The organism is Dysgonomonas sp. PF1-14 (assembly GCF_029892965.1).
Taxonomy (GTDB): Bacteria; Bacteroidota; Bacteroidia; order Bacteroidales; family Dysgonomonadaceae; genus Dysgonomonas.
The window spans coordinates 341,302-398,972 of record NZ_JARXWN010000003.1; the positions used below are offsets into that span (position 1 = coordinate 341,302).

Genomic DNA, 57,671 nt, shown 5'->3' on the forward strand with positions numbered 1-57,671 from the left:
ATCCTGTCGTGTGGTACGGGCAATCCGTTTTTTACTACCGATACGGGATCTTCGCTTCGCGGTATAGAAATAGAAGCCGATGTAATGCTCAAAGGAACCCGCGTAGACGGTGTATATACAGCCGATCCGGAAAAAGATCCTACAGCAACCAAGTTCGATACCATTTCATACGATGAGGTATATAGTCGCGGACTGAAGGTGATGGATATGACGGCTACCGTTATGTGCAAAGAAAATAATCTGCCTATCGTAGTTTTCGATATGGATACCCCCGGTAATCTGGAAAAATTGATGAAAGGTGAAAATATCGGTACGTATGTGCATGCATAATCAGTTAACAGTTATCAGTCAGCAGTTAACAACAGAATGAAATATTGAAACTAAAAATATATAAATTATGGCAACAGACCTAAAGCAGATCGAACAAAAAGCAGAGCAGAAAATGCAGGCTTCCGTTGAGTTTTTAGATGAATCGCTGGCTCATATTCGTGCTGGAAAAGCTAATCCGCGCATTCTGGACGGTATCAAACTCGACTATTACGGAAACCTTACCCCACTAAGTGGTGTCGCATCTATCAATACGCCCGATGCGCGTACGATAATTGTACAACCTTGGGAAAAACAGATGTTGAAAGAAGTTGAAAAAGCGATCCTTAACTCGGATGTAGGAATTACGCCCGACAATAACGGGGAAGTAATCCGCCTTAGCATACCGCCACTGACCGAAGAGCGTCGTAAACAACTGGTAAAACAGGCGAAACAAGAAGCAGAAGATGCAAAAGTAAGTATCCGTAATGCTCGCCGCGATGCAATAGATTCTATCAAAAAAGCCGTAAAAGACGGTGTTGCGGAAGATATGGGTAAGGATGCTGAAAACGATATGCAGAAACTTCACGACAGATATATCAAGAAGATAGATGAAGTGTTTGCTGCAAAAGAAAAAGAAATATTGACAGTATAATTTAATACACTGATGTGTTGATGTGCCAATATGCCAATAATAATAAGTTCTGATCTTTTTATTGGCACATTGGCATATTAAATAATTGGCACATTTAATAGATGAATGGTCTTGTTATAAAAAATACGGGAAGCTGGTATCAGGTGCGTACCGACGACGGACGTGATATAGAATGTAAGGTAAAAGGTAACTTTCGCCTTAAAGGCATTCGCAGTACCAATCCCATAGCAGTGGGAGACAGAGTTGTCATTGTCGAGAATAATGAGGGTACGGCCTTGATCACCGAAATTGAAGACCGGAAGAATTATATTATCCGCAAATCGTCGAACCTGTCGAAGCAGTCGCATATACTGGCAGCCAATATCGACCTTTGTTTTCTGATAGTGACTATAAACCATCCGGTGACGTCTACTGTTTTCATCGACCGCTTTCTGGCATCGGCAGAAGCATATCGTGTGCCTGTAAATCTTATTTTCAATAAGATAGATATTTACGATGAAGATGAATCCGAATACATGGATGCCCTTATAGCCATGTATGAGCACATCGGATACCCCTGCATAAAAATAGCCGCTTTACAAAATACAGGCATCGCAGCCTTACATGAAAAAATAAAAGAAAAAATTACACTCTTTTCGGGGCACTCCGGTGTCGGAAAATCAACATTAATAAATTCGCTGATCCCGCAGGCAGACCTGAAGACAGGTGCCATATCGGGATATCATGGGAAAGGAATGCACACAACCACTTTTTCGGAGATGATAGAACTGCCGCATGGCGGATTTATCATAGATACTCCCGGAATCAAAGGTTTTGGTACCGTAGATATGGAGAAAGCGGAGATATTTCACTTTTTCCCCGAAATCTTTAAATTCTCAAGAGATTGCCGTTTCAATAACTGTATTCATATAAATGAGCCCGGATGCGCAGTTCGCGATGCTGTAGAAAAACATTATATAAGCGAAAGTCGTTATAAATCGTATCTGAGTATGATGGAAGAAGAAACTGAAGAAAAATACCGTAAATAAGATGGAAGGTTTAAAGCTCAGATTTGATCTGAAATCGTTTGTTATCTTTCTTCTGATCTTTCTAGTAGAAGTATTTATTGCATTATTTGTCAAAGACCGTTTTATCCGTCCCTATGGAGGAGACATACTGGTGGTAATGCTGATGTATTTCTTTTTCAAGTCCTTCATGCAGGTAAAACCGCTCTGGCTGGTGATCGGGGTTGTCGTATTTGCATATTTGGTAGAAATAGGCCAGTATTTCCAGCTTGTAGAAGTACTCGGTGTGCAAGATAATAAAGTGCTGCGCACAGTGATAGGCTCCTCGTTTAGTTGGGGCGATATGGTTTGTTATACGATCGGTGGCATTATCTGTTATTTTATTGACAGGAAAAAAACGAATAAAGATGTTGCAACAACGTAAGAAAGACTATTTGATCCGCCTTCTCGAAGAACTTATGAAAAGTATTCATAAGCTTGTCGATAAGCGGGAAAAGTTGAGTCCGGCCGAACGGGAAGGGATATTGAACGATGCCTTTACCTTTTTTGTCACGAATTTTGAAGTTACCGAATCAGATACTATCGATGATTTATCGGAAAAGATACCCGATGTGGAATTGTTGGAGCAATATGCCCGATTGTTGATGATAAGATCGGATGAATCGGATACGCTGAATACGCCTGATTTGAAGCGGGCTTTACAGATTGTGGAATACCTGGAGGCAGCCGATAAAACATATTCGTGGGACAAGGTAGTTCTCAGAGAAGATATCCTTCACCGGCTCGATAGTAGCAATCAGGTTAATTCGATATAAAATATTTTAACAGCTTTTAGAGCCTGTTTAAATTTTATTGTTTAGGTTTTCAGCACTATTTTTGGAATGATTTTTTCTTATCTGAAGCGCGAATAGCGGGTTATTCAAACTGAAGAAAGGGGAAAATGGGACAAAGAGAGACTGAAAATGAACGAAAAAAGAACGATAACAAAATGTTTTGGTAAAATTTAAACAGGTTCTTAGTATAAAATTTATTTATACCTTTGGCTTGGAGGAACTATCAGCCTATGGAAACAGCCAGTAATGTCATTCTTATTTTCCAGATACTTTATGTCGTAACGGCATTAGGTACGATGGTCGTTGTGATCTCGGAAAACAGGAATCCCTTGAAAACAATTTCATGGGTACTGATATTGCTTTTACTGCCTCTGGTCGGTCTCATTATATATTACTTCTTCGGGGAAGACAGCCGTAAACAACGGCTTATATCCCACAAAATGTACAAAAAACTCAACCGCCGCTCCATCGGGAGGAAGGAGTTGCTGGAAACACTTAACCCCCCCACAGAACATAAAGGATTAGTAAACCTGCTGAACAGGCTGAAAGCATCCCCCTTGTACGGAGGGAGTGACGTTACATTCTATTCTGACGGCATAGCAAAATTTGATGCCCTGTTTGAAGAACTGGAAAAAGCCGAAAAGCATATTCATATTCAATACTACATTTTTCTGGACGATGATATCGGCTGTAAGACTCGCGATATACTCGTTCGTAAGGCGGCACAGGGAGTAGAAGTCCGCCTTATCTACGATGATGTAGGTTCATGGAAAGCCAAGCGCAACTTTTTTAAGGATATGCAGGATAGGGGGGTACAGGTACAACCCTTCCTGAAAGTAGCTTTTAAGTTCCTTACCAGCCGCGTGAATTACCGAAACCACAGGAAGATAGTAGTTATAGACGGAAAAGTTGGCTTTGTAGGCGGGATGAATGTTGCCGACAGATACATACAGGGAGTGAAATCGGGAATATGGCGCGACAGTCATATCAAAGTAGAAGGAAAGGCCGTTGCAGGCTTGCAGACATCATTCCTTATAGATTGGTATTCTTCGCGTAAAGAATTTCTGGCTTCGGATTCCTATTATCCTATTCTGGAAAATAGAGGAAATAACCTGATGCAGTTGGTTACAAGCGGTCCAGTTGGGCAGTTTAAGGATATACATCTCGGTATTTTGCAGGCAATAGCCAATGCTAAAGAATGTATCTATATACAAACACCTTACTTTGTACCGACCGATTCATTGCTTTTAAATATTCAGATGGCTGCTATGCGTGGTGTAGATGTACGTTTGATGTTGCCCCGCCATTCTGATACCACTTTTGTGCAAATAGCATCTATGTCGTATCTGGCAGATGTGCTGAATGCGAAAGTGAATGTATTCTTTTTCGAGGCAGGTTTTTTGCACTCTAAACTGATGGTAATAGACAATTCGCTGACTATCACCGGATCGGCAAATATGGATGTGCGCAGTTTTGAGCACAATTTCGAGATAGATGCGTTTATCTATAACGAAGAGACATGCCGTCAGGCTAAAGAAATATTTTTCAAAGATATGGAACAGTCTACTCTCCTGTCTGCCGAAGAATGGGATAAGAGATCACGATTTGAGAAATTTAAAGAATCGGTGATGAGATTGTTCTCTCCGTTATTGTAATATAAATAATTAGAAATGAATAAGAGAAGCTTTCTAATCTGTTTAATAGTTATTTTGCCCTTCTTTGTCAATGCCCAGACAATAAATGTATTACTTCCTGAAGAAGCAAATAAAGAATATGCCTTTGTTTTAAGTAAAGGTATCAGGCAAGATACGATACAGAAGGGGACATTGTCTTTTTCCGGAAGTGTAACGATACATATACCCGATAAGGATAAAGGATATACAGGCATGGGCTCGCTACAAATAAAAGATAATGCTCCGTTCAATTTTATCATATCCGGAGCTGGCTTTGATGTAGAGCAAGGTGCAGATTCTAAATGTGTATTTAAAAATTCACCGGAGAATGCGTATCTCTATTCTGTGTTGCAGGATAGGGTAACACCATCAGCAAATAGTGCCCGGTATGCGCCCGTCTTCATAGATATGGTACGTTATATGCAGCAACTGGACAGAGCTGTGCAAACCGGAAACCTCAAAGAAAAATCAGTTGCCCGTATGTATGCCCTGCAAAAACTCGATATAGACAAATTATATACCAGTGGTATCTGGTACAACGTTATAGATGGGCTGGTGCGATTGAATACCGATCAGCAGACTTTGGGGCAAAATATGACTAAAATACTGGAACGGATAAAATCGCAGGAAGTATATGAACATCTGGTCGATAACCTGATAACAATTACCCAGCAATTTGGACTCGACGATGCATTTGACATCATAATACCTTATGTGCAGCAATCCGGTAGAATAGAAACTCCGCGCGAAAATATATTTATGGCATTTGCTATGGCTAAGGTAAGACGCGGTATGACTGCACCCAGAATAGAAGGATTGAATCCAACGATAGACGCTTCCAATGCGGAGAAAACGCTGTTGGTCTTTTATCAGCCCGACTGTGAAAACTGCCATATTCAATTAGAACAATTAATAAAAATTTATCCTAAATTAAACCAAATGGGGGTTCGGGTAGTCTCATTATCATCAGACCATCAGAAAGAGTCTTTCGAAAAAGATAGAAAACGCTTCCCATGGGCTGAAAATGATAAGCTTTGCGATTTTCAAGGCTTTGGCGGAAAGAATTTTATAAACTATGGAATAATGGGTACACCCACGTTTTTTTTGATAGATAAAAATGGAATAATTATCAGGCGTTATGCGTTAATAGCTGATATTGACTTTTTTGGTGAAAAAACAAACGAAAAATAAGGATAAAACACCAAAATAAAGGCATTTTTATTTGTATTCGTTAAAAAAACTATATCTTTGTGCCTTGTATTGATCTGTTTGGGAAACCAGACATTATGAAGTAAATAAGAATAATTTAAAAATAGAAGTCTTAATAAGGTTATTTATTAAGTTAATTTATGAGCAAGAAAGTTGCACTGATCACAGGCGTTACAGGACAAGACGGAGCTTATCTGTCTGAATATTTGATAAAAAAAGGTTATACAGTTCATGGTGTTAAGAGGAGATCGTCGATGTTTAATACCGACCGTATTGACCATTTATATCAAGATCCGCATGATGAGAATCGGAATATGATACTTCATTATGGCGATATGACAGATAGTATGAATCTGACCCGTATAATAGGGGATGTGAGACCGGATGAGATATATAATCTTGCCGCGATGAGCCATGTGAAAGTTAGTTTCGATACACCGGAATATACTGCTAATGCCGATGGTATTGGTACACTGCGTGTATTAGAGGCTGTTCGTTTGCTTGATCTGACAGATAAAACAAGGATATATCAGGCTTCTACGTCCGAACTATACGGTTTGGTACAAGAGATCCCTCAAAGAGAAACAACCCCGTTTTATCCCAGAAGTCCGTATGCAGTAGCGAAACTGTATGCCTATTGGATTACTGTAAACTACAGGGAAGCTTACGGAATGCATGCCAGTAACGGAATCTTGTTTAATCACGAATCTCCATTGCGAGGAGAGACTTTTGTGACAAGAAAAGTGACACGTGCTGTTGCCCGTATTGTTCTGGGCTTGCAGAAAAAAGTATTTATGGGCAACCTTTCCAGCAAAAGAGACTGGGGGCATGCCAAAGATTATATAAAAGCAATGTATCTTATTTTACAACAAGATACGGCAGACGATTACGTTATATCTACAGGTGTAACAACAACTATCCGGGATTTCATAAAAATGTCATTTTCCGAAGTTGGTGTAGAAGTAGAGTTTCGTGGCGAGAATGAAAAAGAAGAAGGATTCATCGTGAATGTAAATGACGAAATCTTTGCCAAGACAGTAGGTGAAGAGCATCTTGCTGCATTCAAAAAGAGAATCGGTGAAGCTGTAGTAGGTGTTGATCCCGCGTATTTCCGCCCTACAGAGGTCGATATACTGATAGGAGATAATACAAAAGCCCGTACCAAACTGGGATGGGAGCCGGAGTATGATCTGAAAGCTCTTTGTCAGGATATGGTAATTCATGATCTGGAGTTGATGAAAAAAGAAGAATACTTAAAAAATGCGGGCTACAGGATCTTAAATTATTTCGAATAAGGAGATATTTTAATGATAGATAAAGGTTCTAAAATATATATTGCCGGACACAGAGGTTTAGTCGGTTCAGCGATCCTTAGAAATTTAAAAGAAAAAGGATATACGAATTTTGTGCTAAGAACACATTCACAACTAGACCTAACCAATCAGGCGGCAGTAGCAGAGTTCTTTGAAAAGGAAAAACCGGAATACGTTTTTTTAGCTGCGGCTAAAGTCGGCGGTATTGTAGCCAATAACACATATCGTGGGCAGTTTATATACGAAAACATGATGATACAGAATAATGTAATTCATCAGTCGTATTTGAATAATGTTAAAAAATTAGTATTTTTGGGGAGTTCTTGTATATATCCGAAAGAAGCCCCTCAGCCAATGCGTGAGGATGCATTATTGACCGGACCATTAGAATATACAAACGAACCGTATGCCATTGCTAAAATAGCAGGGCTGAAGATGTGCGAAAGTTATAATATTCAATACAATACAAACTTTATAGCAGTAATGCCTACAAACTTGTATGGACCGAATGATAACTTTAATCTTGAAACATCACATGTTCTGCCGGCTATGATCAGAAAGATACATTTAGGAAAGTGTCTTGAAGAAAATGCTTGGGATATTATACGGAAAGATTTGGATACACGTTCTATAGAAGGAGTATCCGGTAAATCTATAGAACAGGAAATTCTGGATATCATGAGTAAATATGGTGTCAGTAGGAATGGAGACAAAGTTCGGGTAGAGATATGGGGGTCGGGTAGACCAATGAGAGAGTTTCTCTGGAGTGAAGAAATGGGAGATGCTACTGTTTTTATCATGGAGTCTGTAAACTTTTTAGACTTAACTAATGTTATAAAAAGACAAGAAATACGAAATACACATATAAACATTGGTACTGGAACAGAGATTTCTATAAAAGATGTAGCAAATTTAATAAAGAAGACTGTCGGTTTTTCGGGAGATTTGTGGTTCAATGCAGATAAGCCGGATGGAACAATGAGGAAATTATCAGATGTTTCGAAACTCCAATCACTTGGCTGGAAACACAAAGTAAATATCGAAGATGGTCTACAACGCATGTATAAGTGGTATAGTGAATACTTGCCACTATAAAAATATGAAAAATAGAATAGTGTTTAATTATAATTTAAAAGATTGATTATGAAAAAAGTAAGTTTACTTTTAGTTTTAGTTTTTGCGGCTATAACTATTTCTGCCCAAACTAGCGGAGTTAGTGCAGAAGCTGGTCGTAAGGCGACTTTTCAACGTAATGGTTTTTGGGATAACTGGTTCATAGGAGTTGGTGCCGGAGCTAATGTTTATTTCGATGACAACGGAGCTGACGCTGATTTTTGGAGCCGTCCGACTGTAGCACCTCAATTCCAAATCGGTAAATGGTTCAATCCATATCTGGGAGGTCGTGTTAAAGTAACAGGTGGTGCTCTACATAGCTTTAATACTGGTGCAACAAAAATGCTACACCAAAAATATGTAGGAGCAGAAGTTGATTTCATGTGGAATCTTTCTGACTATCTGTTGAAGTATAATTCAAAACGTGTATATAGCTTTATTCCGTTTGTCGGAGTTGGTGCTATGTATGGTTGGGATTACAAAATTGATGGAAAAGTTCTTCCTAAGAACAACCAAAAAACAGCTTCTATCAACGTGGGTATTATCAATAACTTCAGATTCTCTGAAAGAGTATCTTTGGCTATTGAGATCTCAGGTGCTATGATCAAAGAAGACTTCGACAAAAAAATTGGTGGAGACTGGTCTTATGACGGTGTAGCTAACGCTTCTGCCAGCTTAATATTCAACATTGGTAAGAAAACTAACTTCAGTGAAGCAGTTCTTTACGATCAAGCTCTTATCGACAAATTGAATGCAGACCTTGCTGAACTTCAAAGACAAAATGCTATCCTGGCAAAACGTCCAGAAAGATGTGACAACTGTCCAGAGCAAGAAACTAAGATTATTGAGAAAATTGTTAAAGAAGGTGGATCATTCGTTTCTAACGTAGTATTCTTCCGTCTTGGTAGCGCTAATATCGACAAAAACCAAGAAGTTAGCATCTATAACACAGCTAAATATCTGCAAGATAATCCTAACGCTAAAGTTAAGGTTATAGGTTACGCTGATAAGAAAACCGGTACAGCTTCTATTAATGACAAGCTTTCTGAAAAACGTGCTAAGAATGTTGCTAATGCGTTGATCAACAAATACAACATCAGCAGCAACCGCGTAGCAGTAGAATGGAAAGGCGATACAGTACAACCATATGCTGAAAATGCTTGGAACCGTGTTGCAATTTTCTATACTGAGTAATATCAGAAACTGAAATACAGAAAAAGAGTGGAGTGATCCACTCTTTTTTTATTGTATTATATCACCCTAACTCTGATGAGAATAAACTAAAGGGGATGAATTCTTAGAATTCATCCCCTTTAGTTTCTGCGGTATATTGTTTTTTTATTCTGCTGTTTCCGCCTTTCCTTCCTCTGCCGTTTCAGCTTCTTCTTTCTCTTCTTTTTCAAAGTCTATAGCAGCGTCGGTAAGTATATTGTACCAGTTTATCATCTTCTTTATATCAGTAGGATAAACGCGGTCTTTATCAAACTCAGGTAGTATCTCTTCAAAGTATTTCTTTAGTTCCTCAGGTTTGGCTCCTGTACTAACAGATGCCTTAGCTCCGTTTTCCTTCTGTTTCATTGAAGCGAGGATGTCTTTAAGAGGGACATCATCAGTTTCTGTGTATATAGATATATCGCCCAGTGATACGACTTTGTCGCGGGCATGAATAGGAATTTTCTTATTATCCACCAACGATTCGACAATAACCATATTCTTACTGCTCGATATTAACTTGTAAAGTCCGGGTTTACCAGAAACAGATAAGATAGTTTTAAGCATAATAAATTAGTTTTAATTAGTTTTCAATTTCAATCAAGCGACAAAAATACGCCGAATACCTCAAATATGATAATTTAAGGCATACAAATTAGCTGTAAATTTCTTAATGATCTTAAATAAAGGGTATTGTCGCCCATCCTCAAAATATCTTCTTATACACATGGCAATAAGGTTTCGTTCCCTTATGCTCATAATACTGCTGATGATAATCTTCTGCCTTCCAGAATGTAGAAACAGGTTTGAGCATGGTAGCTACCTTATATCCTTTATCGGTGAGTACCTTAATGTGTTTTTCAGCTATAGCCTTCTCTGCATCATCCGAGTAGAAAAGGCACGAAAGGTATTGTGGCCCGATATCCGGCCCCTGACCATTTGTTTGAGTAAAGTCATGTGTCTCAAAGAATAACTTCACAAGGTCTTCATACGAGGTCTTCGATGTATCATACTCCACTTCGGTAGTTTCCAGATGCCCGGTGTTCTTCTGACATACTTGTTCGTAACTGGGGTGATCGACATGTCCGCCCATAAATCCGACAGCTGTATGTTTAACGCCGTCTGCTTTTATAAAGTAGTACTCGGTTCCCCAGAAACAGCCTGAGGCGAAATAAGCTTTCTTAATCATTTTATTCTCTTCCGGTATAAATTTTAGTGATATAGAATTGACACAATGGCGTGTTTCCTTAGCAGTGAAACCCTCATTGAGAAACACATGTCCCAGATGGGCACCACAATGTGTACAGATTATTTCTGTACGCATGCCATCGGCATCAGGAATGCGTTTGACCGCTCCCTTTATTTCATCGTCAAAAGACGGCCATCCGCAGTGTGAGTCGAACTTGTCAGACGATCGGTATAGCGGAGTATTGCAACGTTTGCATACATAGGTGCCACTACGCTTATTATTGGTATATTCTCCTGTATAAGGCGCTTCTGTGCCTTTGTGTATGATCACACGCTCCTCTTCGGGGGTAAGTTTATTGTAATCCATATTTTCGGTTTTTGTTTTGTTTTGGCTCTGAATACATGATACACTCATTACCATAATGCAGAGTAGGTATATAAGCCGTTTCATATTATTTTCTCCTTCTGTAATAATGAATAAAAGCAAACGGTCGTCTTCTCTTCAGGTACGATAAGTCATCCATACAGCGATATGCTTCCCTTTCGTATGATATATTATAATATGCCTTCAGCCTGTCTCTATATTGTATCAGTCTGATAAGCCATTCGATGCCATAAGACAGATAAAAGAATATGACGAGCATTTCCAACATCTGCCGCGTATGAATCCGTTCATGGTTCTTCTCCGCTTCGCTGAGTCTGCCATAATCTTTTCTCACAATAACCATGCCCAACAGATTGATGGCTCCAAAATCCTTTGGCGGGAAATGTTTGCTATAAAATATCTTCATACCATTATTTGTCAGACAAATGTATTTCCCTCAGGCATTGTTCACAAGTTTTTTGAAGCAAATTTTGTTAAAGATGATATTTTAAATAACTTTCCACTCCCTTATCAGGCAAAGGTAAAAGGAGCTGCTTCATCGTATAGGTAAACTCGCTCAAATACTTTATAGCCCGATCAATCAACAAACAGGTCTGAGACCTTTAAACAACTGAATTATGGAATTAGTTTATGCGGCAGTGATTCTTGTACTGGCCATCGTTGTTATCTTCTTTCTACAAAGAGGTAGTAAGCAACGTGAGCAGGATTTTAAAAGTCGGATCGATCATCTGTCGGAAGAGAAAGAGTCCTTACAAAACGAAAAGATAGATCACATTCGCAAACTGGCCGAATCAAAAGCTATGTTGCAGTCTAAAGAAGAACAACTGCGAGTACAGCAAGAAGAGCTACTCAATACCCGAGCCCAGCTGAATAAAGATTTTCAGATTCTGGCAAATCAGATACTCGAAGAAAAGACGCATCGCTTTACTGATGTGAACAAGGCGAATATGGAAGCTATACTCAAGCCGCTCAATGAGAAACTGGTAGAGTTCCGAACAAAGGTAGAAGAGACTTACGACAAGGAGTCGAAGCAACGCTTTTCGCTCGAAGAACGCATAAAAGATCTTGTGGCCCTGAACAACCAGATCAGTGAAGATGCTAATAATCTGACCAGAGCACTGAAGGGTAATAACAAGGTGCAGGGTAACTGGGGCGAAATGATTCTCGAGTCCATACTTGAAAAATCGGGACTAAAGAAAGGTGAGGAATATTTTCTGCAAGAGTTTATCACAGACGAAAACGGAAAGCGTGTGCAAAATGAGCAGCAGAAATATATGCAGCCCGATGTGGTGGTGGCCTATCCGGGAGGACGTAAAATTGTGATCGACTCTAAGGTCTCTCTCAATGCTTATGTCAAGTATGTGGAGGCACAGACCGACGATGTAAAGAACGTTGCCGAAAAAGAGCATCTGGTCTCTATCAGGCAGCATATAGACGAACTCAGCCAGAAATCGTATCAGGACTATGTAGACTCCCTCGAATTTGTAATGATGTTCGTGCCCAACGAACCGGCTTATATACTGGCTATGCAGGCCGATTCGTCGCTTTGGGACTATGCCTATCGTAAACGAATCCTGCTGATAAGCCCGACCAACCTGATAGCCTCACTGAAAGTTGTTGCTGACTTGTGGAAGCGCGAATATCAAAGCCGTAATGCCATAGAGATAGCCAAACGTGGAGCGGCCCTGTACGATAAGTTTGCCGGTTTTGTAGATACCCTTCAGGATGTAGGTAAAAACATAGAGCGTTCGCAAAAAGCATACGATAAAGCTTTCTCGCAGTTGAAAGATGGTAACGGTAATCTGATCCGTCAGGCAGAGATGCTTAAAGAGCTGGGTGTGAAAGCTCAGAAGGAATTACCTGAGAGTGATTAATTGATAATTATGTTAATAAACATTAAATATATAAAGAAAAACAGCAAAACATGTTTTATAACATAAAAATATTATATCTTTGTACTGTGTTTTTCATGGTATTAGATTTAAGGTTAACAATGAAGATTGGTTGTCGTGATGACAACCTTTTCTTTTTTATATAACTTCCTTTTTCTACATTTCATAAAACCTTATGTACTATAACTGTTTTCCCCTTGTCAAACTGCTTTGCTGCTTTTATCAGACAGGAATCTTTACAATAAGTTATTATTTCATCAATAAATTTAGTTCCCACTTCTTCAGGTAAAATAAAGCTTTCAAAGGCTATTTTAATATCCAGTATCGGAAACGAATACGGCGGAATGTAACCTATCTCTCCCCAATAAAGTTTTTTCAATACAGTATTATTATCTGACATGCTTATGAAATCTGATTGAGTGGGGAAGAATGCAGGACTTAGAAAAAAGCAGTTGCGGATAGGTTCTATAGAATGATAGTTCAGGAAGTAGCTTAATTTCTCGTTTTCAGACAGGTTACCTGACTCAATCTTTTGTCTGGCATCTACTCTGATTATTTTATGCCATTCTTTATCTTCTTTCGGAAGCATATATTCCAACTCTTCGTCGTGGCTGTATTCATCGATTATCCTTAGATATTCATCTTTCAGACTTTCAAATTCAGGCTTCTCCTCCGCTGTAACTTTGCTGTTTACTATTATAAATGCCATTTCTACAATTCTGTCCTCCATGCTCTTATAGTTTATATTTGTTTAAGGAATATATGTTTTTAAAGATAAAACTAAACTTTCATTTATTGCACTCGGAAGTCAAAACTTTACAAACTTGACACTTTTTCTGATATTTTCTACTGTTGCTCTTTTTCGTTTTCTCATATCCAGTTTTGTTTGTGCAGGCTGTTTTATGGTTGGCGTGTTACTCTTTTCCGTAGCAGGGATACTTTGCTTATTACTTATTACAATATTGTTTCGTGTAGGCTCTTCTGTACTTTCGGCATTATCGCTATTTGTATTTTCAATATTGGATTCCGCCACATCTTCTATATTATGTGAAGTCTCTCTTTCTGCTTTTTACAGGAGTAGGGGATAGGGCTGCTTTTTTCTTGTCGTTGCGATCCAATAACATCTTTATGGTTTTAAGGTCGGGCTGATACTCTTTTTTTATGATTACTTTCTGTTTAAATATCAAATTTGTCGTATTATCCATGTCGGGTACATAAATATCTTTTTCTATTACCGTTGTATATCCTTCCAGTTTTCTCTTTATAGAAGAATATACTGTTGCCATCAACGTCTCGTCTCTGCGTTCCATAGCGCTTTTTACCATTTCTTTAAATCCCTTTTTATCTTCCATCCAGTTGTAGAATGCCTGTCTGCCGATGTGCAAATCCTTACATATCTGTGTTATCGATAATAATTCGTCCTCCATCAACAAAGTGATCTTTCTACTAATTCTTCACTATACTTTGCCATAATCTTACAATTTACTGTGTTTTCTGTATGGATAAAAGAAAAACCCGACATGCAGATTTTTAACAGAATAATGATAAGAATACACATTTGTTGCTTCAGCAAGGTGGCAGATTATCTTACATTGTAGTTAATAAATATTAAATATGTAAAGAAAAACAGTGAAACATGTTTTATAACATAAAAATATCGTATCTTTGTACTGTGTTTTTCATGGTATTAGATTTAAGGTTAACAATGAAGATTGGTTGTCGTGATGACAACCTTTTCTTTTTATAAGAAATCGGATTAATCCTGCTATATTTGCAACTTATCTTAAACAAACATTAAACATATGTACGAGAAATTAGACAATCTATCGAAAAGAAATACTATAATTCTTTTTTTGTCATTTTTCCTGTTTTCCGCTATATTATATTCCTATGCCGTTTGCACTATGGGATCGAACATTATTCTCGACGAATTGTATTAATAGCCCTGGCCGATTATTCGTTCGGTGAGATATACAATCTGACAGCCCGCGATGTACATCCTCCTCTCTTTTACTGGCTGTTGAAAATAGTGGCATATCCGATGGATATTCAGCATACTGCTCTCTATCAATATCACTATATTACGGCATTTTTCTACCTCATATCCATCATTATTTGTGCTTTCCCTGTAAGAAGGCTGTTTGGGACTGGGATTGCATTCCTTACTGCGGTCATCATTGTCCTTCTTCCGGTAGCATTATATCTGTACGCCTATGTGCGGATGTATTCCCTTATGGTTCCTTTGATGCTCGGTATGTTTATATATGTGTGCGATACATATAAGAATAATACCCTGTGGTCGTGGGTGAAGCTGTTTATATTCGCTCTGGCTGCCATGTACACGCATTATTATGCGCTGCTGGGAGCATTTTGGCTGCTGGCTCTCTACGGCGTATTGTTGGTTGTCGTATCTTCTAAAAACAAGGAATACAAGTCTCATTTGAAGCATTATCTGATACTTGGCGGCATGCTGGTCGTTTGCTATATTCCTTGGTTATTTGAGTTATATAACCAGATGGTTGCTGTGGACAAAAGTTACTGGATCAGCCCTCCCGCACTGAAAGAAGTGATTTACTCGCTGCAATATTATTTTTCACCAAAACATTATGAAGAACCGTACTCTGAATTTTTCTCTTCATCGTGGCCGCTCATAATCACTTACTCGGCATTTATAAGTTCTGTTTTGATTATTCTTTGCGGATTACTTATCAGAGCCGATAAAGAAAAGAAATTGCTGGGCTTGCTGGCCTTATCGGCTATTGTCGTTACAGTTGGTTTTATACTTATATATTCATTCCTTGCCAGTCCTGTATTCTATGTCCGTTATCTGAGCTGCTTCATCGGGTGGTTTGCCCTTTGTTGTGCAATCTTTATATCCATCATTCTCAAGGATGGGAAAAAATGGCAGAAGAGTATTGTTATAGTGTTCTTTAGCTGCTTTCTGTTCTTATCAGGTACATGTTATTACTTAAATGAAGTGAGGCGGAGCTGGTCTAATCCCGATAGAGAAAAAGAGGAAAGTGCGAAGATGAGAGAATACATGAAAGATACTAACGGCGTTATGTATTCCGAAGAAATCATGGCTCCCAATCTGGCGTTGCTGTCGATGTTCTATCCGGAATATAAATACAGAGTAATAGATGATGGAATACTTCCTCCGGAAATACCTTATATACCTGACTACAAGAACGATCCGTATGCTTTAGCTCCATTCAGGCATCTGAAAGCCGTTCCGGAAGTAGAGGTAGATGAATATGGTATTTATGTAACTACCTTCCCCGAAAGTGTCGCCCGCATACTGGGACCCGATTACGAAGTAGTTAGCCATCTGGAAGGTTCTATGCTCTATAAATTCAAAAAGAAAGAGCCTGCTGAATAAGCATACTCTTTACAAATCTTCACTAAAAAAGCCTGACACGAAAGGAATAAATATGTAATTTTGTCAGGTTTTATAAACATTACACTAAATCAACACGTTTAGTTTGTTACTTATAATATGTAATTAACAATATGGCAAAACCGGATATACAGCAGGTAAAACAGCGCTTCGGCATCATAGGCAACAGCCCCGACCTCAATCGGGCTATAGACATTGCATTACAGGTTGCCCCTACCGATATGTCGGTTTTGGTGACAGGAGAAAGTGGTGTGGGAAAAGAAAATTTCCCGCAGATAATACATCAGTTCAGTCACCGTAAACACGGTACTTACATAGCTGTCAACTGTGGCTCTATACCCGAAGGCACGATAGATTCCGAGTTGTTCGGACACGAGAAAGGCTCGTTTACCGGAGCTACGGGCGAACGCAAAGGGTACTTCGAGGTGGCTAACGGCGGTACATTATTCCTCGACGAAGTAGGAGAACTGCCTTTGTCGACACAGGCTCGATTGCTGCGTGTACTCGAAACAGGTGAGTTTATCAAAGTAGGCTCGTCTAAAGTGGAAAAAACAGATGTGCGCGTTGTTGCGGCTACCAATCTCGATATGATCACTGCTACACGTAACGGACGTTTTCGCGAAGATTTGTACTACCGTCTCAATACCGTACCTATCCGCATACCTGCACTCAGAGAGCGTAAAGACGACATTCCGCTTCTGTTCCGCAAGTTTGCAAGCGACTGTGCCGAAAAATACAGTATGCCGCCTATTACCCTCACCGATGCGGCAAGACAGATGCTCAAAGACTACTACTGGCCGGGAAATATCCGTCAACTGAAGAATATCACCGAACAGATATCTATTATAGAGCAGGCGCGCGAGATCACACACGACATACTTAAACTTTATCTTCCGGCTAACGAAGTTGGACTAGTTCCTGTAGGTACAATAAATGCCAACGATCAGAAGAGTTTCAGCAATGAACGGGAAATTCTCTATCAGGTGCTTTTCGATATGAAGAAAGACATGAACGAGCTGAAAAAGATCGTTCACGACATAGTCGCCGGCAATCTCAAAGCTGCCGATATAACTACTCCTGTGGTAGATTCCAAAGAACGGGTACTTACCCCGATGGTTGTCAGCTCTGGCGAAAAGGTCACACCTATACCTGTAAGAGAAGATATACACGCTGTAATGCCGAAGACAGACATAGCCGATGCGGATATTATAGAAGCGCCCGACTATGAAGAAGAAACACTCTCGTTGCAGGATGTAGAAAAAGACATGATAATAAAAGCCCTTGAGCGGCACAACGGAAAACGTAAGAATGCCGCACAGGATCTGAAAATATCGGAACGTACACTATACCGAAAAATTAAAGAATATAATCTGGAAGACCTATGATGAAAAAAGCAATACTATTATCTCTTTTGTTTGTCCTAATAATACCATCCTGCTCAATTTCATACAAATTTAATGGGGCATCTATTAATTATGATGAAACTCCTACAATAGATATACGCGACTTCCAGAATCAGGCTCCGCTTGTATATCCGCCGTTGACACAAGTATTCAACGAACGGATGAAAGACGTATTTACACGAAATACCAAGTTGAAATTTACAACAGTGAATCCGTCTTTGGAGATCGAAGGAGAGATTGTTCGCTACGACCTTACCCCTCAAGCGGTGAGAGAGGATAACTTTTCGTCCGAAACACGTTTGACAATGGCGGTGAAGTTCCGCTACAGGAACAATGTAAGGCCGGAGCAAGATGACGAGCAAACTATTTCGGCCTATCGCGATTTCTCCAGTAACCTGATGCTAACCGATGTACAGGACGGGTTGATAGAGGAACTCACAAAAGATATTGTCGACCAGATATTCAACGCAACCATGTCTAACTGGTAGGCACAACCCTATATGGACATACAACAAATACATAGCTTTGCCACGAAGCAGGCAAATCCGGGCGTGCCGGATATCTCTGCCCTGAAAGCATTGGTAGATGAATATCCTTATTTTCAAACAGGGATATTTACTTACCTGAAAGCCATGTATTCGCTCGATAATGAGAACTTCGACTGCGAACTACGCAGGTTGAGCATCTTTGTTGCCGACCGTCAGGCGTTGTTTTACTATATACTGAGTGAAGAATACGACCGCTTCTTCCGTCAGACAGGGAAGACAGCGATAAAAGAAGATAAGACCAGTGTATTGCTCAATGCTTTTTTCGAGTCGCGTGGTAATAACTTAGCCGGAACAGATGAATTTGAATATAGTATTTCGCATTCAAGCCTTGCCACTACCGACTACTTTACCTATATGCAGGCTACTTTGCCTACAGCAGGAGAAGAAGCGCAAGAGCAAGAAGGAGGGCATCCACAGGACGAACTGCAACTGAAACATCAGGATATCATTGATACCTTTATCACGAAATCGGAACTCGAAGGTGGTGTGCGTATACAATTGGACGATAGCCTTGAAGATCAACCCGAAGAAGAAAACGATACAGACGGGCAGGGCGATGAATTGGATGAAGACATATTTTTTACGGAGACATTGGCCAAAATATACATAAAACAAAAGAAGTATGAGAAAGCATACAAAATTATTAAACACTTAAGTTTGAATTATCCGAAAAAAAATATTTACTTTGCAGACCAATTGAGTTTTCTTGAAAAACTGATTATAAATTCGAAATTTAAAGATACGAAATGATCACACTTATTACTTTATTAATTGTAATCGCAGCTATTGCTCTAATATTAATAGTTCTTGTTCAGAACTCAAAAGGAGGAGGTCTTTCTTCAGGATTCTCTTCATCGAACGCCATTATGGGTGTACGCAAGACAACCGACTTCCTTGAAAAAGCAACATGGAGCCTTGCAGGATTCATCATGGTAATGAGCATAGTATGTGTAATGATTAAGCCAAAAACTACAGCTGGTGCCCCTGCTCCGGCAGTTGGTGCTCCTGCACCTGTACCTACCGGTGCACCCGATATGTCTACAACGCTGCCTATGCCATCTAATGCAACTCCGGCAGAACAACCGACAACTCCTACACCTCCGGCAGAATAAGCTAGGCGGTAAAATGATATAAGAAAAAAGCTTCTCTATTGCAGAGAAGCTTTTTTTATAGGTCACTATATGCCGGTATGTCCGGCAGATATTCGAATGTCTGGTTTTCGTAGTCCATCCGGCAGCAATAATGGCTTAGTCCGTTGGAGACGATCAGGTATCCGACTTTTAGCACAATGTTGTATCTCACTATCTGGTCGAATACATCCTGAGTGATAGCCACCTCCGGCGCTTTATATTCCACAATCATCAGTGGGGTCAGGTTGCGGTCATATACGACCGAGTCGCAACGCCGTTTCTGATTGTTCAGGTTGATCTGTATCTCGTTTGCTATCAACGAAGGCGGATAACCTTTGGCCGTTATCAGGAAATTTATGAAATGCTGGCGTACCCATTCTTCGGGAGTAAGCGCTACGAATCTGCGCCTCAGTTTGTCAAAAACAGTGAACTTTTCACCTGCTTTTTTTACATTTATATCGAATGAGGGTAAATTTAAGTTCAACATTTGCTACCTTTGTCAGTTAAAAAACGAAACAACAATCAGAGGGAAAACTTGTTTAATAATAGAAACAAAAGTAAAGTTAATATGAAAACAAAGCAAGAAATCGTGGACAATTGGTTACCACGCTATACAAAGAGACCACTGGAACAATTCACTAAACATATTCTGCTCACCAATTTTGCTAAATACGTAGAAGTTTTTGCCAATCACTTCGATGTGCCTATTGTAGGGCTTGATGGAAACATGCCTAATGCTTCGGCAAACGGTATCACTATTATTAATTTTGGTATGGGTAGTGCCAATGCCGCCACTATTATGGATCTTCTCAGTGCCATTAAACCCGAAGCTGTATTGTTTCTGGGCAAGTGCGGAGGTATAAAGAGACACAACAATGTAGGCGATTATATATTGCCTATCGCTGCCATCAGAGGTGAAGGTACATCGAACGATTATCTGCCGCCGGAAGTGCCGTCATTGCCTGCGTTTAGTTTGTTGAGGGCAGTCTCTTCCAATATCAGGGACTTCGGACGCGACTACTGGACGGGAACAGTGTACACTACCAATCGCCGCGTATGGGAATACGATGAAGCATTTAAAGACTATTTGCGTAAGATACGGTCTATGGCTGTAGATATGGAAACAGCGACATTGTTTACCTGTGGTTTTGCCAATCAGATACCTACAGGGGCACTGCTTCTGGTTTCCGATCAGCCGATGATCTCAGACGGTGTTAAAACCGAAAAGAGCGATAATCTGGTAACTAAGAACTTTGTGAATGAGCATGTGATGATAGGCATTAAGGCTCTGACTACACTAATAAATAACGGGTCTACAGTGAAACACCTGCGCTTTGAATAATTGAATATGACCTTTGAGCAAATAATATCCGATATACGATCACGTAAGTTCAGCCCCATATATTTATTTATGGGAGATGAGCCTTATTATATAGACGAGCTGACCGATATGCTTACAGCTACCGTGTTGCCCGAAGAAGAACGTGATTTTAATCAGACCGTTCTGTATGGAATGGAAACAGACGTAGCATCGGTTATTACATTGGCACGTAGTTTTCCTATGATGTCGGAGTATCAGCTTGTAGTGGTAAAGGAAGCTCAGAACCTGAGTAAGATAGACGAGTTGGAGGTTTATGCCAAAAATCCGTTGCATACGACTATTCTTGTTCTCAACTACAAGAATGGAACGTTGGACAAACGTAAAAAACTATCGGCAGCAATTGAAAAAAACGGTGTGATCTTCGAATCGAAGAAGATTCCCGAATATAAGATACCTGCTTTTATCACTTCTTATATTAAGACTAAAGGTCTGGATATAGATCAGAAGTCGGCGCAAATGCTCTCCGACTATCTGGGTAACGACCTGAGTAAGCTTACTAACGAGATAGCAAAATTATTGATCGCTATTCCGGCAGGGCAACAACGGATTACAGCCGAACTGATAGAGGAAAATATAGGGATAAGTAAGGATTTCAACAACTTCGAGTTACTGAAAGCCATCATCGATAAGAATATATATAAGGTAAACCAGATAGCCGATTACTTCGAGAAGAACCCGAAAAACAATCCGCTGATAGTAACACTGGTAGTACTGTTCAATTTCTTCAGTAACCTGATGATCTGTTACTGGGCTAAGAACAAAACAGAACAGGGTATTGCTGCCGAACTGGGATTCCGTAATCCGTATCAGGCAAAAGACTATGTTGCTGCCCTACGTAACTACAATGCTTTCAAATGTATGGAGATAATTGCCCTACTGCGTACATACGATGCCAAATGTAAAGGTGTGAATAATATATCTGCATCTGATGGCGAACTGCTCAAAGAATTATTATATAAGATTACACACTAGCTTACGCATATATTAAAAACCAAAATAGGGTTTAAATTGTTCTATTTGAATAATTGAGTTGCCACGACTTTTAAGTCGTGGATAAAAAATGATAAGATAACGACTTTAGTCGAATCATTTTGACTAAAGTCCTATTTGTTTATATTGTCTAACACCTCCAGCTAAAGCAGGAGGCAATTAAATTAAACTTCTAAAACTACGATAATTATGAAAAAGATTTTGTTCTTGATAGCAATAGCAGGTCTGTTCTCTATAACGGCACAGGCTCAAATACGTTTCGGAGTAAAGGGTGGTGTTAATATCTCCGGCGTTTCGGGAGATAATATTAGCGACTTTGTTGATAACAATGTTACCGGATTCCATATAGGACCTACTATAGAATGGTTGGTCAACGGACAGATAGGAGTTGAAGGTAGTGTCTTGTATTCCGAAAAAGGAATAAAATTTAAAGGAGACGATACGCACCGTACAGGTTATATAGAAGTGCCGGTAAGTCTGAAATACCGTTTCCCGCTCGAAGGAGCGGTAAAACCATATCTTTCGGCTGGTCCTTACATCAGTTTCAGAGTATCGGGAGATGATACCTTCGGTGCTATACGTGACGGGATCAAAGATCAGTGGAAAGCGAAGAGTTTCGGTGCAGGGCTGAACTTCGGTGCCGGAGTCGAACTGTTTAAGTTTGTGCAGGTCGGAGCCAATTATGGGCTTGGGTTGTCAGATAATTATAAGCTAAGTGATGGGAACTACTCTGTAAAAGAGCGTGTATGGTCTATTACGGCAGGCGTATATTTCTAAAGATATAAGAAAATAATAGGGTAGGGGTGAAGGTTTTTCATCCTTGCTTTTTTTATCGTTAGACTATCCTGTCATTGGTTTTGCTTCGCTCTGCCGAACGTTGTTTCTGAGTGTAAAGAAGAATCTCGGCTCTTAAGAAAATAGATGTTTGGCTCTGTTCAGAAATATCTATTGGTTTCGTTGATTCTTCGAATTGCCTCCACTTTTAAGTGGAGGAGGTAGAGGAACACTGAAGAAAGGCTTTAGCCAAAATAACTTGACTTTGCTGATTCTTAGAGTTCGACTAAAGTCATTATCTATTTTGTCAATTATCCACGACTTAAAAGTCGTGGCAACTAATATCGTCTCTATACAAACTCGTCTGGCAAATTCACCAGATACAGCTTACTGCTGGCGCGGGTAATTGCAGTATATAACCACCTGTAGAAGTTGATGCCGAGATGCTCTTCCGAGATATAGCCTAGATCGAGAAATACATTTGCCCACTCGCCACCCTGAGCTTTGTGGCAGGTGATGGCATAGGCAAACTTCACCTGTACGGCATTATAGAAAGGATCGACTTTCATTTTCTTCATCTTACCCGCTCTGGTCGAAATATCGGCATAGTCCTCAAGTACGTTCAGAAACAGTTCTTCGCTCCGTTCGCGTGTCAGTCCTGCCGCTTCGGAGTGTAATGTGTCCATCAGTATTTTTACCTCCAGTTCCATGTCGTAGTCGAGGCTCTTGATCGTTACCTCACAGAAACGGAATCCGTACAATTCCTGTTCACGCCTTACCCGTAGCACCTCTACTATTTCACCGTTCGCCAGAAAGTCTATGCCCTCAATATTTTCTGTCCAATAATAATTGTTTTTGGTAATCATCAGCATATCGCCTGCCGATAATTCCTCTTCGCGATAAAGTATGCGGTTGCGTATTCCCTGATTGTAGATATTACTCCGCTTGTTGGAGCGCGATATGATCATCGTATTGTCCAGCCCGTCGCGATCATAAGCTGCTGTTATTTCGTCGATAAGTTCTTCACCCGAAATGCGGACAATGTCTGTGAATTTCTTTAATTTTAGTTTGGGATAGGCTTCGGTCTTTCCTTTGTTCAGTGCATTACGGATATTCGTTGCATTGTATAGGATTCCCGAACTTTCGGCTTGGCGCACTATCTGCGACAGCATGGCATCATGTACTTCGAGTCCGTATCCTTCCAATACAGCTTTTTGTAGTGCGGGGCTGTCATCCTCACCCACAGGTGGCAACTGAGCCGAATCGCCGATCAATAGCATACGACAGTTTTCGCCGGAGTACACAAAATGGATCAGGTCGTCCAGCAATCTGCCTGTGCCGAAAAAAGAAGAATCGAGCCCGTTATTGCTGATCATGGAGGCTTCGTCTACAATAAATAACGTGTCTTTATGCAGATTGTCCATTAGTCCGAAACTACCTGTTTCGCCCGAATACTTCTGTTGCCTATATATTTTTTTGTGTATGGTAAAAGCCGGATGATTAGCATAGGATGAGAAAACTTTCGCTGCCCGTCCGGTAGGAGCCAGTAAGACTGTCTTCTGTTTAAATTCTGTCATCGTTTTCACCAATGCTCCCAATAAGGACGATTTTCCTGTTCCGGCAAACCCTTTCAGTAAAAAGACAGATTCTTCTTTTTGTAGAAAAAGAAAACCGACAATGCCATCCAGAGCAAGTTCCTGCTCGGAGGTAAGCTCGAACGGAAAGTTTTCTTTTATCTTTTCTGTGAAGAATTTACTGATCATAACGAAAGATTCCTTGAATTGAAGATCAAATGTAGTGGATAAAAATATCTTTTTCTAACTTTGTATGCAGAAATTCAGGATTATGTTTTTACCCGACAGTATCGATCTCGGCCAATCCGAGAAATATATTCTTACTATCCGTCTGACTCCGGCCGGATTTATGTTTTCCATTTCCGATCCCGGCAATGGTAAGAACTACTGTTTGCGGGAAACTACATTTTCGCTGAAAGACAATTCGTTGAGCGATATACAACGTATCATTTTCGATCTGAACTTTCTTACGCAGGAGTTTAAGCAGACCAATGTCATTATTGTATCAAAAGATTACGAACTGATTCCTGCCGACTACTATAACGGGAAGAAGCAGCCGGACTTTTATGACCTGACGCATACCAGCAAAGCAGGGCATCTGTTGTCGGGGCTGATCGTAAAGCAGGATGTGATAGTATCGTATAGCGTGGAGGAAGAGATACATAACTTTCTCTCCCGAAACCTCTGGGATCCGCATTTCTTCCATCATTCTCACCTGATGATAGACTTTTTTGCAGAGAAAGGACACCTTATGGGGCCTACTCCGCGTATGTATCTGTATTTCCATGACGGATATATGGATGTGGTCTGTTTTGCAGGACAGAAGTTGATACATAGCCTGACTTACGAAAGTGAGCCTGCTGCCAATCAGCTTTACTTTATACTGAAACTGTGGGAAGGATGCGGTTTCGATCAGCTGACCGATTATTTGTTTATAGCCGGTACAGCCGAAGAACTGCTTGTCGCACAACTTAGGGAGTATATAAAGAATATAGAATTTATAAATACACCGAGCGAGGTATATCTCTGGAATGAGGATGCCCAACGCGCTCCACTCGACATACTTACATTAGCCTTATGAGAATAGTCAGCGGAAAATATAAAGGTCGTCGTTTCGAACCGCCTAAAAGCTTCAAAGCACGTCCTACGACGGATATAGCAAAAGAAAACCTTTTCAATGTACTGAATAATTCGATTGACTGGGAAGAGACTACGGCGCTCGATCTGTTTAGTGGTACAGGGAGTATTAGTTTCGAACTGGTATCGAGAGGTTGTCCCAGAGTAGTATCTGTGGAAAAGAATTTCAATCATGCTGCTTTTATTGAAAAAACAAAAGCTGAACTGAAAATAGGGGCAGAGATGCAGTTGTTCAAGCTTGATGTGTTCCGTTATCTGGAATTTTGCAAAGAGCAGTTCGATCTTATCTTTGCCGATCCGCCTTACGATTTGAAAAACTTTGCAGACGTTCCCCGTCTTGTATTCGAGAAAGATTTGATAAAGCCGGACGGCATCTTTATTCTCGAACATTCCAAAGAATATGATTTTTCCGATCTACCCCTATTCGAAGATAAGCGGGTATATGGGAATGTAAATTTCAGTATATTCGGAAAGTAATGCCAATTAGTGTTTGAGACTGTATTGAGTAAACGTTCAATTTCATTAAACATAACTGCTATCTGCATTTATCTCTATAAGTTTAGCCCATTACTAACGCGCACTCCCGTGCTTGTTTTTCATTTTACATACGCTTTGCTCCTGTGACCGTTGGTTGGCATTGCCCAAAACGAAACAAAAGGCTAGTGCTCCGGGTGGGTGCCCCGACTGCGGAACTAATGCACAGAGTCGCGACGCGCTGACAAAGCAGTATAATTGTCAGCTAATCGTGCTTTAGCCTGCGCCGTTAGCTTTATGGACGGGGTACCCGTAGGGTGAGAAAGGCGTAAAATGAAAACCTGTTTGAGCTTATCAAAAGATTCATATTTTAGAAAAGCCCAGAGCGAGTTTTTTCATTTAGCCTTTAAGCCCTGTAACGGGTCGTCCTATGAAGCGTGGCGCTGAAGCGTTTTGCTTACTTTGCGGCTTTGGGCAAAGTGAGGCAAGCAATCTGTGATTGCGCGCAGTAAGAAAACGACTAATGAAATTGAACCTATAATTCAATCCATCTATTGATTTGCATAAATAATCGACAAGGTTTACCTGTTAGTCATTCAGCTCTATCACATTCAGATTTGTGATATTCCCTGCATCCAGATCAAATTTCACAAGTGTCCTCACTGTATGAAATCCATATTTGCCAGCTGCACCCGGATTGATATGCAGGCAATTCAATTTTTTGTCGAACATCACCTTTAGTATATGCGAGTGTCCGCAGATAAACAGTTTAGGTGGGTTTGCCAGTAATATATTACGCACTCTCGGATCGTACTTTCCCGGATAGCCGCCGATATGTGTCATCAGTACATCTACCCCTTCAAGTGTGAAACGGAGAAATTCAGGATAGGCAGCACGAACCTTACTGTCGTCTATATTGCCATACACAGCCCTGAACGGTTTGAATGCCTCGAAACGCAGAGCCAGATCCATAGAGCCGATGTCCCCGGCATGCCATATCTCGTCGCAGTCGGCAAAATGTTTTGTATATTTGTCGTCCCACCAACTGTGTGTATCAGACAGTAATCCTATTCTTTTCATTATAGATTGATGCAAATACAAAAAAAGACAGACAGCACGAAGCTTCCCATCGATGTATATTTCAGATAGGGGTCGAGCAGCCGATTTTCGGTTGTGTTAAAAATATCTGCCAATAGCTTTATAAAAATAACGAAACTTAATAAATAAAGGTATTGATACCAATGGCTTGTATACATTACAGAATATGCAATAAAGCAAGCCAATGCTCCCAGTGTGAGGAAGGCATGATACAGCTTTGCGTTTCTGTAACCGATACGTACGGGAATCGTTATCTTGCCCGATTTGCGGTCATTTTCCATATCGCGCATATTATTCAGGTTCAGTACGCATACTGTGAGGAATCCGAGAGCAATGGCGGGAAGCCATGCTCTGAAATCTACGGTATGCGTATGCAGGAAATAAGTACCCACAACCGATACAGGCCCGAAGAAGGTAAAGGAGAAAATATCGCCCAGTCCTTTATACCCGTACGGATTCTTGCCGGCTGTGTACTTTATGGCAGCGACAATACATGCTGCACCCAGTACCAAGAAGATGAGGATATATTTTAATTCCATAAACTGAAGAGCGATGTATATAAGCAGAACGCCCACGATGGTTGCTGCCCCAATGGCTATTTTTATAGCATTCTTCATCTGTTGAGGTGTGATGACACCACTTTGTACAGTACGTTTAGGACCTACGCGCTCTCCGGTAATATCTGTACCATGCTGGTAGTCGCCCAAGTCGTTAGCCATATTCGACAGAAGTTGCAATATAGTAGCTATGGATGCGGTGAGAATCAGTACCGGAATGCTGAAATTTCCGGTACTGTATGCAATACCACTACCACAGAGAGACGTTGCCACCGCCAGAAAAAGCGTGCGGGGGCGTAGTGCCGATATCCATGATTTTACAGATGCCATTTGTTTCGGATTGTTGTATTCGTTCAGGATGCAAATATACGATTTTTTGAGGCTTGTAGCCATTGCTCATCTGAATAAAAAGGGGATTTCCTCATAGAATCAGGCTGCTTTCAACCGTTAATTAACATGTAAGAGATTATATATATAAATGTTCTGTCCATTGGTGAAAAAAAATAGATAGCAAATATTTTTTAGCCAAAACATGACAATAATCTATATAAGTATATAGAATGGGATTATTTTATTAATTTTGCATGGTTAAAATTATTTCAAAAATACGATAGTAATGCTTACAGTAGAGAAGATTGGCGGTACATCCATGTCTCAGTTCAAAGATGTTCTGGAAAATGTAATAATAGGAAAGAGAACACCGGACGAACTATATAATCGCATATTTGTGGTTTCGGCTTATAATAATGTGACTAACTGGTTGTTGGAACATAAGAAGACCGGAGAGCCGGGCGTATATGTGCAGTTTCTCGAAAACGGTGATTACAGCATTGGTCTCGACAGTCTGCGCCAGCGCTTGCTGGATATAAATAAAAGCTTTGAAGAGATCGGGCTGAATCTGAAAGAAGCAGGTGAGTTTATCACATATCGTTTAGAGCAGGCTAAAACAATGCTGCACAGCCTGAGCAAGGTAATGGCATCAGGATATGTAAATGCCGATGATATCTGTCTTGCCGCCCGCGAAATTCTAGCTTCAATAGGCGAGGCACATTCTGCATGGAATTCTGTAAATATATTGAATAATAGTGGAATATCAGCCCGTTTTATAGATTTGTGCGGATTCAACGATTCGCTACCGCTCACTATCGACGAACGTATTCACAGGGCATTCAAAAATATTGATTTTTCTAAAGATCTATGTATTGTTACAGGATACACAAAAGGTACTGAAGGTATTATGCGTGCATTCGATCGCGGATATACCGAAGTCACATTCAGTAAAGTAGCAGTGGAAGTGAAAGCAGATGAGGCTATTATACATAAAGAGTATCACTTGTCGAGTGCTGATCCTAACCTTGTAGGAGTGGAAAAAACCGTACCTGTAGGCCGCACCAACTATATAATAGCTGATCAGCTTGCCGATATCGGTATGGAGGCTATTCACCCGAAGGCAGCTAAACCACTCGAATTAGCTGATATTGATATCCGTATAAAGAATACATTCGAACCCGAGCATCCCGGAACACTGATAACGAGGGAATATATTTCGGAAGTTCCCAAAATTGAGATTGTTTCGGGTACAAATAAAGTATTGGCGATAGAAATACACGATCCGATGATGGTGGGCGAAGTGGGTTATGACCTTAAAGTGATGACCATCTTTGCAAAATTCGGCGTCAGTTATATACTGAAATCCACTAATGCCAACTCTATAACAATGGTAGTCTGGGATAATTATAAATCCCGCGAACTGTTGAGTGTATTGGGCGACGAACTCGTACAGGTGGTCAAGGGTATGCCGCAGATACGAGACGAACGTGTGGCGCTGGTGTGTGTGATGGGTACAAATATAGCTCTTCCCGGATTTTTATACAGAGCATCTAAGGCCTTATATGATAAAGGTATAAATATAGAGAGCTTCGGGCAGTCGCTGCGGCAGGTGAATATGCAGTTTGTAATAAAAAGAGAGTACTACAAAGAAGCAGTTATAGCCCTGAATGATGAGCTATGTATTGAGAAATAGGGTTTAATAAGACTTTTTTTGTATTTTTTAATTGTATAGAATCATTTTTAATTCTATTTTTGTTAGCTGTTAAAATAGAACTTATAGGATTTAATACCCAGTGGACACAATCTGAAAATAGAAACTCCACATTAGCAGTAATTTAGATATTTGAATTTTTTAGAATATATTTTAATCAAGTTGTTTTTATCAAAGAATAAAAATTTATTTTCAACGTTATATTTAATTAAGAGCGTTAGTCAGGGTGCAATTTTGGGACAAAATACTTTGAATGATAAAACGGAATAGTATATTTGTATCCTTAATAGTTACTCTGTAAGGCTTTTTTCGAGTTTGAAATTAAGAATAAACAATAAAAAACAAAACAAAAAAAATTGATTCACTAAACTTAAATTATTTATTATCATTATGGAAACTAAAAAACAACAACCAAATCAAAAACCAAGATCTAAAGGTGTTTCGGCCTTTCTAGTAGTTATTGGCTGTGCGATTGTAGCTCACATATTCTTTTATATGGTAGCAGGAGCAGGGTCAGATAATCCACTTGGAGGTATTATGGCTACAAATTTCGATGAAAAAGGAATGCCAATCGGCGGAAACTTTTTAGGTACTTTGTATCATGGTGGTTGGGTAATCCCTATCGTAATCACGCTGTTGCTTACAGTATTTGTCCTTTCAGTAGAAAGATTCTTCGCTTTGAACAGAGCAAGCGGTAAAGGCAGCACTGCAAAATTTGTAATGAATGCAAAAGCTAAATTGGAAGCTGGTGACATCGCTGGTGCTTCAAAACTTTGCGACGACCAGAAAGGTTCGGTAGCTAACATCCTTAAAGCAGGCCTTATCAGATATTCAGATGTTGAAAAACTAGCAGATGTACACAATGATGAAAAAGCTGCAATGATTCAGAAAGAAATAGAGGAAGCAACTACTCTTGAACTTCCTTATCTGCAACAAAACTTATCTGTTATTGCTACTATTTCATCTCTAGGTACACTGATGGGACTATTCGGAACGGTACTTGGTATGATCAAGTCGTTTGGTGCGATGGCTCAGGAAGGTGCTCCGGATTCAACAGTTCTTGCACTCGGTATTTCTGAGGCATTGATGAATACAGCGATGGGTATCGGTACCGGTGCTTGTGCCATTATTTCTTATTCTTATTTCTCTGGAAAAGTAGAAGATATTACTAACGCAGTTGATGAAGTAGGTTTCGCTATCGGCCAGACTTATACTACATTACACGGAGGTTTGTCTAAATAATTGATTTTTTTCGAGAACATTTGTGGAATTTCTGTGAAATTCTACTCTAATAAGTAAAACATAAGAAGATGGGAAAGATAAAAGTAAAAAAACAGAGCACATTCATCGACATGACCGCGATGAGTGACGTTACTGTACTCTTGCTCACATTCTTCATGCTTACAGCAACTTTCTTGCCGAAAGAGCCGGTGCAGGTAACTACACCATCTTCGGTATCTGAAACAAAAATACCCGAAAGCAATGTGTTGACCATATTGATCGACCCGCAGGGTAAAGTATTTTTGAATCTGGACAGACCCGAAACTAAAAAAGCGGTGTTGGAGTTGATGGGGCAGGATTATGGTATGACATTTACACCGAAACAAATCAATTCATTCGTAGAGCAAAGCCATATTGGTGTTCCTATGAGTAAGATGAATGGGTTTCTGAATTTGTCATTGAGTGACCAAGACGACGAAATTAAAAAAATGGGCGTCCCTTTGGATAGCGCAAACAACCAATTTGCACGTTGGGTAAAACACGCTAGAGAAGTAGGGGGCGATGGTTTGGGTATTGCGATTAAAGCTGACCAGAATACACCTTATCCGTTAGTGGATGATGTGTTGAAAGCTCTGGTGAAAATGAAAGAAAACAGATATAGTCTCGTTACCGCTCTAAGGGCTGCACCAAGCAATATTTAATTTAAACCTAATTAATCATTAAAAAAAGAAATTATGGCTTCAGTAGATACTGGTGGTGGAGAAGAGAAAAAAGGTAAACCCAAGAAACAGACCCTGAGGGTGGACTTTACTCCGATGGTGGATATGAACATGTTATTGATAACATTCTTTATGTTCTGTACCACTTTGAGTAAACCACAAATTATGGATATTGCGATGCCTACCGACGAAAAGCTGACGAAGGAGGATGAAGTTAAGGTAAAAGAGTCTAAAGCTATCACTTTGATACTAGGCGAAGATGATAAAGTGTACTATTATACAGGAATTCCTGACTACACTGACTATCAGACCTTAAAAGAAACTACTTATGCAGCACAGGGAGGCCTTCGCGACCTACTTTTGGAACGTAATGCTCCGATAGTAGCTAAAATGAGAGAGCTCAGACTAGAAAAGTTCGAAAACAAAAAAATGTCTGACGAGGAATTTAAAACAAGATCGAGAGAGATTAAGGGGGTTGCAGATGGACAGGTAGTAGTAATAAAACCTACATCAGAGGCTACTTATAAGAATCTTGTTGACGCTCTGGATGAAATGCAGATTTGCAGTATTGACAAATATGCGATTGTAGATATGTCAGAAGGTGATCAATATCTGGTTGAGAATCTGAAGACGAAAGGGGCTTATGGCGCAGAAGCAGCACCACCTAGAAAATAATCACATTTAAGAAAGGAGTAAAATTATGTCAAAAGATATTAGACTGAATTCCGCTGAATGGTGTGATGTAGTTTTTGAAGGAAAGAACAAAGAGTACGGTGCCTACAAACTACGTCAATCATCATCGAAGAGACATATTGTTGCATTCTTGGTAGTCCTTGTCTTTGCAGGGTTCGTATCAGCCTTACCGGGTTTGGTATCGGTTGTGAAAAATCTGACGCAATCTGACGTGGGTCCAATGGATGAAGCATACGAAATGTCTAAAATTCCGGTAGAACAAGAAATTCCGGAAGAGAACATAATCAAGCAGGAAACGGCGCCACCGCCACCACCATTGAAAACAACAGTAAAATTCGTTCCTCCGACAATTGCGAAAGACGAAGAAGTAGTTGAAGATAAAATGGTAGGTCAGGAGCAAATTCAGGAAACAAAAATCCAGATTTCGGTAGCTGACGTTAAAGGTACAGACGACAAACACGGTATCGACATTGCAGAATTGAGAGAGCACAAACAAATTGTGGAAGAAAAACCTGTAGAAGAAAAACCGTTTGTTACTGTAGAGCAAATGCCTAGCTTCCCCGGAGGCGAAGCGGAAATGCAAAGATTTATTGCTGAAAACCTGAAATATCCGGTTGTAGCTCAAGAGTCAGGAATACAAGGTCGTGTAACAATACGCTTCGTTGTAACCAAGACAGGAGATATCTCCGATGTGCAGGTAATACGTGGTATCGACCCGTCTTGTGATAAAGAAGCAAGAAGAGTAGTAAGCCTGATGCCGAAATGGATACCGGGTAAACAAAACGGTCTGAACGTACCGGTGTATTTTACACTGCCTATCGTGTTCCGTTTGAAGCAGTAATAAAAATTATTTGAACTATTTGTTTAAATAACAAGATAAGAACTGTAAAGAAGAGAAGTTTGAATTAAAAATCATCTTCTCTTCTTTTTCAAATTAATAGAATATATGAAAGAAGAAAACAAATCGCCAAAATCGCCGGTAAGAATGATATACGGAATATTCATGGTATTCTTTTATCTTTGTATATCTGTATTGTTAGTTTTTACTCCCGTATTCGATAATGTACATATGATTTTACGCATAATCATGGGCGTATTGTTTTTCATATATGGTCTGTTCCGTGGTTATCGGATGTGGAAAAATATATAACCTTACAGAAAACCAAAAGCATACAATAGTAATATGAGGTAAAGAGGTTCCGATACCTCACTTCATGCAGAACAAATAAATAATATTACAGATGAAAAAACTAATTCATATATTGCCTGCTCTTGCGCTTGTTCTTTTATTTTCATATTCCTGTAGTCAGGGGGGCAAAGTGACACGAACCGACACTCCTACAAGCGGCATCGGAGAGATAACAGTCGATGAATGTTTTGCACCTATTGTACAAGAGCAGATCGATGTCTTCGAAGCATTGAACAGAGACGCCGCTATAATACCAATCTACACAAACGAAGCACAGGCATTCGGATTATTTATGGACGATAGTGTACGTGTAATAGTTGCTGCACGCGACCTGACCGCCAACGAAAGACTAATAATCAAAGAGCGTAAGCAAACAGTTCGTTCGCAGCGATATGCAACCGACGCTATTGCACTGATCGTGAATAAAGCGAATAAAGACACACTCATTACAGTAGAAAATATAAGAAAGATAATGACAGGAGAGATCCGTTCGTGGAAAGAACTGAACCCGAAATCTCCTCTCGGCGACATAGCAGTGGCGTTCGATAGCCCTAACTCGAGCACTGTAAGATATATAAAAGACTCAATCTGCGGCGACAAGCCATTGGGTGACAACCTTCGTGCCCGTGCAGCAGACAGTACCAGAACCATAGACCTGAAAGACCGCACACCAAATCAGCTCGTGATAGACTATGTAGCTGCAGACCCGAACGCACTGGGTATTATCGGGGTGAATTGGATAAGTAATCCATCCGATCCTCAAAATTTAAGTTTTATTGACAAAATAGCAGTAATGTCGGTGAGTAAGGCGCAGGAAGCCACTTTAGAGAATAGCTTCAAGCCATATCCGGCATATATAGCACTCAAAGAATACGCTCTTAGCAGAGATCTTTACATAATTATAACAGATGTGAGAGGTGGATTACCATCCGGTTTTGTTAACTTTGCTGCTGGCGAGAGAGGCCAACGCATTGTTCTCAAGGCAGGATTATATCCCGCATACCAGCTCACAAGGGTGGTCAGAGCAAATCCTACCTTAAAAGATTAGCAACTATATAGAAAACAAATCATTAATCGTAAACATATTATAAAGATGAAAATGAAGTATTTTATAGGCTCACTGTTGAGCTTCATGATCACCATTTCAGCCTTTGCCCAAACTAATCCCGGAGTGGATTACCTGAGCCTTGGCGAAATAAAATTAGCAAAAGAGTATTTCACGAAGAATCTCAGCCAAAACCCAGCTGAGTCCTATTATTATCTTGGCGAAATAGCCTATAAAGAAGGTAACACAGCTGAGGCCAGAGCTAACTATCAGAAAGGTCTGGCTGCTAACCCTGAATCGGCATTATGTACTATTGGTTTGGCAAAACTGGATATGAAATCGAATCAGAAAGCAGCAGATGATCAATTGAAAGAAATTCTGAAAAAGAATAAAAAGGACGTTACTGTTATTCTTGCTGCTGCACAAGCCTATCTTAATAACGGAATGAAAGATAAAGCACTGGAAAAAATAGCAGATGCACGTAAAGCAGACAAAAAATCTCCTCTTATCTATTTGTTCGAAGGAGATATGCTGGCTACCGAAAACAAACCGGGTGATGCCGCTATGCAATACGATCAGGCGATCAACTTCGACCAAAACAATGTTTTGGCACGTATGAAAGCTGCGAGAGTATATGAGTTTATCAACCGTAAAACGGCAACTGATATGCTTAAAGAAGTAGTAAAACTACGTCCTGACTATACAGTAGCTTACAAAGCGCTTGCTGATATCTCTTATCGCGATGGTTTCTATCAGGATGCAATCGATGCTTATAAGAAATATTTTCAGGGGGGTGACTATACTGTCGAAGATGTAACCCGTTTCGCTGCGTCTCAGTATTTTACACAACAGTACGATGGTGCAAAAACTACAATCAATGACGGATTGGCAAAAGACCCTAATAACTTTGTGTTACACCGTCTGTTGATGTACACAAGCAACGATCTTAAAGATTATCAGAACGGTCTGGCTGCCGGAGACAAATTCTTCAGCATCCCTAAGAACCCGAACGATACAACACGTAAATACCTTCTTCAGGACTATATGTCTTATGCCAATATCCTGAGCGAAACAGGAAATAAGGTAAAAGCAATGGAGCAATACAAGAATGCTATAGCACTCGATCCTTCAAAAGTTGAGCTGAACAAGGAAATTGCAACTATCTGCGCTAACGAAGATATGTATGAAGATGCAGCAGGATTCTATAAGAAATTTATTGACCTGTCAGGTGAAAATGCAGCAGCACAAGATTATTTCCAGATGGGACGTTACTACTACATCGGAGGTGACAATGCCAAGAAAGATACAATAAATTCTACTAAAGATCAGGCTTGGCAGAAAGCATTGGCAATGTATAAAGAAGCTGATGCTGCATTCGGAACCGTTGCCGAAAGAATTCCTGACAGCTACATGGGTAACTTCTGGAGAGCGCGTGCAAATGCCTCAATGGACCCTGAAACTACGGCAGGTCTGGCTAAGCCTTATTACGAAAAAACGATAGAAGTGATTCAGGCTAAGAACGAAGGAGAGAACAACTCACAGCTTATCGAAGCATATACATATTTGAGCTATTACTATTATCTGCAATTCGAAAAATCGAAAAGAGCAGAAGATAAAGCAAATATCAAATTGTATTCTGAAAAGATACTGGAGTTGAGCCCTGAAAATGGAACTGCTAAACAATTATTGGAATTTGCTAAACAGTAATCCAGTAAATTATATAAAAGAGTGCCTCATACTATTACAGTGTGAGGCATTTTTTTTGATATAGGTAGCCCTGTTTTTTTCTTCAAAGAAAAGTCATAAGTCAGGAAAAAAGCGTATCTTTGCATCCAATTTAGTGGATAGATTTGTATTGATTGCAACCACATGAAAAAATGCTAAACCATTTTCTGCACTGCGTTATACATTTCTTTCCTGTTTTATAAACAGTAAAATAATTACTACAGATGAGTTACTTATTTACCTCTGAGTCTGTTTCGGAAGGACATCCCGATAAAGTAGCAGACCAGATTTCAGATTCGTTATTAGATGAATTTTTAGCATATGACCCCAATTCGAAGGTAGCATGCGAAACACTTGTTACCACAGGGCAGGTAGTGTTGGCCGGAGAAGTAAAATCCAAAGCATATATAGATATACCCGAAACGGCACGCAAGGTGATAGAGAATATCGGTTACACCAAAAGCGAGTACCAGTTTGAAGCAAAATCCTGCGGTGTGCTGTCGGCTATACACGAGCAGTCGGATGATATAAACAGGGGAGTAGACGGTAAATCAGATCCGATGGATCAGGGAGCGGGCGACCAGGGGATGATGTTTGGCTATGCCACTGCCGAGACTGATAATTATATGCCGTTGGCTCTGGATCTTTCACATGCACTGCTGATAGAATTGTCGGCCATCCGCAAAAACGAACTTCATCTGATGCCTTACCTGCGTCCCGATGCAAAATCGCAGGTAACAATAGAATACGATGATAATGGTACACCATTGCGCATAGATACTATTGTGGTTTCTACACAGCACGATGAATTCGGTGATGATGAGGCAATGCAGGCACAGATAAAAGCTGATATTATCAACATCGTTATCCCAAGAGTAAAGGCTAAATATAAATTCAGAGAAGATATATCCAAACTGTTCACAGATAGTATTACATACCACGTAAATCCTACAGGGCGCTTTGTAATTGGTGGCCCTCATGGAGATACCGGACTTACCGGCCGCAAGATCATAGTGGATACCTATGGCGGTAAAGGAGCACACGGAGGCGGTGCATTCTCGGGCAAAGACCCTTCAAAGGTCGACCGTTCGGCTGCTTATGCTGCACGCCACATTGCTAAAAATCTGGTAGCAGCAGGTGTTTCGTCCGAAATACTGGTTCAGGTATCGTATGCTATCGGTGTGGCAAAGCCGATGAACATATACGTAAATACATATGGAAAGAGCAATTTGAAGCTTACAGACGGCGAAATAGCGGCTAAAGTAGACCAGTTGTTCGATATGCGTCCGAAAGCGATAGAACAGCGTTTGAAACTGCGCAATCCGATCTATGCCGAGACCGCAGCTTATGGTCACATGGGACGTGAACCACAGATAGTGAAAAAAGAATTCAGATCCCGTTACAATCCCGATGGAGTGATAAAAGAAGTGGAACTCTTCACTTGGGAAAAACTGGATTATGTAGATACTGTAAAAAAAGCATTCAACCTATAACGAAAGCTCAGAGTATATACTCAATCTAATGCATTGAGTATATGCTTTTCGTATAACAAATAGTCGCCATTGAGAGACAGCATATCATATATCAGTGAAGTAGTCGATAGTATATCTCCCGATTCGTTGCATCGCGATTCTTTTCCGTCCGGGCCATTGGCCGGAGAGATGACCGGATTTGCCTATCGGAATGCTGCCGATTTATATAAAACAGAAACAGTCGAGGTCGATAAATCGCGTCACGAAGGAAACCGTATGCCATTTACCATAGAGCAGACAGACGGTATTTTCGGTTTGCTTCTTTTATGTTTCCTGTTCTTTACACATATATACAATGGCGGATATACGTTTCTGAAAGATAATATATCCTTGTTATTTGCCTTCGATAAAAAAGAAAGAATACACAGGCAGGCTACATCGAAAGAAGCCCTGTATAGTTATTTTCTCGTATTTCAGGCTATTGTTCTGGTATCCATTGTTATATATGATATATTCGTGGAAACGAATTCATCAGTAGACGGAGTCCGGCGACCATTTGTAACTATATTACTGTTTATGGTGCTCATAGGTTTGTTCTTCGGGATAAAAGATTTTATATACCGTATGCTCGGATACGTTTTCGATCAGGGAAAACAGATGGCGATATGGAGACGGATAGGCGTCATTGCAATAGAAATACTCGGTATTCTCTACTTTATCCCTACGCTGTTGCTGGTATATTCACAGTATTATCACTGGCAGATAATTATTTTCATGATAATATTATTTCTATTAGTTCAAATATTGCTTTTTTATCAAATAATAATCTTTTTTATCAGAGAAAAATTTAACTTTTTGTATTTGATTGCCTACCTTTGCACCTTTGAAATATTACCGTATATATTTCTAATGGTAGGATTGGCTTATTTATATCGAATTGACGTTTTTAACACACTATGGCTTTAAAAGTAAAGAAGATACTAATATCTCAACCTGCACCTGCTACTGAGAAATCTCCGTACTACGATATTGCAGAAAAATATCATGTACAGATGGATTTCCGTCCTTTCATAAGGGTAGAGGGGCTGGATGCAAAAGAATTCAGACAGCAGCGTATAAATATACAAGACTATACTGCTATTGTCTTTACGGCAAAAGTAGCGATAGACCATTTCTTTTCCTTGTGCGAAGAATTCAGAATTACGATGCCTGAAACGATGAAATATTTCTGTATATCAGAAGCAGTAGCTCTGTACCTCCAGAAATATATTGTATATCGTAAGCGTAAAATATTTTTTAGTGCTACAGGTAAAATGGACGGATTGTCGTCTGCACTGACAAAGCACAATAAAGAAAAATTCCTTGTGCCGGTTTCAGACGTACATACAGAAGATCTTACCGCTGTATTCGACGAAAAGAAAGTAGAATATGCAAAAGCTGTCATGTACCGTACTGTAAGCAACAATATTACCGAAGAAGAAATCCAGTCGTATGATATGCTGGTATTTTTCAGCCCTTCGGGTATTGTATCTTTATTTAAGAATGCACCGAATTTCGAGCAGGGCGAAAGGTCTATCGGATGTTTCGGAGCATCTACAGCCAAAGCAGTCCGCGATGCAGGCTTAAGGCTCGACTGCGAAGCGCCACTTCCGGGAATGCCGTCTATGACAGCTGCACTCGAAGCATATCTGAAAGAGAACCAGAAGATAAAATAAAAGACTGAAACTGAAATATTGAGAAAAAAGCTTAACCTTTGCAGTTAGGCTTTTTTTGTATCGGCACTTATGATAATAAACGACAAAGATCTGGGAAATATAAGGCTTGTGAAAAATGCACGAGCCAGAAAGATCATTGTCAGACGTAAAGATAACTATCTGCAATTAACCCATCCGCCCTCTGTCAGCCTTTCTTATATTGAAAAGACAATAGAAGAAATGAAGCCCCGTCTGCTCAAGTTATTAGAGAAAGGAGAGGAGAAAACCATTTTTACTCCCGAAACGCACTTTCGCACTTTTAGCTTTAGCCTTAAACTGACGGAAAGTGAATCTACAGGGAACTACTATATGCGGTTAAAAGACGGAATACTATCCATTTCATGCCCTGCCGCAACCGATTATAAAAATGCTACGGTACAGGTGACGATAAAAGACCTCCTAGAGAAAGCGTTTCGCTACGAAGCAAAGCGGCTGTTTCCGGCAAAGGTAGAAAAGCTTGCGCAAATACACGGATTCGTATTCACCGGAGTGAAAATAAATAAAAGCCGTAGCAGATGGGGGAGCTGCTCATCTAAGAAAAGTATCAATCTGTCATATTATTGTATGTTCCTGCCCGAATATCTGATAGACTTCATTATTTTGCACGAACTATGCCACACCATAGAAATGAATCATGGCGGGCGTTTCTGGGAATTGTTGGATAAAGTTACCGGAGGCCATGCAAAACGCTTGACCAAAGAATTGAAATCTTACCGTACGACTTGGTGATCAAGCTACTCAGATAGAGATTCTTTCCCGAAACTCAAAGGAAGCAGGTCTTTCACCGATTCTACTTCATATATCTTACTCTTACCATACATGATCACTTTGATCGGCCTGTCGAAGCGGTTTTCTACCTCCACAATTACCTGTCTGCATCCTCCGCATGGGCAACATGGCGTATCTGTAAATTCTCCGTCATGAAATGCTGCTATGGCAATAGCTTCTACGGCTACATCAGGATGCTGTGAGTTGGCGGCAAATAGCGTGACACGTTCGGCACACAAGCCCGACGGATAAGCGGCATTCTCCTGATTGTTCCCTGTCGCTATTTCGCCGTTTGCAAGCAGGGCGGCAGCCCCTACATGAAAGCCCGAATAGGGAGCATAGGCGTTCTGTGTGGCTGTTTTTGCCTTGTCAATAAGTTTTTTTATGCTTTCTGTACCCTCTTCATAGGTGTAAACGAGTATCTTTGTAGTTAAATTTATATTTTGCATTTTATTACATTTTGAATAAACATCCTAAATATATGAAAAAAGTTTGTTACCGTAATATTTCGACTCCACTTATTATATTTTCTTTCCTTGTTCTTTTCCCGTTCGGTTCACTTTTCTCTCAGGCTAAACGATACAAAATATATGACGAATATGTAGACACATATAAAGATGTTGCAATCAGTCATATGAAAAAATATAAAATACCGGCAAGTATTACGCTGGCTCAAGGGCTGTTAGAGTCGGGAGCCGGTAAAAGCGAACTGACACGTACATCGAACAACCACTTCGGCATAAAGTGTCATAGTGACTGGAAAGGAGAAAAGGTATATAAAGCCGATGACGGGCCTAACGACTGTTTCAGAAAATATAAAAAAGCAGAAGATTCGTTCGAAGATCATTCGAAATTCTTACTGAGACAACGGTATCAGGCGCTGTTCTCTCTGAAGATAACAGACTACAGAGGGTGGGCGAGAGGCTTGCAGCAGGCGGGTTATGCTACCGATAAAGCCTATGCAAACAAACTAATCAAGCTGATAGAGGACTACGAACTATACAAGCATGATAAAAAAGGACAGAGCAGAGAGGAAATTAAAAATGAAGAGGAGCGTATTATCAAACAATATTATAAGCATACACCATATAAAACACATAATCTGATATATGTGATAGCCGAAGATGGCGATACATACGAGGCTATTGCCATAGAATTCGGATTCAAAGTAAAAGACTTGTATAAATATAATGAAGTACCGGAAGGATTCCCTTTGAAATCGGGTGACCTTGTATATTTTGAAAATAAAAAGTCGAAAGCCGACAAGCCTTACTACGACCATGTGGTGCAGGTAGGGGAGTCTATGCATAGTATCTCCCAGAGGTATGGCGTAAAGGTCAAAAATTTGTATAAAATGAACAAAAAAGACTTCGAATATGTTCCCGAAGAAGGAGATGTATTAAAACTAAGATAATAATAATTACAACACAAAACTTGAAAATTAATTTATTGAAATGAAACATTTATTATTGGCATTTGCCTTTGTCGTGTCGACATTGGGTGCATATGCTCAGGATGACAAAGAAGAATTAGTAGACGGTAAATGGAACCTGAAAGGTGTGACCGGTATCAACTTTTCCCAGACAGCAATGAGTAACTGGGCTGCCGGAGGTGAAAACTCATTAGCCGGAACAGCATACCTGAATGGAAGCCTTATTCGTAAAAGTGGAAATTGGTTGTGGTCTAATGCGCTGGCTTTGGAGTATGGTCTGACAAATACAAAATCGCAGGGAACACAAAAGACCAGTGATAAAATTGATTTTACTACACAGTTGGGTTATACTACCGATAATAAGTGGTACTATACAGTAATGGGAGACCTCAAGACGCAGTTTGCCAAAGGATATAACTATCCGAGAGAAGAAGGGGTGAGCTACATTTCGAAATTCTTTGCTCCGGCTTATTCAAATCTGTCTGCGGGTATCGAGTATCGCCCGAATGCGAATTATTCGGTATATTTCTCACCTGTAGCAGGAAAGTTCACTTTTGTTCAGGACGATTATCTGTCCGGTATCGGAGCTTTCGGTGTTGATCCGGGCGATAAATTTCGTGCTGAGTTTGGTGCTTACCTGAAAGCCAGAGCGCAAAAGAAAATTATGGAGAATGTAGAACTGATCTCTACTATAGATTTCTTTACAGCTTATGACAAATCGTTCGGGAATGTAGACGTAAACTGGGATTTACTAATCAATATGAAGATCAATAAATTCCTGTCGGCTAATATAAACACCACATTGAAGTATGACGATGATGTGAAAAATGTGAAGAAAGACGGTACGATAGAAGGCCCTAAAGTACAGTTTAAAGAAGTACTTGGAATAGGAGTTGCCTATAATTTCTAAAAACTCTTTTTAACAATATAGTAAGATGGTATCGGCCGGTTGGGCGGTACCATTTTTGTTTGTGAGAGTATAATTATTAGAAAAGAAGGTGTTGTTTTTCATGTGAAAGAAAAAAGTATATCTTTGGAGGCATGTGTCCGGTTGGAGGTTGAGTAATTTTCTGTCCGGATACAGCTGTAGTAGGACGACAAAAGCTTCTATTGATACGGATATTTATAAAACTCAAATATTACAAAATTCGACTACGTATGAAGACTTTAAAAACTATTCTTATCCTTATCTTTTTCAGTTGCTATAGTTTTTTAGCTAAGGCTCAATACCATTTCTCATATCCCGCAAAATCAGCTTCAGAAGTATCTGATGATGATAGAGAAAGAATTATGAGCTCGGTGAAAGAATTGCTGGTAAAAATTGAAAATAAAGCCGACTATGACGATTTCTTAAAATCAGATAATATCGAGGTAAGCCGTAATTACTTTAAGTATTTGGGGAATACACTGAGGTTGGATACAATCGCTAAATATTTTCGCCCTCAACTACTAAACCTATACAAACTTACAGGTGGCCAGGAATATTATGTCACAATTGCTTGTTACTTGCCAAACAATGATAAGAGCCTTCCGCCGATAATATATGGTATATATAGCTTTATAGCCTGTCAGGAAGAGAATAGGATGGTTTTTACGTCTCCGATCAAAGTTCGTACAAAGGCATGGAAGACAAAAACTATCGGGGAGATAACCTTTTGTTATCCGAACGAATTGAATATAGAACGAGCTAATCTTTTTGTAGAAAAAAACAGAAAAATGGCAAAGAGGATGAATCTGCCTCTTGAATCATACTCAGTATATGTAACTAATAATTATCAAGAGGTACTGTTTCTACAAGGTATCGACTATTCTTATCCTAACAATGGAACCGTCAATCTGGGCGATATTGTCGGTTCTAAAGTAATTTTTTCTACGATGGGTAATGAGGATTTTTCACACGATGCTTTACACGTCTATGCCAGAAAGGTGAGAGATAAAATGAATGTTACAGCCGAAGAAGGACTTGCTTATACTTGGGGAGATGCATATTATGCTGATTCTAATGGTTATATACCCAGTCAGAAAGACCTAATACAAGAACTTAACAGATATATTCAATCTCACCCCGATAAATCTCTATTAGATATTTTTACTCAAAATCCACGCATATTCGAGTACAGCAAGAAAATATCTCCTAAGTCAGCCATTTCGGGAGCTATATGTGATGAGATAGAACGGATTAAGGGAACAGAGGGTATAATAGAATTATTGCAATGTGGTTCGGGTGACGATAGCTATTTTGAATCTATAGACAAGCTGTTGGGTATCAATAAAGACAATTTCAATGAAAAGGTATTGCCACTATTGAAGAAGTAAAGAAGATAGATGATTGTAATAATGGGACTTTAGTCTTTTCTCTATCATATTTAAAGAACTTTATCTGTATTTGAAAATACTAAGGCATAAAGAATTGTAAATCAACGAAGCCAATAAGTGGCGCAGACAATAGCGAAAAGTAATGAAAATTAAAAACAGCGTAAATTGACTCCGCTTCGCTCTGCCGATCGTTACATTCGTTACTTTTTAGTTAAAATAGGGAATTGCCTCCTGCTTTAGCTGGAGGATAAAAAGGTAAAAGAGGAATGGCTTTAGCCAAAATGAAACTTCGACTAAAGTCGTTTTCGGAAAGGCTAACAACCCACGACTTAAAAGTAGTGGCAACTAAGGGAAAGTAAAAACAATGAGAAAACGTTACTTTTGTTACATTTTAGTTAAAATTGAGAACTGGTAATATATTTCAACTGCTGATGTACATTATTTGCTAAAAGAAAAGATATAAATACACCCAATACTTTAAAAGATAAACTTATCTCTTGCCAATTTACGGAATTGTAGTAATTTTATACAATTAACAACTTAACCCGAAGAATATGAACAAGTGTTTTTTAATTACCGTATGTACGTTTTTTGCTCTTCTGGTGAATGCCCAGAATAAATCAGATTATCTTGCAGGAGCAGTACCGGAGGTAGATGGAAAAGTGGTATTTACGAGATCGATAGCTGTGACAAACCCTATATCCGATGATAATCTGTATACCATTATGGATAAGTGGGCGAAAGAAAATTATAGCGAAGGCAGGGAAGCCGGACTGACTAACAGGGTATTGCTTTCCAGTCCTGAAGATAAAGATATTGCATGTCAGGGAGAGGAGTATCTTGTGTTTAAAAAAGGTGCGCTTGTACTCGATCGTGCAAGATTGCTATATCAGCTGATTATAGAAATAGACCGCAACAAATGTGATGTTACTGTACGAAATATAAAATATGATTATCCGGACAGTAAAACACTTCTTCCGGCAGAAGAAATGATTACCGATAAATATGCTTTAAATAAGAAAGGCGATAAGCTGAATCGTTATTATGACAAGTTCAGGACTCATACAGTAGACAGTATTAACGCTATCTTCAACAAGATAGATGTATATCTTAACGGAAAAACAACCGGAGGTGCTGTTGCAGTTCAGCAGCCCGCAGTTGTATCTGCTCCTGTGGCTCCGACTCCTGCTCCGGTACAACAAGCTACACAGCCTGCAAGTGAGCAAAAAAAAGTGGCAGAAGTGAAGGAAGTTCTTTCCGGAACAGTGATATCTGTAGAGGCTAATACTATTGCAGGATTTAAGAAAGTATCGGCTGATAGAATTCCGTCCAGCCTGTTAAATAAAGAATCTCTGATATTGACAGGAACGTATGACCGTCCGAATGCACTCCCTGCTTCTTGGGGTGGTACAACAACATTGTTGGATAAACTGATGGGATTGAGTGTGATTAAATCATCACAAACAATTAATAATGACCAGACATACACTATCTCTTTCTATACCGAAATGTATAGCGATGCTGTAAAAGAGCTTCTTGGTACAACGAAAGGAAATGTGAAGGATAAGATAAAAAGCTTAGGTCTTACACCTGTTTTAACACCATCCGGAGCTCCGGCTTTTTCTGAAGCATGGATGATTATAGAATGTAAGAAAGCGGGAGAAATGCCGTCTTCAGGCACTGCCGATAAGACATATCTGGGCGAAATAATAAATGTTTGGACTAAATAATAAGCTTTGATGAAAAAGACAGCATTAATAACAGGAGCTACTTCCGGCTTAGGTCGGGCAATAGCTCTTCGTCTGGCAAAAGAAGGATATAATGTGATCATTACAGGCCGCCGTAAAGAGCGTTTGGCAGAACTGGAAAAAGAAATAGAAGTAAAATACGAATCGAAGGTATATTCCCTGTGCTTTGATGTCAGAGTGTATGACGAGGTAAAGAAATCGATAGAGAGCCTGCCACAGGAATGGCGCACGATAGATATATTGGTAAACAATGCAGGCCTGGCAGCGGGTTTGGCTCCAATACAGGAAGGTGATATTGCCGACTGGGAACAAATGATAGATACCAATATAAAAGGGCTGTTGTATATGACTCGTATCGTTTCACCCGATATGGTTTTACGTAAATCGGGACATATTATAAACATCGGTTCCATTGCAGGAAAGGGCGTGTATCCGAACGGAGCTGTTTATTGTGCTACGAAATATGCTGTAAACGCTCTGCATCAGGGTATGCGTATGGATCTGTTGCCTTACAATATACGCGTGACGCAGATATGTCCCGGAGCAGTAGAAACGGAGTTCTCCCTTGTTCGTTTCAAAGGAGATCAAGCTCGTGCCGATCAGGTATATGCCGGCTACGATAATCTGGTAGCCGACGATATTGCCGAAGCCGTACATTATGCAGTATCGCAACCTGCACATGTCAATGTACAGGATATATTGATTATGCCGACGGCTCAGGCTACGGGTAATATGTTCCATCGGGAAGAGAAGAAATAAAGCAAGATCTTTAAGGAAATAGCAAACGAGTACACCGTTCAGTGCACTCGTTTACTTTTCTGTTCAGCCTTTGTCTTATTCCTCAGTTTAGTATTCAGAAACTCTACTAGCAGCGAGAATGCAATGGCAAAGTAAATATAGCCCTTAGGTATTTCACCTACTTCTTGCCCGAAAACGCTTAAGTGCGACAGGTGTGCGGCTTCCAGTATCAGCATCAAGCCTATCAGTATGAGAAAGGATAAGGCGAGCATTTGGATGGTGGGGTGCGTATTCACAAAATTGCTTATAGGACCCGAAAAGAACATCATAAGTAGTACGCTGACAATGATGGCGGACACCATAATAGTCATAGCCCCTGCATAGCCGAATTCTTTAAAGCTGACCATACCTACAGCAGTGAGTACGCTGTCGAACGAAAAAACAATATCGAGTGCGACTATTTGCAGGATTATCAGCCAGAATATGTTTTTTCCCTTTACGGATACTTTTTCTTCCTTTACCTCCAGTTTGTCGTGCACTTCGGTCACGCTTTTATAGAGTAGGAACAGTCCTCCGATAAAAATTATGATAGCTTGTCCTGTAACAGTTCCGCTGAGCCACGAGTTTTCGATCGTGAACAGCGGCTTTGTAAGTTGCATCAGCAGAGATATACCAAACAAAAGGGCGATACGTGCCACCATGGCGAGCGACAGCCCTATAACTCTACCTTTGGGTTGCTGATGTTTGGGCAGTTTGGATGTCATTATGGAAAGAAAAACAATATTATCTATTCCCAGCACTATTTCCAAGAAGACAAGAGTAATTAGTGCCATCCATGCACTCGGTAACAAGAAGGTATCTATAATTTCCATAATTCTGTATGTGTTATTCTTTTTTACTATATACAGAACGTATTTTATAGTGATTATGTTTGATGAGTTTCTTATATAAAAGGAATATCTTTGCAGAAGAAAATAAGAATAGCAGATTTATAATATGCGTATAGACATTATAAGTGTTTTGCCGGAGATGTTTACCGGTTTGGTCGATTGTTCAATCCTTAAGCGGGCACAGGATAAGAATCTGGTGGAAATAGTAGTACATCATCTGAGAGATTATACTACTAACAAGCACCGTAATGTAGACGATTATCCTTTCGGCGGCGAGGCAGGAATGGTATTACAGATAGAGCCTATCGACAATGCAATTGCCACACTTAAACAGCAACGTAGCTATGATGAGATCATCTATACGTCACCCGATGGAGAGACATTCAATCAAGGCATTGCCAATCAGATGTCATCTTACGAAAATATTATAATCCTTTGTGGGCATTACAAAGGTATCGACTATCGCGTACGTGAACATCTGATTACACGCGAAATATCGATAGGCGATTATGTCCTTACAGGAGGGGAGCTTGCTGCTGCTGTGATGACTGATGCTATTGTCCGTCTTATTCCGGGTGCCATAGGAGATGAGCAGTCAGCCTTGTCCGACTCGTTTCAGGACAATTTGCTGGCTCCGCCGGTATATACCCGTCCGGCAGAATATAAAGGCTGGAAAGTACCCGATATCCTTCTGTCGGGACATCAGTCAAAGATTGAAGAATGGAAACTTCAACAGGCTATGGAACGCACCGAGCGGTTGCGTCCCGATTTACTCGATAAGAAAGATTAAAACTCTACCCGTACCCTTACCCGTTCTTTTCCCAGTGTCCATTTCGGGCCCGATTGTATCAGGCGGATAGCTTCATTGTCCGAAGTTCCGCACAAGCTTTGTACCACTTCAAATAAACATGGCTGTCCCTGATCATTTACAAAGAAGTCTACCACCACTTTTCCCTTTCTGTCTTTGCAGGCATCATCGGTTGGGCGGCGCATCGATTGTTTAAGATATTGTTGAAACTTATCGAAGCCAATTACAGGCTCAGGTTTGCCATCTGCCGATCTGGTTACAGCTGTATGCTCATCGAAGTTCTCAGGTAGGTAGATCTCTATAGGCAGGTCTTCGTTGCCGATCAGTTCGTCGAGTTCTTCTTCGCTTATAATATCATCCGTACTCAGTCTGATTTTAGAGTGTGTTCCGGCCGGCTTATATGCTTTGGCCACTTCTACATTCTTCTGAGCTATGGTAGTTATATTTTCTACATAGTAAGTCTGTGGCACATATATGTCGATGATTCTCTGTTCACCCCCATGCGCATGCAGGCTCGGTTTGTGGTAGTAGTCTATAAAAAGATAGCCCGCAAGCCCGAAGATAAGGATGGCTACAGTAGCAGCTACCTGCCAAAAAGTGCTTTGTTGCCTGTTTCTGACTTTCGATCTGGCTTTCAGCCGGCTTTGTATGTTGCCGATACGTCTGATATGATCGTCCTCAATGCTGTCGAAGCCTTCAATGGCTTCGTACAAAAACGGATCAGCCATCGAATCTTTTTCGATCCGTTGCGCATCTTTGCCTTTTCTGTTTCCTTTTATGTAATCTAAAAAGTTCATTCCTTCAGATTTTTTTCAATGCAAATTTTTAAATTCCGTTTTCCGTTTTGTATATAACTCTTTACGCTTTTGAGATGAAAACCGGTTTCATCTACGATATCCACATATGATTTGTTTTCGTAAAAAAACTTTTCTATCGATATTCGCTGAGGATCGGGCAGTTTTTCCAGACATTGGTTCAGCACGTCCTCTTTTTCCCTGTCATTGTTCTCACTAAATAGAGGAAAATCCATGTCGGATTCCATAAGCTGGGAGTCGAAATCTACAATAATTTCTTTCTTATTGCTTTTCAGTATATGGAAACAGTGATTTTTGACCACACTGTACAGCCAGTTCTTAAATATCTTTATTTCATAGTCCTGAATTCGTTGCGACAGGTTCTCGTAAATGTCGATTACCGCATCCTGCGATTGCTCCGGGTTTTGAAGGTACTTGAGGCACAACCCGTAAATAAGAGGAATATAACGTTCGTATAACAGGTGAAAATATTCAGATTCACCGGTCTTCTTGAATCGGAGCAAAAGCTCTTCATCACTATATTCCTTTTTCTTATTTAAGCTAAAGAATTTCAAATGAGTAGTTTTTTTACACAAAACTACAAGAATTTAGTTAATATCCAAACTTAATAATATCTTAACGTTTTTGTCATAAATCTGCAAATTGGTTAAAATGTATGATGTAAAATTGTTCAAGTGGCTAATTTTATGTATTTTTGCCAGTGAAAATAATAACGAGTTTAATTTTTTAACCAGCACCCATTATGAAAGAAAAAATTGGATCAAACGCAGGTATTATTTGGACATACCTTGACGCAGAAGGTAGCAAATCACTTAAAGAAATCAAAAAAGCATGCAAATTGACAGAAAAAGATATGTATGCAGCTTTAGGATGGTTGGCAAGAGAAGGCAAAATAGCTTTTAACGAATTGAAAGATGATCTGCAAGTAGTACTGCTTTAAAACAGCAAAGGAAAATCTATAAGAGAGAGGTGTTTATCTGAAGAATAAGCACCTCTTTTTTGTTTTGTTTATGTTGTAATTCTTTATTGCCGGAATTTAGCAGGTAATAATTTTGTTAATCCGCCAGTATTTTTTATTTTTGTGTTGCATTTTGGCTGTTTTATGACTGAAAATGATGAAAAACTTCTGGCTGATTTCGAAATAAGAATGAAGCAATTGATGTATCTTTGTGATACACTTAAAGATGAAAATATTCAGTTGAGAAAAGAACTGGTGCACAGAACGTCTGAAATAGAGAGTTTGACAACAGAAGTAAGCCAGCTGAAAACCAAATATGACAATCTGAAATTTGTAAAATCTTTCTCCTCCGGAAATCAGGAAGAAGTGGAGCAAGCAAAGAAAAGATTATCAAGATTAGTGCAGGATGTAGATAAATGTATCGCCATGCTTAAAATTTAAAATGATTATGAAAGTAATGGACGAACATTTAATAATTAATCTACGGGTAGCCGATACACGGTATCCTCTCAGAATAAAGAGACGGGATGAAGAAGTGTTTCGCAAGGCTGCCGACGAAATAGATTATAAATTGGGACAATATAAAAATTATTTTACCGGAAGTGGAGCACAAGCGTTGCAAAACTCCGATTATATGGCGATGACAGCCATACAGGCAGTAGCGGAAAAAGTAGAGCATAAGCTGCGTGCCGAATCGTTTGAGGCCGGGATAAAAAGGCTGACACAGGAATTGGAAGATTACCTGAAAGATCGAGTAAAATAAAATTTTAAGTACTGAAGAAAATCTAAAGCACTAATTTTAAGTATGATTCATTTCATGCTTAAGTTAGTGTTTTTTAGTTTATATAAATATTGATTTTTTAAAATAAGAAAATAAAATTATGGATATATTATTTATTGTCGTAGCCTTTCTGGTCGGCGGAGTGCTGACGTGGGTGACTTTGAATTTCATGTCGAATTCAAAGTTTAAACGTCAGATCAAAGAAGCAGAACAAGAGGCTGAAGTGATTAAGAAAAATAAATTGCTGGAAGTCAAAGAGCAGGCATTGCAGATGAAATCGGAGTTTGAGAAACAGGCCAACAGCCGCAACTCAAAGATTCAGGTTACCGAAAGCAAACTGAAACAGCGCGAATTGAACCTTAACCAGAGGCAGGAAGAACTGCAACGTAAAAAGAACGAAGCAGATGCTGTAAAAGCAAATCTCGATAGCCAACTGGAAGTAGTAGAAAAGAAGAAACAGGATCTGGATAAGCTTCATAAGCAGGAAGTGGAAAGGCTGGAAGCCCTGTCTGGTTTGTCAGCAGATGAAGTAAAAGAAAAACTGGTTGAAGCTCTGAAAGATGAGGCGCAGTCGCATGCCCAATCATATATCACAGATATAATGGAAGAGGCGAAGATGACTGCCAATAAAGAAGCTAAAAAGATAGTAATACAGTCTATTCAGCGTGTAGCAACAGAGACCGCAATAGAAAACGCTATCACTGTATTCCATATAGAATCGGATGAAATAAAAGGACGTATTATCGGTCGCGAAGGACGTAACATCCGCGCATTGGAAGCTGCTACCGGTATTGAGATCGTTGTTGACGATACGCCGGAAGCTATTGTGCTTTCGGGTTTCGATCCGGTAAGGCGCGAAGTAGCCCGTCTGGCTCTTCACCAGTTGGTAGCCGATGGACGTATTCACCCTGCACGTATCGAGGAGGTTGTGGCTAAGGTGAAAAAGCAGATTGAAGAAGAAATTATCGAAATAGGAAAACGTACGACTATCGATCTTGGCATACATGGCCTGCATCCGGAGCTGATACGCCTTGTAGGTAAAATGAAATACCGTTCGTCTTACGGACAAAACCTGTTGCAGCATGCCCGCGAAACAGCCAATCTGTGTGCGATAATGGCATCTGAACTGGGGCTGAATGTGAAAAAGGCTAAGAGAGCAGGGTTGTTGCACGATATAGGTAAAGTGCCTGATGATGAGCCGGAATTGCCTCACGCATTGCTCGGTATGAAACTGGCTGAGAAATACAAAGAAAAACCGGATATCTGCAACGCTATCGGAGCTCACCACGATGAGGTGGAAATGACAAGCCTTCTTGCTCCTATCGTGCAGGTATGTGATGCTATATCGGGAGCCCGTCCGGGAGCCCGCCGCGAAATAGTAGAAGCATACATCAAGCGCCTGAACGATTTGGAACAACTTGCCCTTTCTTATCCGGGTGTATTGAAAACGTATGCTATACAGGCCGGTCGCGAACTACGCGTGATAGTCGGAGCTGATAAGATAGACGATGTGGAAACAGAAAAATTGTCTGCCGACATCGCTAAGAAAATTCAAGATGAAATGACTTATCCGGGACAGGTGAAAATCACAGTAATACGTGAAACACGAGCTGTGAGTTATGCAAAATAAGTAAATCGCTATTTATTATTATATAGAAGGGTTCTTTTCGGAGAGCCCTTTTTGTTTTTGAAACGATATGATAGCATAAACGGGATTGCATTGCAACCCCGCTTACATTTTAATAAAGTAGTGTAAATATGCTCTAATCACTAGAGTATCTTGAATGTTGAATTCTATTATTATTAGTCGCTAATCTGATCTGAAAGTCACAGATTAAGTGAAAAAACTTGGCTGTTTTATATTTATTGTGCCCTTTCGTCGAGGAAATAAGACGGTAGTTATGTGAGCCGTATTTTTTGCAGAGATTTTTATCTGTAAGAGAGAAAGAATTATAAATTATGAATGTAGGGGCTGACCCATGTGTCTGCCCGATTGAAGGAAAACGGTCTTTGAATTGATGAATTGGCGGAGCCAATTCGGTTAATAACAAAAAAGTAATGGAATGTAAAATGGGGCAAATCCGTTACTTTCGTTACTTTTTAGTTAAAATATTTTTCACGCAAAGGCGCAAAGACGCAAAGGGAAATATTTGTAACTTGTAACTGCCCGGTAGGGCGAAGTAACTTGTAACTTTTTCATTACATTCGTTACATTTTAGTTAAAATCGGATAGCTGATAGATTACTGGCTATAAACCCGTCGAGTCACATATTAGCTGTTTTTCTGTAGTCTTGTAAACATATAATGCGATATAGTGTTAAAATTAGATATATAATATTGTCGGGCAGTATAAAACAAATAATTAGGCTTTTGAGGTTAGCGGTTATTTAATTACTTTTGCAATTAGGTATCAAGTGATGGGAAATATTTATTGTAAATAAAGTTATGGCATATAAAATAGCAGTTTTCGACGCAAAGCCTTATGATATGGCTACATTCAATAAAGCCAATGAATCTTATGGTTTTGAGCTTGTGTATCACAAAGAGCATCTTGATAAAAACAATGTTTTGCTGGCAAGCGGAACAGATGCAGTCTGTATATTTGTAAATGCAAAAGTAGATGCGGAAGTCGTAGATAAATTACATTCTTACGGGGTGAAGCTTATCGCATTGCGTTGTGCCGGATTCAATAATGTGGATATTGCGGCTGCTGCCAAGAAGGGTATAAGGGTAGTGCGTGTGCCGGATTATTCGCCTCATGCAATAGCAGAACATACACTGGCATTGATGCTCTGCCTGAACCGGAAAGTTCACCGTGCATTTTTGCGTACGCGTGACGGGAACTTTTCGCTGATCGGCTTTCAGGGATTCGATATGTATCAGAAAACAATAGGCGTGATCGGTACCGGAAAGATAGGTAAGGTTGCAACCGGCTTGTTCAAAGGTTTAGGTATGAATGTGCTGGCGTACGACCTCTATCCTGATACGAAATGGGCCGAAGCCACAGGTGTAAAATACGTTTCGTTGGATGAATTATACGCAAATGCAGATATTATAACATTGCATTGCCCATTGACTAAAGAGACAGAATACCTGATAAGGGAAGAGTCTATTGCCAAAATGAAGGATGGGGTGATGATTATAAATACCGGACGTGGAAAACTGATCCATACCAGACACCTGATCGAAGGTCTGATCAGCAGTAAAGTCGGTTATGCCGGACTCGATGTATATGAAGAAGAAGGAGCATACTTCTATGAGGATCATTCCGATACGGTAATGACCGACGATGTGCTGGCTCGTCTTTTATCGTTTAATAATGTGATTGTTACATCGCATCAGGCATTCTTTACGCAAGAGGCGATGTCTAATATAGCCCATACAACAATGGATAATATTCTTGACTACTTCGAAGGCCGCGAGCTTAAGAACGAGGTAGTCTATAAAGCCTGACTTATCGGGCGTAAAATTTGTAAATGAATAGGTTTTATAGTCTTATTATTTGTCTTTTTGCTTTTTGTGGATTTGCCTTCCCGGCCGATTCCCAATTTGTTGTTGTTATCGATGCCGGACATGGAGGCAAAGATGGCGGTGCGGTAAGGGGCATATATAAAGAAAAAGAGATAAACCTTAAAGTTGCACTTGCATTGGGGGAATTGATAGAAAAAAACTACAAAGATGTAAAAGTGGTTTATACCCGCAAGAGAGATGTCTTTGTCGATCTGGATAGGAGGACGCAGATTGCCAATAGGGCAAAAGCGAATCTTTTTATATCTATTCATACTAATTCTACTGCGGCGAGGTCTACAACTGCATCGGGAGCCGATACTTATATACTGGGGTTGGCACGTAGTGCAGAAAACCTTGAAGTGGCCAAACGTGAGAACTCGGTGATCTTATTGGAAGACGATTATTCTACAAAGTATGAAGGATTCGATCCCAATTCGCCGGAATCTTATATTATATTCGAATTTATGTCGAATAAGTATATGGAGCAAAGTTTGCAGCTTGCCGGTTTTATTCAGTCCGATTTTAAAAGTGTGGCAAAGCGGGCAGACAGAGGAGTGCGTCAGGCCGGATTTCTTGTGCTGAGAAAGACAAGTATGCCGAGTGTCCTTATTGAGTTAGGCTTTATAAATAATGCAACGGAAGCAAAGTTCCTGTGGTCTCAATCGGGACAAAAAGCTATGGCTGCTGCTATATATTCGGGTTTTAAAAAGTATAAGCGTGACTTTGATAAAAAACAAGGACGCATAGCATATACTCCTGATGATGAGATAAAGAATGAACCATTGTTTGACGACTCTGAGTTTAATCTGTCGGATACGGTGGATAACAACGATACGCCGGAAACCAAACCTGTTCGTTCTAAGACTGTACAGGAAAAGGCAGGAAGCAAGACGGCTACAACTACAAAGGCACGTTCGGGTGGAGTAGAGTATAGGGTTCAGTTTCTTGTATCTCCCAGCAAACTCTCACCGGGTTCGTCTAAGTTTAAAGGACTGTCTCCGGTAGATTATTATGTAGAGGGTGGCAGTTATAAATATACATATGGGTCGGCAACGAATCTGAATGAAATAATAAAGGTACAAAGACAGGTGCGAACTAAGTTTAAAGATGCCTTCGTGATAAAAGTAAAAGATGGTGTCCGTGTTAAGTAAAGCTACACATTAATATAAAAAACAAAACATACAAAAAATAAATTATGGAGAAAGTTTCAAAAGAGGTAAAGATCGGAATAGCCTTTGTAATAGCAATTTTTCTTTTATACTATGGAATCAGTTTCCTGAAAGGTGTAAATATATTCAAGTCCTCTAATACATATATGGTCGTATTCGATGACGTATCGGGATTGACACAGTCTACACCTGTTACCCTAAACGGATTTCAGGTCGGTCTGGTTTCCTCTATGGAACTTGAAGAAAATAATTCGGCACATAAGGTCGTTGTATATCTGGATATGGATAAAGGATTGAAGATACCTAAAGGCAGTAAAATGTCTTTGGATGTTTCTGTGTTGGGATCAGCCACTATTCTTTTCGAATCGAATCCATATACTAAAGAATATTACTCATCTTCGGATACTATTGTAGGACTAAAAAAGAAAGGCATGCTGGATGCTGCCGATTCTATGTTGCCTCAGGTACAACAACTGATACCTAAGATAGACTCGATACTTACCGGGATACAGACTTTGGTAAATAGTCCGGCTCTGGCGCAATCGCTGAATGATGTAAATCAGATTACAGGTGATCTGGCAAAGTCTACCAAGCAGTTGAATGCTATGATGGTTACCCTTAATAATGATGTTCCATCTATAACAGGTAATCTGAATAAAATGTCCGGTGACCTGACTACGGTTTCGTCACAGCTCAGCCAGATAGATGTAAATGCCACATATAAATCGATAGATGCTACTGTGAAGAATCTGCAAAGTATGTCGGATAAGCTGAACTCGAAAGAAAGTTCATTGGGGCTGATGCTTAACGACCGCCAGTTGTATGATAGTATCAGTACTACTATAAGTAATGCGTCATTGTTACTCGAAGACATTCGAAAAAATCCGTCCAGATACATAAATGTGAAGGTGTTCTAAAAAGCATTATTTAGATTTGCTCTAAATAGTGGAAAAAGAAATATTCTCCCTAAATGCGTTGTCTCTATGTCCTTCGGGGGAATATCTCTAAATTGTTAAAAAGAGATTATATTCTGGTTATTCTTTGATTGGCGCTGGTTATCAGTGTGTTGATCTGGTTGTTGAGCGTGACTTATCCTTTTGTTCATAAGTTGCTGAAACTAAATCAGATGTTTTTAAAGTTAGATTTCCAAATTTGTAGAGACTTTTTTTTTATGAAATTAATTCGGAAATTTACATAACCAAATAAGGGGAAATTGAAGTGTTGCATATTATAAATCAAAACTCATTAATGAATTTTTCTTCTACTCAGGATTTATGGGCTAATTGTTTAAAGGTCATACAGGATAATATCCCTGATGCGGCTTTCAAAACATGGTTTTTACCTATTGTACCACTTTCATACGAAAACAAAGTGTTTACAATACAGGTGCCTAGCCAGTTTTTCTATGAGTATCTTGAGGATAAATTCGTTGATCTGTTGAAGACTACTCTCCATAGAGAGATAGGCAAAGATACAATCCTTCAATATCGTATCCTCATGGAGAATACAACCAATACAGTTGTTGATTACAGGGGTGATGCAAAATCGGTAGTTTCAGACAAGGCTATTTCTAAGAATGGCAGCAGTAAGATACCTAATCCTTTTCAGAAGATAGTAGCCGATGATTTCGACTCGCAGTTGAATCCTAAATATACATTCGATAACTTCTTCGAAGGGGAAAGCAATAAACTTGCCCGTACGGCAGGTGATACTATCACTAAGAATCCGGGAAAGACAGCATTCAACCCTCTTTTTGTACACGGATCATCAGGAGTAGGTAAAACCCACCTCTGTCATGCTATCGGAACCCGTATCAAAGAACTGTATCCGGAGAAGCGGGTATTATATGTGTCTGCCCATTTGTTTAAGATACAATATGCCGATGCCGGACGCTATAATACGACTAATGATTTTATAAACTTCTATCAGGGTATAGATGTCCTTATTATAGATGATATACACGAGTTGGCCGGAATAGAGAAGACTCAGAATACACTGTTCCACATATTCAACCATCTGCATCAGAACAACAAGCAGCTTATACTGACATCAGATAAAGCTCCGTCCGAATTGCAGGGCGTTGAAGATCGCTTGCTTACCCGTTTCAGGTGGGGGCTGACAACTAAGATAGAGCATCCGGATAAAATGCTAAGAGTAAGGATTTTACAGAATAAGATCTTACATGATGGATTATCTATTCCGGAAGATGTAGTAGACTATATTGCTGAAAATGTGACGGATAATGCCCGCGATCTGGAAGGCATCATTGTATCTATAATGGCACACTCGCTTGTGTATAACAAGGATATCGACTTGCCGTTAGCCAGACGGGTAATTGGTCAGGCAATAAAGAAGATAGAAGCAAAGAAGATTACTGTGAATGTGATAGAATCAGTCGTTTGCGACTTCTACAATATAAAGACAGAACTGATCCACACAGCTTCACGTAAGCGCCAGATCGTTCAGGCCAGACAGGTGACCATGTACTTATCGAAGAGCTATACAGAGATGTCTCTGGCTCAGATAGGTTCGTTGATAGGTAAGAAGAACCATGCTACAGTATTGCACGCCTGCAAAACAGTGAAAGAGCAGATGGAAGTCGATAAAATCTTCAGGGAAGAGATTGCCGAGAT

At 39.8% G+C, this 57,671-nt stretch carries 61 protein-coding genes (2 of these 61 only partly in view); 47 read left to right on the top strand and 14 right to left on the bottom strand.

The annotated features are described in order from the left end of the window. From pyrH to M2448_RS06025, 10 genes are all read left to right on the top strand, one after another. Positions 1–330, top strand: the 3' end of a protein-coding gene (gene pyrH, locus M2448_RS05980) for a UMP kinase (RefSeq protein WP_280645417.1). 381 nt of this gene lie to the left of the window's left edge; the window shows 330 of its 711 coding nt (coding positions 382–711); its start codon lies beyond the left edge, outside the window; the stop codon is at positions 328–330. 67 nt (positions 331–397) lie between these two features. Further along, the gene (gene frr / locus M2448_RS05985; RefSeq protein ID WP_280645416.1) at positions 398–961 is read left to right on the top strand and encodes a ribosome recycling factor; all 564 of its coding nucleotides are present in this window, start codon (positions 398–400) and stop codon (positions 959–961) included. A gap of 101 nt (positions 962–1,062) precedes the next feature. Next, complete coding sequence (rsgA, locus tag M2448_RS05990; RefSeq protein WP_280645415.1) at positions 1,063–1,989, top strand: ribosome small subunit-dependent GTPase A; 927 nt, start codon at positions 1,063–1,065, stop codon at positions 1,987–1,989. Position 1,990: 1 nt separating this feature from the next. Next, positions 1,991–2,389: a DUF2809 domain-containing protein gene (locus tag M2448_RS05995; protein WP_280645414.1), complete on the top strand. Its 399-nt coding sequence runs from the start codon at positions 1,991–1,993 to the stop codon at positions 2,387–2,389. Further along, positions 2,373–2,780, top strand: coding sequence for a hypothetical protein (locus M2448_RS06000; protein ID WP_280645413.1), 408 nt, complete (start codon positions 2,373–2,375; stop codon positions 2,778–2,780). The genes M2448_RS05995 and M2448_RS06000 overlap by 17 nt, the downstream gene beginning before the upstream one ends. 248 nt (positions 2,781–3,028) lie before the next feature. Further along, positions 3,029–4,453 carry a cardiolipin synthase gene (gene cls, locus M2448_RS06005; RefSeq protein WP_280645412.1) on the top strand — a complete coding sequence of 475 codons (1,425 nt, stop codon included), beginning with the start codon at positions 3,029–3,031 and terminating at the stop codon, positions 4,451–4,453. A gap of 15 nt (positions 4,454–4,468) precedes the next feature. Beyond that, entirely contained in the window at positions 4,469–5,662 is a 1,194-nt protein-coding gene (locus M2448_RS06010; RefSeq protein ID WP_280645411.1) for a thioredoxin family protein, read from the top strand. Positions 5,663–5,820: 158 nt separating this feature from the next. Further along, a complete protein-coding gene (gmd, locus tag M2448_RS06015) occupies positions 5,821–6,975 on the top strand; it encodes a GDP-mannose 4,6-dehydratase (protein ID WP_280645410.1) in 1,155 nt (384 codons plus the stop codon). A gap of 15 nt (positions 6,976–6,990) precedes the next feature. Beyond that, complete coding sequence (locus M2448_RS06020) at positions 6,991–8,088, top strand: GDP-L-fucose synthase (protein WP_280645572.1); 1,098 nt, start codon at positions 6,991–6,993, stop codon at positions 8,086–8,088. A gap of 48 nt (positions 8,089–8,136) precedes the next feature. Then, the gene (locus M2448_RS06025; protein WP_280645409.1) at positions 8,137–9,300 is read left to right on the top strand and encodes an OmpA family protein; all 1,164 of its coding nucleotides are present in this window, start codon (positions 8,137–8,139) and stop codon (positions 9,298–9,300) included. Positions 9,301–9,444: 144 nt separating this feature from the next. Here M2448_RS06025 and M2448_RS06030 read toward each other — a convergent pair whose 3' ends face one another. From M2448_RS06030 to M2448_RS06040, 3 genes are all read right to left on the bottom strand, one after another. After that, positions 9,445–9,885 carry a DUF5606 domain-containing protein gene (locus tag M2448_RS06030; RefSeq protein ID WP_280645408.1) on the bottom strand — a complete coding sequence of 147 codons (441 nt, stop codon included), beginning with the start codon at positions 9,883–9,885 and terminating at the stop codon, positions 9,445–9,447. Positions 9,886–10,024: 139 nt separating this feature from the next. Then, positions 10,025–10,957: a bifunctional methionine sulfoxide reductase B/A protein gene (locus tag M2448_RS06035; protein WP_280645407.1), complete on the bottom strand. Its 933-nt coding sequence runs from the start codon at positions 10,955–10,957 to the stop codon at positions 10,025–10,027. A 1-nt stretch (position 10,958) separates the two neighbouring features. After that, a complete protein-coding gene (locus M2448_RS06040) occupies positions 10,959–11,297 on the bottom strand; it encodes a hypothetical protein (protein WP_280645406.1) in 339 nt (112 codons plus the stop codon). 211 nt (positions 11,298–11,508) lie between these two features. Here M2448_RS06040 and M2448_RS06045 point away from each other — a divergent pair, with 211 nt between their 5' ends. Continuing rightward, positions 11,509–12,765: a DNA recombination protein RmuC gene (locus tag M2448_RS06045; protein WP_280645405.1), complete on the top strand. Its 1,257-nt coding sequence runs from the start codon at positions 11,509–11,511 to the stop codon at positions 12,763–12,765. A gap of 181 nt (positions 12,766–12,946) precedes the next feature. Here the strand turns inward: M2448_RS06045 and M2448_RS06050 are convergent, their stop codons facing one another. The 3 genes from M2448_RS06050 to M2448_RS06060 form a co-directional block, all read right to left on the bottom strand. Further along, positions 12,947–13,513, bottom strand: coding sequence for a hypothetical protein (locus tag M2448_RS06050; RefSeq protein WP_280645404.1), 567 nt, complete (start codon positions 13,511–13,513; stop codon positions 12,947–12,949). Between the two features lie 78 nt (positions 13,514–13,591). Then, positions 13,592–13,816, bottom strand: coding sequence for a hypothetical protein (locus tag M2448_RS06055; RefSeq protein ID WP_280645403.1), 225 nt, complete (start codon positions 13,814–13,816; stop codon positions 13,592–13,594). A gap of 10 nt (positions 13,817–13,826) precedes the next feature. Continuing rightward, on the bottom strand, positions 13,827–14,216 hold the full coding sequence (locus M2448_RS06060; RefSeq protein ID WP_280645402.1) for a phBC6A51 family helix-turn-helix protein: 390 nt from the start codon (positions 14,214–14,216) through the stop codon (positions 13,827–13,829). A 464-nt stretch (positions 14,217–14,680) separates the two neighbouring features. Here M2448_RS06060 and M2448_RS06065 point away from each other — a divergent pair, with 464 nt between their 5' ends. The 5 genes from M2448_RS06065 (at position 14,681) to secG (ending at position 19,243) form a co-directional block, all read left to right on the top strand. After that, positions 14,681–16,162, top strand: a complete 1,482-nt coding sequence (locus M2448_RS06065; protein ID WP_280645401.1) for a glycosyltransferase family 39 protein — start codon at positions 14,681–14,683, stop codon at positions 16,160–16,162. A gap of 131 nt (positions 16,163–16,293) precedes the next feature. After that, positions 16,294–17,565, top strand: a complete 1,272-nt coding sequence (locus M2448_RS06070) for a sigma-54 dependent transcriptional regulator (RefSeq protein ID WP_280645400.1) — start codon at positions 16,294–16,296, stop codon at positions 17,563–17,565. Beyond that, positions 17,565–18,071, top strand: a complete 507-nt coding sequence (locus tag M2448_RS06075; RefSeq protein ID WP_280645571.1) for an LptE family protein — start codon at positions 17,565–17,567, stop codon at positions 18,069–18,071. Before M2448_RS06070 ends, M2448_RS06075 begins: the two co-directional genes overlap by 1 nt. Positions 18,072–18,083: 12 nt before the next feature. Continuing rightward, on the top strand, positions 18,084–18,881 hold the full coding sequence (locus M2448_RS06080; RefSeq protein ID WP_280645399.1) for a hypothetical protein: 798 nt from the start codon (positions 18,084–18,086) through the stop codon (positions 18,879–18,881). Then, complete coding sequence (secG, locus tag M2448_RS06085) at positions 18,878–19,243, top strand: preprotein translocase subunit SecG (protein WP_280645398.1); 366 nt, start codon at positions 18,878–18,880, stop codon at positions 19,241–19,243. The genes M2448_RS06080 and secG overlap by 4 nt, the downstream gene beginning before the upstream one ends. A gap of 55 nt (positions 19,244–19,298) precedes the next feature. On the opposite strand, the gene M2448_RS06090 is transcribed toward secG, so the two are convergent. After that, positions 19,299–19,748, bottom strand: a complete 450-nt coding sequence (locus tag M2448_RS06090; RefSeq protein ID WP_280645397.1) for a type I restriction enzyme HsdR N-terminal domain-containing protein — start codon at positions 19,746–19,748, stop codon at positions 19,299–19,301. Positions 19,749–19,829: 81 nt separating this feature from the next. On the opposite strand from M2448_RS06090, the gene M2448_RS06095 reads away from it, so the two are divergent. The 3 genes from M2448_RS06095 to M2448_RS06105 all read left to right on the top strand — a co-directional run bounded on the left by M2448_RS06095 (position 19,830) and on the right by M2448_RS06105 (position 22,409). Then, on the top strand, positions 19,830–20,603 hold the full coding sequence (locus M2448_RS06095; RefSeq protein WP_280645396.1) for an AMP nucleosidase: 774 nt from the start codon (positions 19,830–19,832) through the stop codon (positions 20,601–20,603). A gap of 6 nt (positions 20,604–20,609) precedes the next feature. After that, a complete protein-coding gene (gene holA / locus M2448_RS06100) occupies positions 20,610–21,614 on the top strand; it encodes a DNA polymerase III subunit delta (protein WP_280645395.1) in 1,005 nt (334 codons plus the stop codon). Positions 21,615–21,821: 207 nt separating this feature from the next. After that, on the top strand, positions 21,822–22,409 hold the full coding sequence (locus M2448_RS06105; RefSeq protein ID WP_280645394.1) for a porin family protein: 588 nt from the start codon (positions 21,822–21,824) through the stop codon (positions 22,407–22,409). Positions 22,410–22,756: 347 nt separating this feature from the next. Here M2448_RS06105 and M2448_RS06110 read toward each other — a convergent pair whose 3' ends face one another. Then, the gene (locus M2448_RS06110) at positions 22,757–24,169 is read right to left on the bottom strand and encodes an AAA family ATPase (protein WP_280645393.1); all 1,413 of its coding nucleotides are present in this window, start codon (positions 24,167–24,169) and stop codon (positions 22,757–22,759) included. An 82-nt stretch (positions 24,170–24,251) separates the two neighbouring features. Between M2448_RS06110 and M2448_RS06115 the strand changes: the two genes are divergently transcribed. Together M2448_RS06115 and M2448_RS06120 are read left to right on the top strand one after the other, a co-directional pair. After that, on the top strand, positions 24,252–25,061 hold the full coding sequence (locus M2448_RS06115; RefSeq protein ID WP_280645392.1) for a DUF3822 family protein: 810 nt from the start codon (positions 24,252–24,254) through the stop codon (positions 25,059–25,061). Then, on the top strand, positions 25,058–25,594 hold the full coding sequence (locus M2448_RS06120) for an RsmD family RNA methyltransferase (protein ID WP_280645391.1): 537 nt from the start codon (positions 25,058–25,060) through the stop codon (positions 25,592–25,594). Before M2448_RS06115 ends, M2448_RS06120 begins: the two co-directional genes overlap by 4 nt. A 585-nt stretch (positions 25,595–26,179) precedes the next feature. Here M2448_RS06120 and M2448_RS06125 read toward each other — a convergent pair. Both M2448_RS06125 and menA read right to left on the bottom strand, forming a co-directional pair. Beyond that, positions 26,180–26,671 (bottom strand): metallophosphoesterase family protein, encoded by a 492-nt coding sequence (locus M2448_RS06125; protein WP_280645390.1) that lies wholly within the window; start codon positions 26,669–26,671, stop codon positions 26,180–26,182. Beyond that, positions 26,671–27,639, bottom strand: a complete 969-nt coding sequence (gene menA, locus M2448_RS06130) for a 1,4-dihydroxy-2-naphthoate octaprenyltransferase (protein ID WP_280645389.1) — start codon at positions 27,637–27,639, stop codon at positions 26,671–26,673. The genes M2448_RS06125 and menA overlap by 1 nt, the downstream gene beginning before the upstream one ends. Before the next feature lie 223 nt (positions 27,640–27,862). Here menA and M2448_RS06135 point away from each other — a divergent pair, with 223 nt between their 5' ends. The 12 genes from M2448_RS06135 to M2448_RS06190 all read left to right on the top strand — a co-directional run bounded on the left by M2448_RS06135 (position 27,863) and on the right by M2448_RS06190 (position 39,834). After that, complete coding sequence (locus tag M2448_RS06135; RefSeq protein ID WP_280645388.1) at positions 27,863–29,269, top strand: aspartate kinase; 1,407 nt, start codon at positions 27,863–27,865, stop codon at positions 29,267–29,269. A gap of 408 nt (positions 29,270–29,677) precedes the next feature. Further along, positions 29,678–30,529 (top strand): MotA/TolQ/ExbB proton channel family protein, encoded by an 852-nt coding sequence (locus tag M2448_RS06140; protein WP_280645387.1) that lies wholly within the window; start codon positions 29,678–29,680, stop codon positions 30,527–30,529. A gap of 68 nt (positions 30,530–30,597) precedes the next feature. Next, complete coding sequence (locus tag M2448_RS06145; protein ID WP_280645386.1) at positions 30,598–31,209, top strand: biopolymer transporter ExbD; 612 nt, start codon at positions 30,598–30,600, stop codon at positions 31,207–31,209. Positions 31,210–31,242: 33 nt separating this feature from the next. Then, entirely contained in the window at positions 31,243–31,902 is a 660-nt protein-coding gene (locus tag M2448_RS06150) for a biopolymer transporter ExbD (RefSeq protein ID WP_280645385.1), read from the top strand. Between the two features lie 25 nt (positions 31,903–31,927). Next, on the top strand, positions 31,928–32,761 hold the full coding sequence (locus tag M2448_RS06155; RefSeq protein ID WP_280645384.1) for an energy transducer TonB: 834 nt from the start codon (positions 31,928–31,930) through the stop codon (positions 32,759–32,761). A 105-nt stretch (positions 32,762–32,866) separates the two neighbouring features. Further along, a complete protein-coding gene (locus M2448_RS06160; protein ID WP_280645383.1) occupies positions 32,867–33,070 on the top strand; it encodes a hypothetical protein in 204 nt (67 codons plus the stop codon). Between the two features lie 91 nt (positions 33,071–33,161). Continuing rightward, positions 33,162–34,157, top strand: a complete 996-nt coding sequence (locus M2448_RS06165; RefSeq protein WP_280645382.1) for a substrate-binding domain-containing protein — start codon at positions 33,162–33,164, stop codon at positions 34,155–34,157. A 51-nt stretch (positions 34,158–34,208) separates the two neighbouring features. Beyond that, positions 34,209–35,861, top strand: coding sequence for a tetratricopeptide repeat protein (locus M2448_RS06170; RefSeq protein WP_280645381.1), 1,653 nt, complete (start codon positions 34,209–34,211; stop codon positions 35,859–35,861). Between the two features lie 242 nt (positions 35,862–36,103). Beyond that, positions 36,104–37,372 (top strand): methionine adenosyltransferase, encoded by a 1,269-nt coding sequence (metK, locus tag M2448_RS06175; protein ID WP_280645380.1) that lies wholly within the window; start codon positions 36,104–36,106, stop codon positions 37,370–37,372. Between the two features lie 69 nt (positions 37,373–37,441). Next, a complete protein-coding gene (locus tag M2448_RS06180) occupies positions 37,442–38,317 on the top strand; it encodes a DUF4271 domain-containing protein (protein WP_280645379.1) in 876 nt (291 codons plus the stop codon). Beyond that, the gene (locus tag M2448_RS06185; RefSeq protein ID WP_280645378.1) at positions 38,308–39,066 is read left to right on the top strand and encodes a uroporphyrinogen-III synthase; all 759 of its coding nucleotides are present in this window, start codon (positions 38,308–38,310) and stop codon (positions 39,064–39,066) included. The genes M2448_RS06180 and M2448_RS06185 overlap by 10 nt, the downstream gene beginning before the upstream one ends. Before the next feature lie 69 nt (positions 39,067–39,135). Then, the gene (locus tag M2448_RS06190) at positions 39,136–39,834 is read left to right on the top strand and encodes a M48 family metallopeptidase (RefSeq protein ID WP_280645377.1); all 699 of its coding nucleotides are present in this window, start codon (positions 39,136–39,138) and stop codon (positions 39,832–39,834) included. A 5-nt stretch (positions 39,835–39,839) separates the two neighbouring features. Here the strand turns inward: M2448_RS06190 and cdd are convergent, their stop codons facing one another. Then, positions 39,840–40,322, bottom strand: a complete 483-nt coding sequence (gene cdd, locus M2448_RS06195) for a cytidine deaminase (protein ID WP_280645376.1) — start codon at positions 40,320–40,322, stop codon at positions 39,840–39,842. 32 nt (positions 40,323–40,354) lie between these two features. On the opposite strand from cdd, the gene M2448_RS06200 reads away from it, so the two are divergent. The 5 genes from M2448_RS06200 to M2448_RS06220 all read left to right on the top strand — a co-directional run bounded on the left by M2448_RS06200 (position 40,355) and on the right by M2448_RS06220 (position 46,128). Beyond that, positions 40,355–41,287, top strand: a complete 933-nt coding sequence (locus tag M2448_RS06200) for a glucosaminidase domain-containing protein (RefSeq protein ID WP_280645375.1) — start codon at positions 40,355–40,357, stop codon at positions 41,285–41,287. 40 nt (positions 41,288–41,327) lie between these two features. Further along, positions 41,328–42,215 (top strand): DUF3078 domain-containing protein, encoded by an 888-nt coding sequence (locus M2448_RS06205; protein ID WP_280645374.1) that lies wholly within the window; start codon positions 41,328–41,330, stop codon positions 42,213–42,215. A gap of 248 nt (positions 42,216–42,463) precedes the next feature. Further along, positions 42,464–43,621 (top strand): hypothetical protein, encoded by a 1,158-nt coding sequence (locus tag M2448_RS06210; protein WP_280645373.1) that lies wholly within the window; start codon positions 42,464–42,466, stop codon positions 43,619–43,621. A 554-nt stretch (positions 43,622–44,175) separates the two neighbouring features. Beyond that, positions 44,176–45,351, top strand: a complete 1,176-nt coding sequence (locus M2448_RS06215; RefSeq protein WP_280645372.1) for a DUF4468 domain-containing protein — start codon at positions 44,176–44,178, stop codon at positions 45,349–45,351. A gap of 9 nt (positions 45,352–45,360) precedes the next feature. Next, positions 45,361–46,128: an SDR family oxidoreductase gene (locus M2448_RS06220; protein ID WP_280645371.1), complete on the top strand. Its 768-nt coding sequence runs from the start codon at positions 45,361–45,363 to the stop codon at positions 46,126–46,128. A gap of 38 nt (positions 46,129–46,166) precedes the next feature. Here the strand turns inward: M2448_RS06220 and M2448_RS06225 are convergent, their stop codons facing one another. Continuing rightward, positions 46,167–46,979: a TerC family protein gene (locus M2448_RS06225; RefSeq protein WP_280645370.1), complete on the bottom strand. Its 813-nt coding sequence runs from the start codon at positions 46,977–46,979 to the stop codon at positions 46,167–46,169. A 124-nt stretch (positions 46,980–47,103) separates the two neighbouring features. On the opposite strand from M2448_RS06225, the gene trmD reads away from it, so the two are divergent. After that, positions 47,104–47,787, top strand: a complete 684-nt coding sequence (gene trmD / locus M2448_RS06230; protein WP_280645369.1) for a tRNA (guanosine(37)-N1)-methyltransferase TrmD — start codon at positions 47,104–47,106, stop codon at positions 47,785–47,787. Here trmD and M2448_RS06235 read toward each other — a convergent pair. Together M2448_RS06235 and M2448_RS06240 are read right to left on the bottom strand one after the other, a co-directional pair. Further along, on the bottom strand, positions 47,784–48,602 hold the full coding sequence (locus M2448_RS06235; RefSeq protein WP_280645368.1) for a hypothetical protein: 819 nt from the start codon (positions 48,600–48,602) through the stop codon (positions 47,784–47,786). The two genes, trmD and M2448_RS06235, sit on opposite strands and share 4 nt — an antisense overlap. Beyond that, positions 48,599–49,174 carry a sigma-70 family RNA polymerase sigma factor gene (locus tag M2448_RS06240; RefSeq protein ID WP_280645367.1) on the bottom strand — a complete coding sequence of 192 codons (576 nt, stop codon included), beginning with the start codon at positions 49,172–49,174 and terminating at the stop codon, positions 48,599–48,601. Before M2448_RS06240 ends, M2448_RS06235 begins: the two co-directional genes overlap by 4 nt. Before the next feature lie 188 nt (positions 49,175–49,362). On the opposite strand from M2448_RS06240, the gene M2448_RS06245 reads away from it, so the two are divergent. From M2448_RS06245 to dnaA, 8 genes are all read left to right on the top strand, one after another. Beyond that, positions 49,363–49,560 (top strand): winged helix-turn-helix domain-containing protein, encoded by a 198-nt coding sequence (locus M2448_RS06245; RefSeq protein ID WP_280645366.1) that lies wholly within the window; start codon positions 49,363–49,365, stop codon positions 49,558–49,560. Positions 49,561–49,722: 162 nt separating this feature from the next. Continuing rightward, the gene (locus tag M2448_RS06250; protein WP_280645365.1) at positions 49,723–50,019 is read left to right on the top strand and encodes a hypothetical protein; all 297 of its coding nucleotides are present in this window, start codon (positions 49,723–49,725) and stop codon (positions 50,017–50,019) included. Positions 50,020–50,026: 7 nt separating this feature from the next. Continuing rightward, complete coding sequence (locus tag M2448_RS06255) at positions 50,027–50,341, top strand: cell division protein ZapA (protein WP_280645364.1); 315 nt, start codon at positions 50,027–50,029, stop codon at positions 50,339–50,341. A 118-nt stretch (positions 50,342–50,459) separates the two neighbouring features. Then, on the top strand, positions 50,460–51,989 hold the full coding sequence (gene rny / locus M2448_RS06260; protein ID WP_280645363.1) for a ribonuclease Y: 1,530 nt from the start codon (positions 50,460–50,462) through the stop codon (positions 51,987–51,989). An 815-nt stretch (positions 51,990–52,804) separates the two neighbouring features. Further along, on the top strand, positions 52,805–53,812 hold the full coding sequence (locus M2448_RS06265) for a 2-hydroxyacid dehydrogenase (protein WP_280645362.1): 1,008 nt from the start codon (positions 52,805–52,807) through the stop codon (positions 53,810–53,812). A 23-nt stretch (positions 53,813–53,835) separates the two neighbouring features. After that, on the top strand, positions 53,836–55,020 hold the full coding sequence (locus tag M2448_RS06270; RefSeq protein ID WP_280645361.1) for an N-acetylmuramoyl-L-alanine amidase: 1,185 nt from the start codon (positions 53,836–53,838) through the stop codon (positions 55,018–55,020). Between the two features lie 44 nt (positions 55,021–55,064). After that, a complete protein-coding gene (locus M2448_RS06275; protein WP_280645360.1) occupies positions 55,065–55,955 on the top strand; it encodes an MlaD family protein in 891 nt (296 codons plus the stop codon). Between the two features lie 331 nt (positions 55,956–56,286). Beyond that, positions 56,287–57,671, top strand: partial view of a chromosomal replication initiator protein DnaA gene (gene dnaA / locus M2448_RS06280; RefSeq protein ID WP_280645359.1) — the 5' portion only. The gene runs 22 nt beyond the window's last position; only the first 1,385 of its 1,407 coding nucleotides appear in the window; it begins with the start codon at positions 56,287–56,289; its stop codon lies beyond the right edge, outside the window.

Coding starts and splice junctions, on each gene's coding strand:
- M2448_RS06150 (WP_280645385.1), top strand. CDS start 31,243: ATGGCTTCAGTAGATACTGGTGGTGGAGAAGAGAAAAAAGGTAAACCC.
- cdd (WP_280645376.1), bottom strand. CDS start 40,322: ATGCAAAATATAAATTTAACTACAAAGATACTCGTTTACACCTATGAA.
- M2448_RS06190 (WP_280645377.1), top strand. CDS start 39,136: ATGATAATAAACGACAAAGATCTGGGAAATATAAGGCTTGTGAAAAAT.
- M2448_RS06225 (WP_280645370.1), bottom strand. CDS start 46,979: ATGGAAATTATAGATACCTTCTTGTTACCGAGTGCATGGATGGCACTA.
- M2448_RS06075 (WP_280645571.1), top strand. CDS start 17,565: ATGAAAAAAGCAATACTATTATCTCTTTTGTTTGTCCTAATAATACCA.
- M2448_RS06245 (WP_280645366.1), top strand. CDS start 49,363: ATGAAAGAAAAAATTGGATCAAACGCAGGTATTATTTGGACATACCTT.
- M2448_RS06265 (WP_280645362.1), top strand. CDS start 52,805: ATGGCATATAAAATAGCAGTTTTCGACGCAAAGCCTTATGATATGGCT.
- M2448_RS06095 (WP_280645396.1), top strand. CDS start 19,830: ATGAAAACAAAGCAAGAAATCGTGGACAATTGGTTACCACGCTATACA.
- M2448_RS06025 (WP_280645409.1), top strand. CDS start 8,137: ATGAAAAAAGTAAGTTTACTTTTAGTTTTAGTTTTTGCGGCTATAACT.
- M2448_RS06010 (WP_280645411.1), top strand. CDS start 4,469: ATGAATAAGAGAAGCTTTCTAATCTGTTTAATAGTTATTTTGCCCTTC.
- M2448_RS06040 (WP_280645406.1), bottom strand. CDS start 11,297: ATGAAGATATTTTATAGCAAACATTTCCCGCCAAAGGATTTTGGAGCC.
- M2448_RS06155 (WP_280645384.1), top strand. CDS start 31,928: ATGTCAAAAGATATTAGACTGAATTCCGCTGAATGGTGTGATGTAGTT.
- M2448_RS06215 (WP_280645372.1), top strand. CDS start 44,176: ATGAACAAGTGTTTTTTAATTACCGTATGTACGTTTTTTGCTCTTCTG.
- M2448_RS06120 (WP_280645391.1), top strand. CDS start 25,058: ATGAGAATAGTCAGCGGAAAATATAAAGGTCGTCGTTTCGAACCGCCT.
- M2448_RS06255 (WP_280645364.1), top strand. CDS start 50,027: ATGAAAGTAATGGACGAACATTTAATAATTAATCTACGGGTAGCCGAT.
- M2448_RS06000 (WP_280645413.1), top strand. CDS start 2,373: ATGTTGCAACAACGTAAGAAAGACTATTTGATCCGCCTTCTCGAAGAA.
- M2448_RS06165 (WP_280645382.1), top strand. CDS start 33,162: ATGAAAAAACTAATTCATATATTGCCTGCTCTTGCGCTTGTTCTTTTA.
- M2448_RS06200 (WP_280645375.1), top strand. CDS start 40,355: ATGAAAAAAGTTTGTTACCGTAATATTTCGACTCCACTTATTATATTT.
- secG (WP_280645398.1), top strand. CDS start 18,878: ATGATCACACTTATTACTTTATTAATTGTAATCGCAGCTATTGCTCTA.
- M2448_RS06110 (WP_280645393.1), bottom strand. CDS start 24,169: ATGATCAGTAAATTCTTCACAGAAAAGATAAAAGAAAACTTTCCGTTC.
- trmD (WP_280645369.1), top strand. CDS start 47,104: ATGCGTATAGACATTATAAGTGTTTTGCCGGAGATGTTTACCGGTTTG.
- M2448_RS06050 (WP_280645404.1), bottom strand. CDS start 13,513: ATGGAGGACAGAATTGTAGAAATGGCATTTATAATAGTAAACAGCAAA.
- M2448_RS06080 (WP_280645399.1), top strand. CDS start 18,084: ATGGACATACAACAAATACATAGCTTTGCCACGAAGCAGGCAAATCCG.
- M2448_RS06105 (WP_280645394.1), top strand. CDS start 21,822: ATGAAAAAGATTTTGTTCTTGATAGCAATAGCAGGTCTGTTCTCTATA.
- M2448_RS06205 (WP_280645374.1), top strand. CDS start 41,328: ATGAAACATTTATTATTGGCATTTGCCTTTGTCGTGTCGACATTGGGT.
- rny (WP_280645363.1), top strand. CDS start 50,460: ATGGATATATTATTTATTGTCGTAGCCTTTCTGGTCGGCGGAGTGCTG.
- M2448_RS06275 (WP_280645360.1), top strand. CDS start 55,065: ATGGAGAAAGTTTCAAAAGAGGTAAAGATCGGAATAGCCTTTGTAATA.
- metK (WP_280645380.1), top strand. CDS start 36,104: ATGAGTTACTTATTTACCTCTGAGTCTGTTTCGGAAGGACATCCCGAT.
- frr (WP_280645416.1), top strand. CDS start 398: ATGGCAACAGACCTAAAGCAGATCGAACAAAAAGCAGAGCAGAAAATG.
- rsgA (WP_280645415.1), top strand. CDS start 1,063: ATGAATGGTCTTGTTATAAAAAATACGGGAAGCTGGTATCAGGTGCGT.
- M2448_RS06145 (WP_280645386.1), top strand. CDS start 30,598: ATGGGAAAGATAAAAGTAAAAAAACAGAGCACATTCATCGACATGACC.
- M2448_RS06140 (WP_280645387.1), top strand. CDS start 29,678: ATGGAAACTAAAAAACAACAACCAAATCAAAAACCAAGATCTAAAGGT.
- M2448_RS06185 (WP_280645378.1), top strand. CDS start 38,308: ATGGCTTTAAAAGTAAAGAAGATACTAATATCTCAACCTGCACCTGCT.
- M2448_RS06070 (WP_280645400.1), top strand. CDS start 16,294: ATGGCAAAACCGGATATACAGCAGGTAAAACAGCGCTTCGGCATCATA.
- M2448_RS06170 (WP_280645381.1), top strand. CDS start 34,209: ATGAAGTATTTTATAGGCTCACTGTTGAGCTTCATGATCACCATTTCA.
- M2448_RS06090 (WP_280645397.1), bottom strand. CDS start 19,748: ATGTTGAACTTAAATTTACCCTCATTCGATATAAATGTAAAAAAAGCA.
- M2448_RS05995 (WP_280645414.1), top strand. CDS start 1,991: ATGGAAGGTTTAAAGCTCAGATTTGATCTGAAATCGTTTGTTATCTTT.
- menA (WP_280645389.1), bottom strand. CDS start 27,639: ATGGCTACAAGCCTCAAAAAATCGTATATTTGCATCCTGAACGAATAC.
- gmd (WP_280645410.1), top strand. CDS start 5,821: ATGAGCAAGAAAGTTGCACTGATCACAGGCGTTACAGGACAAGACGGA.
- M2448_RS06035 (WP_280645407.1), bottom strand. CDS start 10,957: ATGAAACGGCTTATATACCTACTCTGCATTATGGTAATGAGTGTATCA.
- M2448_RS06160 (WP_280645383.1), top strand. CDS start 32,867: ATGAAAGAAGAAAACAAATCGCCAAAATCGCCGGTAAGAATGATATAC.
- M2448_RS06250 (WP_280645365.1), top strand. CDS start 49,723: ATGACTGAAAATGATGAAAAACTTCTGGCTGATTTCGAAATAAGAATG.
- cls (WP_280645412.1), top strand. CDS start 3,029: ATGGAAACAGCCAGTAATGTCATTCTTATTTTCCAGATACTTTATGTC.
- M2448_RS06045 (WP_280645405.1), top strand. CDS start 11,509: ATGGAATTAGTTTATGCGGCAGTGATTCTTGTACTGGCCATCGTTGTT.
- M2448_RS06125 (WP_280645390.1), bottom strand. CDS start 26,671: ATGAAAAGAATAGGATTACTGTCTGATACACACAGTTGGTGGGACGAC.
- M2448_RS06210 (WP_280645373.1), top strand. CDS start 42,464: ATGAAGACTTTAAAAACTATTCTTATCCTTATCTTTTTCAGTTGCTAT.
- M2448_RS06135 (WP_280645388.1), top strand. CDS start 27,863: ATGCTTACAGTAGAGAAGATTGGCGGTACATCCATGTCTCAGTTCAAA.
- M2448_RS06030 (WP_280645408.1), bottom strand. CDS start 9,885: ATGCTTAAAACTATCTTATCTGTTTCTGGTAAACCCGGACTTTACAAG.
- M2448_RS06235 (WP_280645368.1), bottom strand. CDS start 48,602: ATGAACTTTTTAGATTACATAAAAGGAAACAGAAAAGGCAAAGATGCG.
- M2448_RS06270 (WP_280645361.1), top strand. CDS start 53,836: ATGAATAGGTTTTATAGTCTTATTATTTGTCTTTTTGCTTTTTGTGGA.
- holA (WP_280645395.1), top strand. CDS start 20,610: ATGACCTTTGAGCAAATAATATCCGATATACGATCACGTAAGTTCAGC.
- M2448_RS06115 (WP_280645392.1), top strand. CDS start 24,252: ATGTTTTTACCCGACAGTATCGATCTCGGCCAATCCGAGAAATATATT.
- M2448_RS06220 (WP_280645371.1), top strand. CDS start 45,361: ATGAAAAAGACAGCATTAATAACAGGAGCTACTTCCGGCTTAGGTCGG.